The sequence below is a fragment of the Mycobacteroides chelonae genome (genome assembly GCF_016767715.1).
Taxonomy (GTDB): domain Bacteria; phylum Actinomycetota; class Actinomycetes; order Mycobacteriales; family Mycobacteriaceae; genus Mycobacterium; species Mycobacterium gwanakae.
The window spans coordinates 2,977,890-3,035,560 of the sequence record NZ_CP050145.1 but is presented as its reverse complement, the minus strand read 5'-3'; the positions used below and the strand labels follow the sequence as shown (position 1 = coordinate 3,035,560).

Sequence of the window (57,671 nt, the reverse complement as noted above, 5' to 3'; positions counted from 1 at the left end):
GTCAATGGAAAACTCGACACCCGCGCCCTCCCGGAGCCGCAGTATCAGGAAACCCAATACCGGGCCCCGTCCAACGCGGTCGAGGAGATCCTGGCCGATATCTATGCGCAGGTGCTCGGTCTGGTACGCGTGGGCGTCGACGATTCGTTCTTCGATCTGGGCGGGGACTCGCTGTCGGCGATGCGTTTGATCGCGGCCATCAACAAGTCGATGAACACGCACCTGACCGTGCGTGCTCTTTTCGATACCCCCACGATCGCCCAGCTGGCTCCGGGCCTGCGCACCGAATCGGGCGGCCGCGCGCCGTTGGTGTCGGTACCGCGTCCCGCGGTCGTTCCGCTGTCGTTCTCGCAGCGGCGGTTGTGGTTCCTTGACCAATTGCACGGTGCTTCACCGGTGTACAACATGGCGGTCGCGCTGCGGCTGAGCGGGCAGCTGGACTTGGACGCATTGGGTGCGGCGTTGTCCGATGTAGTGAGCCGCCACGAATCGCTGCGCACCGTGTTCCGCGATGAGGACGGCGTGCCGTACCAGCAGGTGCTGCCACCCGAGAGCGTGGAATTCGGCTGGGATGTCGTCGACGCCAGCGCATGGCTGCCCGCGCAGCTGGATGACGCGATCGGCGCCGTGGCGCGTCACACGTTCGATCTCGCGGCCGAGATACCGCTGTATGCGCAGCTTTTCGCGGTGTCCGACGGCGAGCACGTGCTGGTGGCCACGGTGCATCACATCGCCGCCGACGGCTGGTCGGTGGCCCCGCTCATGCGCGATCTGACCGTGGCCTATGCCAGCCGGTGCGGGGGACATGCACCCGACTGGGCGCCGTTGCCGGTGCAGTATGCCGATTACACGCTGTGGCAACGGGATCAGCTGGGCGATCTCGAAGACAGCGGGAGCGCCATCGCCACCCAGGTCGCCTATTGGCAGGATGCGCTGGCCGGGATGCCTGAACATCTCTCGCTGCCCACCGACCGGCCCTACCCAGCCGTCGCCGATTACCGCGGCGCCAGTGTGGATCTGGACTGGCCGGAAGAGCTGCAGCAGGGAGTGCGTGCATTGGCACGTGCGCATGGAGCGACCAGCTTCATGGTGATCCAGGCGGCACTGGCGGTGCTGCTGTCCAAGATCGGCGCCACCTCCGATGTGGCGGTGGGGTTCGCGGTCGCCGGGCGTGATGAGCCGGCGCTCGACGAGCTGGTCGGTTTCTTCGTCAACACGTTGGTGCTGCGGGTCGATGCCGGCGGTGACCCCACGTTCGCGGATCTGCTGACACAGGTCCGCGCTCGCAGTCTGGGTGCGCTCGAACACCAGGACGTGCCCTTCGAGGTGCTGGTGGAGCGGCTCAACCCCATCCGGTCCCGCAGTAGTCATCCACTTGTTCAGGTCGGGTTGACCTGGCAGAACCTTCCCGGGCAGGATGCCGCGGCATTGGCGCTGGGCGATCTGCGGATCACGCAGATACCGGTGCACACCAACACCGCTCGGATGGACCTGACGTTCTCTCTGGGTGAGCATTTCACCGACACCGGCGCACCTGCCGGGATCGGTGGTGCGGTCGAGTTCCGCACCGACGTCTTCGATGTGGAGAGTGTGCAGTCGCTGATGGCACGGCTGCGGCGGGTGCTTGAGGCTGTCGCGGCAGATCCTTCGCAGCGGTTGTCGGCGGTGGATGTGCTCGATGCCGCCGAAGGTGCCCGGCTCGATGATCTGGGCAACCGCGCGGTGCTCTCTGCTCCGGTAACACCGACGTCGATACCGGAACTGTTCGCAGCGCAGGTGGTTCGCAATCCAGCGGCGATCGCGATGAGATGCGGACAGCGGTCGTGGACCTACCGCGAGCTCGATGATGAATCGAATCGTTTGGCGCACCTGCTCGTTGAGCACGGTGCGGGACCGGGTCAGTGCGTGGCGTTGCTCTCCGAACGCCGTGGTGAGGCGATCGTCGCGATTCTGTCGGTACTCAAGAGCGGGGCGGCGTATCTGCCGATCGCTCCCGCAGTTCCCGATTCGCGCATCGAATTCATGATCAACGATGCGCGTCCGATCGCCGCGATAACCAGTGCGGCACTGCGCTCACGTCTGCACGGGTACACGCTGCCGATCATCGATGTCAGCGGCTCCGCAGTGAACACCCAGCCTGGCACCGCCCTGGCGGGGCCTGCCCCCGATGACATCGCGCACATCGTGTACACCTCGGGTACCACCGGTATTCCCAAGGGCGTGGCGACAACTCACCACAACGTGACACAAGTGCTGGGGTATGAGCACCTTGGTGTGCCGTCGGGGCCGGGGCAGGTGTGGTCTCAGTGGTACTCGTATGCCTTTGATGCCTCGGTGGAAGAGATCTGGGGTCCGCTGCTGCACGGTGGCAGCCTCGTGGTGGTACCCGAATCGTTGGTCCCGGAAGACTTCCAGGAATTCCTGGTTACGGAGCGCGTCACGGTCTTGCACCAAACGCCGTCCGCGGCGGCAGCACTGTCTCCGGAGGCGCTGGAGGGCATGGCCCTGGTGGTGGCTGCCGAAGCATGCTCTGCGGAGATGGTGGACCGGTGGGCGCCCGGACGGTTGATGGTCAATGCCTACGGCCCCACCGAGTCCACACTGTGCGTGACAGTGAGTCCGCCCCTGGCCGCTGGCTCCGGCACACCGGCGATCGGTGTGCCGGTCGCCGGCGCGGCGCTGTTCGTGCTGGACACCTCGATGCGACGGGTTCCGATAGGGGTGGTCGGGGAGCTGTATATCGCGGGCCACGGGCTGGGGGCCGGGTATCTGCACCGGTCCGGGCTAACCGCATCGCGTTTTGTGGCATGCCCATTCGCGGGCCAAGAAGGACTGCGTATGTATCGCACCGGGGATTTGGTGCGGTGGGGTACCGACGGGCAACTGCACTACATGGGGCGTGCCGATGATCAGGTGAAGATCCGCGGTTATCGCATCGAGCTCGGCGAGATCCAGACCGCGCTAGCCGATCTCGAGGGCATCGAGCAGGCAGTGGTGATCGTGCGTGAGGACCGCCCGGGCGATAAGCGACTCGTCGGATACGTCACCGGGACCGTCGAGCCGGCCCAGGCACGAGCCGCACTGGCCGAACGGATACCGGCCTACATGGTCCCCGCGGCGATTGTGGTCATCGACGCTTTGCCGTTGACGGTCAACGGAAAGCTCGACACCCGTGCGTTGCCGGAGCCGCAGTATCAGGAAACCCAGTACCGGGCCCCGTCCAATCCGGTCGAGGAAGCCCTGGCCGGCCTGTATGCCGACGTGCTCGGTCTGGAACGGGTGGGCGTCGACGAGTCGTTCTTCGATCTGGGCGGAGACTCGCTGTCGGCCATGCGCCTGATCGCCGCCATCAACAAGTCGATGAACACCCACCTGACGGTGCGCGCGCTCTTCGACACCCCCACGGTGAGCAGCCTGAGCGGACAACTGGACAAGCATGCCAGTGACCCGCGCTATGTGGCGGTACACGGCTCCGAGGTCGCCGAGGTGCGTGCCGCGGATCTGACGCTGGACAAGTTCATCGACGCGGAAACCCTCAGCAACGCAACGATATTGCCGAATCCCAGTGGGGAGGCGCGCACCGTCCTGCTGACCGGGGCGACGGGCTTCCTCGGTCGCTACCTGGTGCTGCAATGGCTCGAAAAGCTGGAATTGCTCGACGGCAAGCTGATCTGCTTGGTGCGGGCCTCGTCGGATGAGGAGGCCCGCCGCCGCCTGGAACAGATCTTCGACAGCGGCGACCCGGAACTGTTGCGGCACTTCCATGAACTGGCCGAAGACCATTTGGAGGTCATCGCCGGTGATAAGGGTGAAGTAGACCTCGGTTTGACCGAGCAGACCTGGCAGCGACTGGCCGATACCGTTGACGTGATCGTCGATTCGGCGGCCGTCGTCAGTGGCGCCCTGTCCTATGGCGAGTTGTTCGGGCCCAACGTGGCCGGTACCGCAGAGCTGATCCGGTTGGCCCTCACCACGAAGCTGAAGATGTTCACCTTCGTGTCGACGGCCAATGTGGGTGATCCGGTCAAAAAGGTGGCCTTCACCGAGGACGCCGATATCCGTGACATCTGTGCCACGCGTGTCATCAAGGACACGTACGCCAATGGCTACGGCAGCAGTAAGTGGGCCGGCGAGGTGCTGCTTCGAGAAGCCCATGATCTGTGTGGACTGCCGATCGGGGTCTTCCGCTGCGACATGATCCTGGCCGACACCACCTATGCGGGTCAGCTGAACTCGTCGGATGTGTTCAGCAAGATGATCCTGAGCATCGTGACCACCGGCCTGGCGCCCAAGTCGTTCTATCGCCTTGACGCTGAAGGTAATCGGAGGCGTGCGCACTTCGACGGGCTACCCGTGGAGTTCGTTGCCGAGGCCATCACCACCTTGGGTGTTCAGGTGGTTGACGGATTCCAGACCTATCACGTGATGAACCCGCATGATGACGGCATCGGTCTCGACGAGTATGTCGACTGGTTGATCGAGGCCGGGTACCCCATCGAGCGTGTCGACGATTTCCAGGACTGGTTGCAGCGGTTCGGGACAGGCTTGCACGCACTGCCCGAGAAGCACCGGCGAAACTCGGTGCTGCAGATGTATCTGACGCTGGTGCAGGATCCCGAGCGGGTCAGTCCCATCGTGCCGACTACAGGTTCATTCGCCCCAGCCGATCGGTTCCGTGCCGCGGTGCAGGAAGCCAAGATTGGCTCCGAGAGAGACATTCCTCAGGTCGGGGCGCCGAACATCGTCAAGTACGTCACCGATATGGAGCTGCTCGGGATGCTCTAGGCGTCGGCTGGCTGCTGTTCAGTCGCGGGGCCGATGAATTCGAGACCGGCGTTGATCGCGGGGCGGTGCCGCAGGATCCGGAAGTGTGCCAGGCGCCCGAGTCCCTTGGTCGCCATGAAACGTGCACCGGGCCATGACTGCGCCAGCCGCTCGCTCGATGCGTACGGCGTGTCTGGGTCGTCGGGGTCGTGGATCAGCAGCAGCGGAGGATGCCCAGCGGCCGCCGCGACGCGAACCAACTCGGTTTCGGGCAGCGTCATCTCGATACGGCGCTCGAGCTGGCGCTGCAGTCCGGCGCGTATCCGCTTGCCGAAGCCGTGGCGTGCGGCGAAGAGGTCCAAGTAAAGGGGGAAATCGCCCATCGGTGCCAGGTACACCAAGCGTCCCACTGGTGCGCCATAGGAGGCCGCGAAGGTGGTCGCGTTGGCCCCCAGGGAGTGGGCGACCACCGCGTGGGCGGGCCCATGCTCCTTGATGACGGCCGCCACCGCTTGCGCACACTCGATAAGCGTGGTGCGCCCCGGTGCGAGCGCGCCCCCAGCGGACTCGCTATGGCTGGGCAGGTCGAAGGCGATGACGCGGTAACCGGCCTGCAGCAGAGGCTTGATGAAGATCCCGAGGTGCGTGCGCTGCCCGCCCCAGCCGTGGACCAGGTAGACCGTCGGCCCCTCGCCCCATGACTCACCCGCAATACGGTGCCCGTCCCAGTGGGCCTCCAGCGGTTCGCCGGGGGGCACACCGGGCGGCATGCGCAGACTCGACTCGATGACCGGCGGGGTGCACCACAGCTCGACCGCCCAGCGGGATCCGATGGCCGGTGCGAAGCGCTCCAGCCACCAGAAAGCCCTGCGTATCCGGTCGGACACCGGGGGTTGGACACCGGAGCCCTCCACGTCGAGGGCGGCCCCCGCGTCCTTGGTGGGTGCGGAATCCGTCTTCTCTCGTTCGGTCACGTCGAAGGAGTCTATTGGCGCCACCCCGGGACGCACGAGGCGCGACCGTCAACGGTCTTCGAGGGAGGCCCGCCCTGCCGCTGTGAGGTCACCGAAGAGGCGTAAGCGCGCCAGCCCACCGTCGGGGTAGATGTCCAGCCGCACGTCGGTGACGGGCTGCTGGTTCTCCAGCAGGAAACGGTGCCGGGTGTCGGGCTGCAGCGGGGTGCGTGGCAGCAGCGGAACCCAGTCACCCTGAGCGGTCCGGCCTTGCAGCCCCGCGGCGCCGGGACTGTTGCCCACGAAATACGAGGTGTCGATCTCAGCCAGGCGCAGTACCCCTTCACCGGCGAGCCGCACCTGCACCCAGTCGTTGGCATCGTCGCGGCGGCGTGCGGTTTCCCATCCGTCGCCCATCACCCGGGCAACGCCGGGGAACAACAGATTCTGCGGTGAGCTGTAGAAGCGGTTGGAGCAATCGGTCACCAGGCCGCCGTTCTCGATGGCGGCCAGGTCGAACTGCCCGGCGTCAAGGAATCGCGGGTCGGGCCGGCCATGGCCATGCACGCGCAATCGGGCGACTCCGCCGTCCGGGTGCATGGTCAACCGCACATGTGTCCACCGTTGTGTGGAGTGGACGTCGAAGACGTTGCGGCTGTCTCCGTAGACCTTGGTGCGTCCGATAATGCTGTGCCAGTGAGTATTCCGCGCGATATCGTCGGCGGGTGGGTACCCCTCGATCTCGGCGGCATCGACCGATATCTCCGGCGGGTAGTTGCCCTTGAACCATGCGGTGTCGACGACGATGCCCGCGATCACACCGGGGACGCCCAGCCGGACGATGGCGGAGTCGTGGCCGGGCTCGCCCGCGGGGTCGCGCCGGCGCCGGGTCTCCCATCCGTCGTACACCTGTCCCTTGTGCCCGAAGGTCGCGGGCCGGTAGTCGGCGGGCCCGGGCTTGATCAGGTTCTCTTTCTCGGCGAAGAGGTCGTCGTTGGCCCAGATCACCGCGCCGCCGAGCGGCCGCAGCGCCAGATCGGGCAGCATCGTGAAATCTGGCAGCCCGGTGGGTGTATTGCCGGTCATTGCTGGTCGGTATCTCCTGTTGTGGTGCGTTGCACGAGTTGGTCTAGTACCGCCCGGTCGCATCCGGGTGCGATGGCGACCACGTCGTCGGGGGAGTAGGCGCCGCAGTCCAGACCGCGCAGAACCCCGGCGGCCAAGGCCTGCGCCGTCGCCGGTTCGTCGATGACACCGCCGCCCTGCCGTTGCAGGTAGGCGACGATGCGCGGGCCGGCCACCGCGAGCGCGCGCCGGTGGAAGCCGTAGGTCGCCAGCCAGCGGGTGATCAGATGTCCCGGGTGCATGTCCCAGCCCTGCCAGTAGCCGCGTTCGAGGGCGCGGGTGACCAGCCGGTGATGCCTGGTGAGTGCCGCCGCCTGCTGTTCGAGGGTGCCGTCGGGGATCACCTGGGTGGAGCCGTCGCATACCCATACTCCGGTCTGCGCGGCGGCGGCGAGCATCACCGCCTTGGCGTGATCGGCCACGGGATGCTCCAGCGACTGATGCTCGGCGGCGATCCCGCATGCCGCGCTGTAGTCATAGGTTCCGTAATGCAATGCGGTGAGGCGCCCCTGCCCAACATGGATGGCCTTGGCCAGGGTGGCGGTGCCGTCGGCGCCCAGCACTGCTTGCGGGCTTTCGATCTGAAGCTCGAAACGCAGTGAACCATGCGGTAATCCGTGTACCCGCTCGAGTTCGTCGAACAAACGCAGGGCCGCCTCGACCTGGGCCAGCGCGCGGAATTTCGGGATGGTGGTGACAAATCCGCGCGGCACGCCCGACGCGCCGTCCAGCACCAGTTCCAATGTGCGTACGCTGCGCCGCAGGTGTTGCGAGGTCAGGCCCTTGATCCGGATGCCCAGTACCGCAGGAGGATTCGCCGCGATCGACAGTGAGCGCAAGGTGCGTCCCGCCTTGCGTGCGTCGGCGTCCTCGGTGCCGTCTTCGCGCCAGCCGTAGCCGTCCTCGAAGTCCACCCGCAGATCCTGGATGGGGGAGGCGGCAAGCCATTCCGAGACGCGGGGCAGCACGCCCTGTGTGTCGAGTGCCGCGAGCACTTCTTCGTGGCGCCCGAGGAGTTCGAGCGCGGATTCACCCCACTGCGCAGGGGTCTGCACGCCGGCCAGCTCCGCGCTGACGTACGCGGTGTGGATCGGTTGCGGTTCGCTGCGGCCATCGGGGTAGGCAGACGCCAGCTCGGCGTCCAGACCGGCCACCAGCGCTGCGATGGGAGCCAGCCAGTCGGGACCATCGGCCTCTGGTGGGTGGGACGTAGAAGCCGCTGACACGGGTCCCATGCTCGCAGACTCGCTGCGGCGGCGCTCAGGCGTGTGCAGCTGAGGATTCCTCCTCGGGCTCGTCGGCGACCTGTTCACCGGCGAGAACCGCGCGCATGCGGTCCTTGTCGAGTTGGCCTTCCCAGTTGGCCACCACCATCGTCGCCACGCAGTTACCCAGCAGATTCACCGACACGCGCATCGAGTCCATGATCCGGTCGGCGCCCAGCAGTAGCGCCACGGCGGCCACCGGGATGGCGCCGTGGCCAATCGCCGCGACGGTCGCTGAGAGCGCCAGGAACGATGAACCCGGCACGCCTGCCATGCCTTTAGAGGTGAGCATCAGCACCAGCACGGCGGTGATCTGTTCTCCGAGGGTCAGGTCGACCCCGAGTGCCTGCGCGAGGAACAGCACACAGATCGACAAGTACAGGGTGGCCCCATCGAGGTTGAAGGAGTATCCGGTGGGAATGACCAGTCCTGTAGTCGTCTTGGAACAGCCCGCGTGATTGAGCTTGGTCATGATGCGCGGCAGCACCACTTCGGTGGATGCGGTTCCGAGCGCCAGGAAGAGCTCGTCCTTGATGTAGACGACGAATTTCCAGAGATTCACTCCCGCGAAAATCCGCGCGATCACCGCCAGGACTCCGATGAACAGCAGCGCCGCCGCGTAACAGGCCGCGATGAGCTTGCCGTAGCTGCCCAGCGAGCCGATGCCGTATTGACCCACGATGTAGGCCATCGCGCCGAGCGCTCCCAGCGGCGCCAGCCGCATGATCCACCCGATGATGGTGAAGAAGATGTGGCTGAGGTGGTCGATGAACTCGAGGACCACCGGCGGCCCCGATTCGCCGAACCTGGCCAGCGCCAGGCCGAACAGCACCGCGAAGAACAGCACCTGCAGCAGCGCGTTCTCGGCGAAGGCCGACACGATCGAGGAGGGGATGATGCCGAGCAGGAACTCGACGGTATGGGGCAGCTCACCGTTGTTGGTCTTCTTCGCGATGGCATCGGCCCCCGTCGCCAGCGTGCCCGCGTCGATGTGAAATCCCGCTCCCGGTTTGGCGAGATTGCCCACCAGCAGGCCGAACACCAGGGCAAATGTGGTAACCGCCTCGAAGTAGATCAGGGCCTTAACGCCGATCCTGCCGACGGACTTGAGGTCGCCGACATGGGCGATCCCGAGCACCACCGTGCAGAAGATGATCGGGGCGATCAGCATCTTGATCAGCTTGATGAAACCGTCCGCCAGGGGGCGCAGATCAGCGCCAACCTCCGGCCACAGCCACCCGACAAGTACGCCCGCGATGATCGCCACCAGAAGCTGGACGAACAGTGATCGGTACCAGGGCGGCTTGTTCGCCAGGCGCACCATCTCACTGGCGGGTGTCTCGATGGTGGTCGACATGTGCGCGACCGTAACGACGGCCTGTTTATCGGATGTGAACACGGTATTCAGCCCGTATTACGCACGGCGTGCCCGTGCGGTTCGATGGACGTATGCAACCGGATACCGCCACGGGCCTTGTCATCGGTGCGGTGCTGGCAGCCGGTGCCGGAAGCCGCTACGGCATGCCGAAGATCCTTGCCGAGAATGGGCGCTGGCTCGAACTGGCCGTCGCCGCACTGGACCGGGGCGGTTGCGACGAGATCTATGTGACGCGGGGCGCTGCGCCGGCCGAGATACCTTTGCCCGCGCGAGGTATCGACGTCGCGCGGTGGCGCGGCGGCGTGTCGGAATCGGTGCGGGCGGTGCTGGACGTTGCGCACCCGCGCACGGATGTGGTCGGGGTACTCATTCATCTGGTGGACCTGCCATCGGTGGGGCCGGAGGTGGTCGGTGTGGTGCTGCACGCCAGTGAGCGCCGCCGATCGGCACTGGTCCGCGCGACATTCGGCGGTCGGCCGGGCCATCCGGTGTACATTGGCTCGGATCATTTCGGCCCGTTGTCGAGCGCGCTGGCGGGCGACCGGGGAGCCGGGCCGTACCTGGCCGCACGCGGCGATGTGATCGAGGTGCCGTGCGAGCATCTCGGCGACGGTTGCGACCACGATTACCGGCCGTAAATCAGATGCCGCGGCGTGTATCGCATGCCGAGGAGATAGACGGCGAAACCGATACCCGCGCCCACGAACCAGGTAAAGGCGGCCAGATACGCGCTGCCCCAGATCACCGTCGCAATGGCCACCGCGGCACCGACCACCGTCGCGGTCACCGCGACCGGGTTGATGCCGCCGCGGTAGTAATACGCCCCCGACGGCGACAGCGTGAACAGATCGTCCACGATGACCGTGTGGCCCCGCACCAGATAGAAGTCGGCGATCAGGACTCCGAAGAGTGGGCCGATCACGGCGCCGAGAATGTCGAGCGTGTAGTGGATGGTGTTGGGGTTGTTGTAGAGATTCCAGGGCGTGATCAGGATCGAGCCGACCGCCGCGATCATCCCGCCGGCACGCCAGCTGATCCGTGTCGGGGCCAGATTGGAGAAATCGAAAGCGGGCGAGACGAAGTTGGCCACGATGTTGATCCCGATGGTGGCGATCGCGAAGGTGAGCACGCCCAGCACCGCCGCGGTGGTGTTGTTGATCTTGTCCACGATCAGCACCGGGTCGGTGATGATGGCGCCGTCCTCGCCGCGTCCGATAACCGTTGCGCCGGCCGACACCGTGCACACCGCCAACACGGCGAAGAACAGGAAGTTCAACGGCAATCCCAGGAAGTTGCCGCGTTTGACCTCGTCGAAGGTGCGGCCATATCGGGAGAAGTCACCGAAATTGAGCATGGGACCCGAGAAGTACGACACCACCAGTGCGATCGCGCTCAGCACCGTCGCCGCTGCGGCGAACCCAGTTTTCGGCGGGCCCGACGCCAAGCCGAAATGCACGTTTTCCCAACCGGCCGCGACGACCAGATAGAGCGCAAGTGCCAGCATCACCGCGTACACCGCGGGCCCGCAGAAGTCGATGAATTTACGTATCGCCTCCATGCCGTTCCAGAAGACTGCGGCCTGCAGCACCCACATCAGCAGGAAGCCGCCCCAGCCAAGGAAAGATAGACCCAGAAAGCCATACTCGTCGGCATTGGCGTAGCGGCCCAGCGAAGGCTCGAACTTCACCGCCAGAAGCACGAATGCCGTTGATGCCAAATAGGTTTGAATGCCATACCAGGCCACGGCGATGAGTCCGCGGATCACGGCCGGAAGATTGGCGCCGCGCACTCCGAACGCGATGCGCGTGGTCACCGGGTAGGGCACGCCGGTCTGTTGCGAAGGGCGCGCCACCAGGTTGCACAGCCAGTACACCGCCACGATGCCGACCAGCAGTGCGAGCAGCACCTGCGATGCTGAAATTCCCAGCGCGAAAAGACTTCCCGCAAAGACGTAGCCGCCGACACTGTGTACGTCGGACATCCAGAACGCAAAGAAGTTGTAGCTGGTCCAATTCTGAGTCCGCAGCGGCGCCAGGTCGCCATTGGTCAACGCCGGGTCGTAGCCGGGCTTGATCACACTTTCCCCGGCAGCACCGTGTCCGCCGGTGGGGGCGATGGCCTCAGCCGTGAGTGTGCCGCTCACACAACCTCCTCCGAATGTCGACCAGCCAGGAAAGCTGGTGACACCCGAAACTAAGCGGCCGGTGTTGCCGCCGTGTTGCGCGGAAACAATATTTTCCCGGATCAGAATCGATCCACCGGAACGTGATTCGATGCGGTGAATCGGGCCGCCTACTATCGTGCGCACGATGGCTCATAACGAGGCTGGACAGGCGACACCCCGCGACATGGTGGGTTACGGGCGCACGCCGCCACACCCGCGCTGGCCCGGCGAGGCGCGGATCGCGGTGCAGTTCGTGCTCAACTACGAAGAGGGCGCGGAAAACAACGTCCTGGATGGCTCGGCGGGCTCGGAGACATTTCTCTCGGAGATGGTCCCGGCCGAGGCATTCCCCAACCGGCACATGAGCATGGAATCGCTGTACGAATACGGCTCACGGGCCGGTCTCTGGCGCGTCTTGAGGGTCTTCGAGCGCCGTGGCCTGCCGCTGACCGTCTTCGCGGTGGCGCGGGCGTTGCAGCGCAATCCGGAGGCGGTGGCCGCGTTCGGTGAGCTTGGGCACGAGATTGCCTGTCACGGGCTGCGCTGGCAGTCCTATCAGTTGGTGTCGCCGGATATCGAGCGTGAGCACATGGCACAGGCGGTTCAGATCGTGCGCGAGCTCACCGGCGCGGCGCCTCTGGGGTGGTACACGGGGCGAGACTCCCCACAGACCCGGCAGCTGGTGGTCGAGCACGGGGGGTTCACCTACGACTCCGACTCGTACGCCGACGATCTGCCGTACTGGGTTCGGGTGCCCGCCCACGGCGGTGTGATCGATCACCTGGTGGTGCCCTACACCCTGGACACAAATGACATGCGGTTCGCCTCACCGGCCGGATTCCCCAGTGGGGAACAATTTTTCACCCATCTGCGTGATGCCTTCGATTGTCTGTACGCCGAGGGGGAGGCGGGCAGCCCGAAGATGCTGTCGGTGGGTTTACATTGCCGGCTGGTGGGCCGGCCGGCACGCACGGTTGCGCTCGAGCGGTTTCTCGACCACGTACAAGCTCATGAGGGGGTGTGGATCGCCAGACGACTCGACATCGCCGAGCATTGGCGCCGGATTCACCCCGCCGGTATCGAACCGAACGAATCCAATAGTCCGGCATAGGGTTTGACCGGTGGCGCGGCGAACTCGCCGTGCCCGGATTTACGCAGGCCCATCGACACCAACGATTGCACCAGGTTCACCGCGGCCGCCACGCCGTCGATTACCGGGAGTCCGATCTCTGCCGAGATATCCCGGCACACCCCGGCCATTCCCGCGCAGCCCAGCACGATCACCTCGCTGCCGTCGTCGCGGGCCGCGCGGCGGCATAGTTCTATGAGAATGTCCTTGGTCTGGGGATTGGTTTCCAAGTCGAGCACCGCGATATCGCAACCGTGCACGCCCCGGCAGAAACGTGACATCCCATAGCGTTCGGCCAGATCCCAGGCGCGCCCGGCGGTGCGTTCCAGCGTGGTGACCACACTGAACCCCCGGCCCAGGTGACTGGCCATGTGCATGGCGGCCTCGGCGATACCGAGCACCGGACCGGTGGCAAGTTCCCGGGCCGCATCGAGGCCGGGATCGCCGAAGCATGCGAGTACATACCCGTCGGCGCCTTCGATTTCGGCGCGGCGGATTTCGGCCAGCACGCCGGGCACACTCAACGCCTCGTCGTAATGGCTCTCTATCGATACCGGCCCCATCGCCGGGTTGACGGCGGTGATGCTGGTTCCCGGCCAGGCCGCCGACTCCGCCACCACGCCGATGGCCTTCGTCATGGCTTCGGTGGTATTGGGATTAATGACGCGTATCCGCATGGCCCACAGGGTACGTCGCCCGCGTAGGGTGCGGGGTGCGGCGTTGTCACAGTGCACCGCGTCATGAAACGTTCGCGTTAACTCTGTGTCGCCAGCGATGGCGGCCCGGCGCGAGCGCTGGGAAGATCGGGTGTGAGACGACGGCGATGGAGGGCGAATGTCACGTACGTTCCGCTACCGGAGGCTGATCAACGAGTTGCGTGCCAATCGGTCCGGGCATGACCAGACGAGCGTGCTCGACGGGCTGCGGCGGGCCATCCTGGACGGTGCCGCGCCACCGGGCTCGATGATCCCCATCAACGAGGTGGCCGATACGTACCAGATCAGCCCGATCCCGGTGCGGGAAGCGCTCAAGACCCTTGTCGCCGAAGGGCTTGTCAATCATCGGGCCAATGGCGGATACCGGGTGGCTCAGCTCACGCTGCCGGAACTTCGTGAGATCTATTTCACCCGAGGCGTTCTCGAGCGTGCCGCGCTGGCACAGGCCGCAGCGCTGGCAACCTCGGAGGACCTGGATCGAGCGCTGGCCGAACACGAGCTGCTGCAACAGGCGACCGTCGAGGGTGATGCACGGGCCTTTCACCTGCACTCCCGGCGTTTTCACCGCGCCCTGGTGACCCCTTGCGGTATGCATCGCCTGTTGCACATGTTCGAGGCCACCTGGAATCTGACGGAGCCGTTTCAGGTGATGCGGACGGTATCGGCGTCGGATCAACTGCAGCTGCATGCCGACCATGAGGCGATGATCACAGCGGTGGCAAGGCGCGATACCGAGGCCCTGCTCGCGGTGGCGAGCACGCACCATGACCGCTTGGAGTCGGCGATAGTCTCTGCCGCAGGGCAATTGGATGTGATCGTCGATACGTAGCGGATTGACCGGTCGGCAAAATATAGACACCCGGCAACCTGGCCGCAACACGCTGGCCCTAGCGTCGCTTGCGCGGCCGGCGGGTACGCACCGAGACCAGGGAGGTTCCGCGATGAGGAGAGTCCATCCCGTCGATGAGGTGCCGTCCGCGGGCAAGCTCGTCACGCTGGGCATTCAGCATGTGATCGCGTTTTATGCCGGCGCGGTGCTGGTGCCGCTGCTCATCGCGCGCGCCATCGACCTGGACGCCGAGGCGCTGACCATGCTGATCACCGCCGATCTGTTCACGTGCGGTATCGCCTCCATTTTGCAGGCGGTCGGGTTCTGGAAGATCGGTGTGCGCCTGCCGCTGCTGCAAGGGGTTACCTTCGCCACCCTGGCCCCGGTGATCAAGATCGCCAATGACCATGGTGGCGGCCGGGTCGGGCTGCTCACCGTCTACGGCGCCGTCATTGCCGCAGGTGCGTTCACCTTCCTCATCGCCCCGTTCTTCGCCCGCCTCATCCGCTTCTTCCCGCCCATCGTGACCGGCTCGGTCATCACGATCATCGGGGTATCGCTGTTACCGGTGGGCATCGGCGACGCTGTCCGCAACCCGCACAGCCCGGTGGCCGCGCACGATCCGGGCAACGGGCGCTGGCTGATGTACGCGGTGGGCACCATCGTGCTGATCGTGTTGATGCAGAGGTTCTTTCGTGGCTTCTGGAGCACCATCGCGGTGTTGCTCGGGTTGATCGCCGGTACCGCCATTGCCTGGCTCGCCGGTGACACCGATTTCACCCGGGTGGGCGAGGCGGGCTGGATCGGATTCACCTCGCCATTTGCTTTCGGCGCACCGCGTTTCGACGTCATCGCGGTGGTGTCTCTGATCGTGGTGCTGATGGTGACGGCCGTCGAATCCACCGGGGCGGTCTTCGCGACCGCCGAGATCGTCGGCAAGCGGGTGCGCGGGGCGGATATCGCTGCCACCGTGCGTGCCGACGGCATCGCCACCATGATCGGCGGCACCTTCAACTCATTCCCGTACACGGCGTTCTCGGAGAATGTCGGTCTGGTGCGCCTGACCGGGGTCAAGAGTCGTTGGGTAGTAGCGGCCGCCGGGGTGATCATGATGGTGTTGGGCGTGCTGCCCAAGACCGCCAAGGTCGTGGAGTCCATCCCCGCCCCGGTGCTGGGCGGGGCCGCGATGACACTGTTCGCGACGGTGGCTGTGGTCGGCATCCAGACACTCGGCAAGGTCGACTTCAACGACCACCGCAACCTGATCATCGCCAGTACCTCACTGGCCATGGGGATGTACGTGCAGTTCTCCCAATCATCGGGCTCGTCGACCGTGCTGGATCACGGACGTGAAGTTCAGGTTCCCGCATTGCCGGGAATCGATCAGGCCGTGCCGGGGCTGCTGCAGATCCCGTTCAGCACCGGTATCACCATGGGCGCTATCACCGCGATCGCCTTGAATCTGTTGTTCTTCCACACCGGCAGCCGGGGTATTGCGGTGGCGGGCGGCGGCGCCATCCGGCTCGCACAGGTCAACGAGATGACGTTGGAAGAGTTCCGTCGCACCTTCGGCGCACTTGTCCAAGACGTGCACTGGGTTGTCGATCGTGCCTACCGACAGCGTCCCTTCGCCGACGCACACGATCTACGCAGCGCTTTCCAGGAGGCGATGCTCACCGGTAGTGACGAGGAACAGCTTGAACTGATCAGATCGTTCCCCGATTTGGGCGCCGAGGACGAAGCTGGAGAGATGACGGCCGTCGACCACACCATTTTGCAGACTCTCGACGAGGGCGAGCTGAACAACGTGGTGAGCCTGGCTAACGCCTATCGCGAGCATTTCGGTTTTCCGCTGGTGATCTGCGCGCGCGAGACCGAGCGCTATGAGCGGGTGCTGCGCAATGGGTGGAGCCGCATGGAGAACTCCACGACCAGCGAGCGGTCGTTCGCCCTCATCGAGATCGCCAAGATCGCCAACTACCGGTTCGATGATCTGGTGGCCGACGCCAACCCCATCACGACGGCCCGCTTCGGGCGCTTCGAGGACTTCCATGCGGCGCGTTGATTGGCGGGGGATCGAGAGTTTCAACGAGCTCAGCGACGGCCAGGCGATCCACTGGCTCTACGAGTGCTGCGCGTCGCGGATATGGGCAGTGCGGGTCGCTGCAGGCCGGCCATTCCGCGATGAGGACGCGCTGTACCACCGGGCAGATCTGATTTTGGCCGAGCTGACCGACGCGGATGTGGACGAGGCACTCGACGGGCACCCACGGATCGGGGAGCGGGCCGATAACGCGGCGTCGCGCCGCGAGCAGTCGGGGGTCACCGGTGCCGACGCCGCGGTACTGGAGCGTCTACGGGAAGGCAATGCCGAGTATGAGGAGCGGTTCGGCTACGTGTACCTGGTCTTTGCGAATGGTAGGCCCGCCGAGGAGCTACTGGCGATTCTTCAGGAGCGGCTCAAGAACGACCCGCAGCACGAGCGCCGGGTGATGAGAATGGAATTTGGAAAGATCAATCGCAGCCGCCTGGAGCGGATGCTGGGTCCGGCGGGCAGGCATGCCGATGACGTCGAGACGGAAGGTGGATTGTGACGGGTTTGAGTACCCATGTGCTGGACGCGGTATCCGGGCGACCGGCGCGGGGCGTGCCGGTGACGCTTCTGGACGGCACGGGCACCGAGCTTGCCAACGGCACAACAGATTCCGACGGCAGGATCGCTGACCTTACTGGTGCGGCGCTGGCCGCTGGGCGGTACCGGCTGGTCTTCGACACCGGCACCTGGTTCACCGACAACGGGATCGAGAGTTTCTACCCGGAAGTGATCATCAGTTTCCAGGCGGACGGTGGTGGGCATCTGCATGTCCCGTTGCTGCTGAGCCCGTACGCCTACTCCACCTATCGCGGCAGCTGAGAAAGGAAACGCACCAGTGGCAATCGTCCTCGGAGGCAATCAGTACGGCAAGGCCGAGAATCGGGTAGTCAGGATCTATCGCGACAGCCCGCGTCATGAGATCAAGGACCTCAACGTCGGCAGCGCGCTGCGTGGGGATTTCGCCGCCGCCTACACAGACGGCGATCAGCGCAAGGTGCTGCCCACCGACAGCCAGAAGCAGACCATCTATGCCTACGCCAAGGAGAAGGGCATAGAGACCATCGAGCGATACGGCCTGGACTTGGCGCATCACTTTGTGGACGAGTACGAACCGGTGACCGGTGCGCGCATCGAGATCGACAAATATTCCTGGGAGAGAGTCGTTGTCGACGGGCGCGAGCATGACCACAGTTGGGTTCGCAAGGGGCAGGAGGTGCGTACCGCGGAGATCACCGTTGACGGTGTGGGTGCGGCGCAGCGGAGCTGGGTGATCGGTGGTCTCAAAGACCTGGTCGTGCTGAAGTCGACGGGTTCGGAGTTTCACGATTTCCTCGAGGACAAGTACACGATCCTGCAGCCCACCAGTGACCGGGTGATGGCCACCTCGCTGGTGGCCAAATGGCGCTTTGTCGGTACCGATATCGACTGGGATGAGACGTATCTGGGGGTCAAGCGGATCATTCTGGAGCGCTTCGCCACCGTGCATTCGCTGGCCCTGCAGCAGACGCTGTACGAGATCGGCAAGGCGATCCTGGAGGCGTATCCGCTGATCGCCGAGGTTCGGCTCTCGGCGCCTAACAAGCACCACTTCGTGTACGACCTGTCACCGTTCGGGCTGGAGAACCCCAACGAGGTTTTCCACGCAGACGACCGTCCGTACGGGCTCATCCAGGCCATCGTGGCCCGCGACGACGCTCCGGAGGCCGGGCCGGCCTGGGACCCGCATCTGGCCTGGCTGGTTTAGCAGTCGCGGTCGAGGTAGCCGGTGATATCGCGCCCACGCACCCGCACCGAGCTGATGGCTGGTTCGCGTAGCCCCATCAGCAGCCGGAACAGCAGCTGTTCGGTGGCCAACTGCTCATCATCAGACCGGACGCCACGGAAGAGGGTGTCGGCCAACGGTTCCCATCGGTGTGGATCGATGATCAGGAAGTCCGCGTCTTTGCCTTCGTCCAAGTTGCCAAACGTTTCCTCGCGATCCAGCGCGCGGGCCCCGGCAAGGGTGGCGGTGAACAACAGCTCGGCGGGATGCAGGGACACCGCGGCCGACGCCGGTTCGGACATATGGACTTTGAAGCAGTCGTTCAGTACACGCGTCATCAGCCATTCATCGCCGCCGCCCACATCGGTGCCCAGAGCGATGGTGACTCCGCTCTCGACGGTCCGGCGCCACGGCATGGTCCCGGAGCCCAGGAACAGTTGTGAGGTAGGGCAATGCGCTATGGAGGAACCGGTTTCGGCCATGCGTGCCAGTTCGGCATCCTGGCAATGCACGGCGTGCGCCAGGATGCTCCTGCGGCCTAACAGGGTTGAGCCGCCCTTGCGAGAGCCGGGCAGGAAATGACCGTCATAGGTATCCAGATAGCTGCGCACCCCGAACGTGGAGAGAGTGACGTCCACCTCGCCGGTGCCGGGCCGGGCGTTCTCGTTGAGGTGGGAATGGAAGTAGACGCCGCTGCCGCGCACCCCGTCGTACAGCTCGCCAAGCGCCGCGAGGGTATCGGGCGTGACAGACAGCGAGAACCGGGGCACCAGCGCCACGTCGGTGAGCGGGCCGCCATGCCAGCGCTCGATTTCGTCGGCACAGAGCTGGATTGCGCGCTCGGTGGTGGTGAGCAGCGGCGCGGCGCTGTCGGGCCCGGTGGTCTGCACGCCGCGTCCGCTGACCATCCGCAGGCCCGCGGTGCGTGTGGCCGTGAACAAGGCAGCCTGCGCGTCGGGGAAGGCCGAGCCCATCACCATCGCGGCCGTGGTGCCGACGGCGATACGGCGCCGGCAAAAGGTTTCGGCGGTGTGCTGGGCGAGCACCGGATCGGCCAAACGGGCCTCTGCCGGAAAGATGCAGCGCTGCAGCCACTCCAGCAGTTGGCCGCCGCCATAAGAATCGGTGCAGTAGGTCTGCGGGAAGTGCATGTGGGTGTCGACGAAGCCCGGGAGCAGAAAACCGGGGCGATGATCGCGCACCGGCCACGCGGAGTATGCCTGCGGCAGTTCGGTATAGGTGCCGCAGTAGGCGATCACACCGTCGGAGCCGACCGCCAGCACGCCATCGGGGATCGATTGCAGGTGCGTAGCGGCATCGGCGACACCGGGGGAGCCCGCGATGTGGAAGATATGCCCACGGTAGACGGTGGCGGCAATCGGGTCCATCGCACCATAGTGCACATCGCACGTCAGGTCCGCAGCCCAAGGGTTACCGGCAGGTCGCGCCGATGAGTCCAATTACGTTGATCGAGAATGTATTCGTGGCCACCGTGGATCGCGACGGTCGTGAGCTCGACAGCGCGACTGTGGTCATCGACGGCAATCTGATCGCCGCGATACTGGACACCGGTCAGCTGAACCCCTGGCAGGCGCTGCCGGGCATCGAACATGTGGATGGCCGTGGCTGTCTGCTCACACCCGGGCTGGTCAACACACACCACCACCTTTATCAGTGGATCACCCGCGGGCTTGCCGCCGATCACACACTCTTCCAATGGCTTAGCGCCCTGTATCCGGTGTGGGCGGGCATCGACGCCGATGGTCTGCATGTGGCGGCGCAGGGTGCGTTGAGTTGGCTGGCGTTGTCGGGATGTACCACCACCACCGATCACCACTACGTCTTCCCTTCGGGCGCAGGTGATCTGCTGGAAGCCGAGATCGAGGCGGCGCGGGAGGTCGGCCTGCGGTTCGACCCGACACGCGGGTCGATGGACCTGGGGCAGTCGGCCGGCGGCCTGCCGCCCGATGATCTGGTGGAGTCGATCGACACCGCCCTGGAGGCCAGCGCTGCGGCCGTCGAACGTTGGCATGACCCGGCACCCGGATCGATGGTGCGCATCGGGCTGGCCCCCTGCTCGCCGTTCTCGGTGACAACCGAGCTGTTGCGGCAGACGGCGGTGTTGGCCCGCGCACGCGGTGTCCGGATGCACACTCACCTAGCCGAGACCCAGGACGAGACCGACTACTGCGCCCAGCGGTTTGGCTGCACCCCCCTGGACTATATGGACGAGCTGGGCTGGCTGGGACCCGATGTGTGGTTCGCGCACGGTATTCACTTCGACGACGCGGCCATCGCCCGGCTGGCCGGCACGGGAACCGGAATCGCGCACTGCCCGACCTCCAACGGGCGCCTGGGCGCCGGTATCGCCCGTACCCGGGAGCTGCTGGCGGCCGGGGTACCGGTGGGTCTGGGCGTGGACGGCGCTGCTTCCAATGAGTCGGGGCGGATGCTGGAGGAGGCGCACCAGGCGCTGCTGTTCGCCCGCGCGGTCGGAGGGCCCACGGCGCTGAGCACGCGCACCGCGCTGGAGCTGGCGACGTTGGGAGGGGCCCGCCTCCTTGGCCGTGCCGACGAGATCGGCTCTATAGAGGTCGGTAAGTACGCCGACCTGGTGTTGTGGGACCTGCGCACGCTGGGGCACCGCGGAATCGATGATCCGGTGGCCGCATTGGTGCTGGGTGAGGTACCGCCCGTGAAATGTTCGTGGGTGGGCGGCCGGCCCGTCGTCAGGGACGGGCAGATGCTGACGGTGGACACCGATCGGATCGCGGCCGCGGTGCAGGCGGCGCATCATGGATTGATGGGCAGGGTGCGCTGATGGATTTGCACACCATCGACTCGGTGCTGATTCCGCGGGACCGCGCTGATCTGGGCGGTCTCGGGACGCAGGACGGCGTGCTGGCGGGCGGCACGTGGCTGATGAGTCAACCGCAGCCGGGGTTGCGACGTTTGGTCGACCTCGCCGGTATGCGCTGGCCGGACCTGGTGGTGACCGAAGAGGGCCTGCAGGTCGCGGCTACCTGCAGCATCGAACGACTGGTCACTGCCTCATATCCACCCGAATGGCAGGCCACCGTCCTTTTCGGGCAGTGCGCGCGTGCCCTGCTGGCCTCCTTCAAGATCTGGCGCGCCGCGACGGTCGGAGGCAACATCTGCCTGGCCCTGCCCGCAGGGGCGATGATCTCGCTGTGCGCTGCCCTGGATGCCGAGCTACTCATCTGGCGCGGCGACGGAACCGACGAACGCTGCGCCGTTACCGACTTCGTGACCGATATCAACACGACAGTATTGCGTCCCGGTGATGTGTTGCGTGCCATCATCTTTCCCGCCGCGGCGCTCACGCAACCGACTGCATTGCGCAAGGTCGCGTACTCGGCGCTGGGGCGCTCCGGTGCATTGGTGACCGGGCGCCTGGACGGCCGCGACATCGTGCTCGGGGTCTCGGCCGCAACGCGTAGGCCAATCGTGCTGCGGGTTCCCGCTGAACCGGAACGTGTCGCGCGGGCCGCGGCGGCCATCCCGGGCGCGCAGTTCCATACCGATGCTCACGGCACCGCCGACTGGCGGCGTGCGGTCACCTCCCAACTGGCCCGCGAGGTCGCTGACGAGCTGACCGGAGGCCGCCCGTGAAGGTCAACGGTCACATCATCGACACCAGCCCCCGACCTGGGCAGTGCCTGCGCACCTTCCTGCGCGAGCACGGCCACACCGAGGTCAAAAAGGGTTGCGACGCAGGTGATTGCGGTGCCTGCACGGTGCTGGTGGACGGGGCATCGCAACACTCGTGCATCGTGCCCGCACATCGCGTCACCGATGCCGAGATTCTCACCGTGCGTGGCCTCGGGGACGAGCAGGGCCTGCACCCGATGCAACACGGCTTCATCGGCCATGCCGGATTCCAATGCGGATTCTGCACCGCCGGAATGGTGTTGACGGCGGCCACGCTCACCGAGGATCAGACAGAAGATCTGGGAAATGCGTTGAAAGGCAACCTGTGCCGGTGCACCGGTTACCGGCCTATTCGCGCCGCCATCTGCGGTGCGGCGCCCCCGCAAGGGGTCGTCAGTGCCCCTGCAGCGGCGAAGGTGGTGACCGGCACCGAGCCGTACACCATGGACCAGCTGCCCGCCGGGGTAGGGCATATCGCGGTGCTGGGCAGCCCGCACCCATCGGCCCGTATCACCCGGATCGACACCCGGAAGGCCCGCGACGTGCCCGGGGTGCGCGCGGTGCTGTGCTATCGCGACGACCCAGGTGTGCCGTTCTCCACCGCGCGCCATCACGAGCGCACCGACGACCCCGACGACACACTGATTTTCGACCGTGTACTGCGGTTCGCGGGACAGCGCGTCGCCGCGGTGGTGGCGGACTCGCCGACCATCGCGCACCGGGCGCTCGAGCACATCGACATCGAGTACGAGGTACTGCCGGCGATCTTCGATCCGGAGCTCGCGCAGCAGCCCGGCGCACACATGGTGCATGGGGATAAGGGGCCTGGCGCTAGGATCGCCGATCCCGCACGCAATCTGGTCGCCGAGGTGCACGGTGAGGTCGGTGATGTCGAGGCCGCGGTGACCCGGGCCAGGGAAGCGGGGGCGGTGGTCAGCGGCAGCTGGCAGACGGCGCGGGTGCAGCACGTGCACCTGGAAACCCACGGCGCGGTGGGCTGGCAGGACGAGCGCGGGCGCTATGTGCTGCGCACCAGCAGTCAGGTCCCGTTCCTGGTGCGCGACGAGCTGTGTCATGTTTTCGGCCTTGCACGCGAACAGGTTCGGGTGTTCGCACCACGCGTCGGTGGCGGGTTCGGCGCCAAACAGGAGATGCTCACCGAGGATTTGGTGCTGCTGGCGGTGCGTGTCACCGGGGCGCCCGCGGTCTATGAGTTCAGCCGCACCGACCAATTCACCATCGCGCCGTGCCGTCACCCCATGCGGGTGAACGTGACCGCCGCGGCCGGACCCGACGGGGTGCTGACCGCCCTGGCCGTCGACGTGCTCTCCGATGCCGGGGCCTACGGCAACCACAGCGTCGGGGTGATGTTCCACGGCTGTAACGAGTCGATGGCCCAATACCGCTGTGCCAATAAACGTGTCGACGCGCAGGCCGTGTACACCAACAACATTCCGTCCGGCGCTTTCCGTGGCTACGGGCTGGGGCAGGTGCAGTTCGGTATCGAATCGGCCCTCGATGAGCTGGCACGTGAACTCGGCATCGACCCGTTCGAGTTCCGTCGCCGCAACGCCATCGTCCCGGGCGACCCGTTTGTCAGCTGGGAGGTCGAGGAAGACGACCTGGAGTTCGGCAGCTACGGGCTGGACCAGTGTCTGGACCTCGCGCAGGACGCGCTGGCTCGCGGCGGTGCCGATCCGGCGCGTAACGGGTCGACCCTGTCTGCGGAGTGGAAGGTAGGGGAGGGCATGGCGATCGCCATGATCGCGACGGTGCCGCCGCGTGGGCATGTGGCCGATGCGCGCGCCGAGCTGGACGAGCAAGGGCGTTATCGGATTACCGTGGGTTCTGCCGAGTTCGGCAACGGCACCACCACTGTGCACGCGCAGCTCGCGGCTGCGGTACTGGGATGCGCACCGGGCCAGGTCGACATTCACCAGGCCGACACCGACGGGGTGGGCCACGATACCGGTGCCTTCGGCTCGGCCGGCACCACCGTCGCCGGTCTGGCCGTGCACCGGGCGGCGGAGTTGTTGCGCGACAAGATCATCCGGTTTGCCGCGGCGAAGTTGGCGGTACCGGAATCGCGGTGCGTGTTGGGGCCCGACGGCGTGCGGATCGGCGGGGAGCTGCTGGGGCTGGTCGATATCGCGGGCTCGGCACCGGAGCCGTTAGCCGCACTGGGCCGCCATGAGGGCACGCCCCGGTCGGTCGCCTTCAACGTCCAGGCATTCCGCGTCGGCGTGCATCCGGGAACGGGCACCGTGCGCATCCTGCAGTCGATTCAGACCGCCGACGCGGGGGTGGTCATCAACCCGCAGCAGTGCCGTGGCCAGGTGGAAGGCGGTGTGGCACAGGCCATCGGTTCTGCGCTCTACGAAGAGATCCTGGTGCAGGACGGCCTTGTCAGCACCACGGCGCTGCGCAACTATCACATTCCACGACTGGTGGATCTGCCCGATACCGAGGTCTATTTCGCCGACACCTATGACGTGTTGGGGCCGCTGGGAGCCAAGTCGATGAGTGAGTCCCCGTACAACCCGGTGGCCCCCGCGCTGGCCAACGCGATCCGGGACGCTGTCGGGGTTCGGATGCACCGCCTGCCGATGAATGCGGCACGCGTGTGGCAGGCCATCAACGCATCCGGTGCGGGAGCGTCCTCATGAGGAACGTGCTCGGTGATCTGATCGGCCTGCTCGAGGGCGGTGGCGCTGTCGCCCTGGCCCGCGTCGTGGAGGTCAGTGGTGCGGCTCCGCGTGAGCCCGGTGCGGCGATGCTGGTGACGGCCGATTCGGCGGTCATCGGATCGCTGTCCGGTGGATGCGTGGAGGCTGCGGTGATCGAGACCGCGCGCGACGTGCTGGCGGCGGGGCCGTGTGTGAGTGAGCGGTTCGGTGTCGACGACGGTATTGCTCCCGGACTGACCTGCGGCGGTGAGATCGAAGTCGTCACCGAAAGGGTGGACTCCGACAAACTGCCGCTGCTACGTCGGCTGCGTGCGCTGATCGAGGCGGGGGAGCCGGTGGCGTTGGTGAGCACACTGTCGGGAATTCCCGATTGGGCTCTGGTGCGGCCGGGTGAGTCGGCGCCGTGGCCGCAGATCGACGGCACCATCGCGTCGTTGGTGCGGGCGGGGCGCAGCGCGGTGGCGGGTGCCGATCGCTGTGAGCCCGATCAATCGGCGCGGCCACGCGTGTTTGTGCAGGCGTTCGGAGTACCGCCGCGGATGATCCTGGCAGGGGCCAACGCCTTTGTACGGGCGCTGAGCCACACGGGAACCCAACTGGGTTACCGGGTTACGGTCGTCGATGCGCGTGAGGTGTTCGCGACGGCGGCGCAGTTCCCGTACGCCCATGAGGTGGTGGTCGACTGGCCGCACCGATACCTGCGCGCTGAAGTGGCGGCCGGGCGCGTCGACGGGCGCACCGTGGTGTGCGTGCTCACCCACGACCCGAAGTTCGATGTGCCGATGCTGGCGGCGGCGCTGACGACAGCATCGGTGGCATTCGTCGGCGCGCTGGGCTCGCGCCGCACCCACACCGAGCGGGTGGCCCGCCTGCGGGAGGAAGGCGTCACCGACGATCAGTTGCGGCGCTTACACAGCCCGCTGGGCCTGGACCTCAATGCCCGCACACCCGAGGAGACCGCGATATCCATTGCAGCGCAAATCATTGCGGAAACCTCGGGAGGATCAGGGCGGGCACTGAGCGACACTGAAGGACCGATCCACCGGTGACGACTAACGGCTAGGCGGCGCGCCTGGCCAGCTGCTCCCGGTGCCATCTACTCCGCTCAGAATGGTGCGCCGAGAATCCCTCGTTGGGATGTGTCCCCAGCCGGCCGTTGGGTTTGTCGAACTGAACGAACACATCGAGATCCTCTGGGGACAAACTGAAATCGAAGATCTGAAGATTCTCCGCCAGCCGGCTCGGCGAGCAGGTCTTGGGAATCACCACATGTCCCAATTCGATATGCCAACGCAGGATGAGTTGCGCGGGGGTCTTGTTGTGTTTTGCGGCCAGCGCAGCCAGTGGGGAGTCCTCGGTGGTGCCGATTCCCTGGGCCAGCGGGCTCCAGGCCTCGGTGACAATTTCCCGATCGGAGTTGAACTGCCGCAACTTTCGCTGCTGGAAGTACGGGTGTAACTCCACCTGGTTGATCACCGGTAGTACGCCGGTCGCATCGACGATGGCGTGAACGTGCTCGGGCTCGAAATTGGACACCCCGATGGCGCGGATGCCGCCGGACAAATAGAGCTGCACGATCTGCTGCCAGGCGGTCACATACTGCCCGTGATCCGGTGCAGGCCAATGGATCAGGAACAGATCCACGTAGTCGGTGCCGAGCATGTCGAGGCTGCGCGCGAAAGCGCCCGCCACATCACAGAAGTCGTCTACCCACAACTTCGTGGTGATGAAGACGTCTTCACGGGGTATGCCCGAGCGGGCGATGCCCAGACCGACTCCTCGCTCGTTGCCATATCTGGTGGCGGTGTCGATATGTCGGTATCCGGTGTCAAGTGCTTGCCGGACAATGGTTTCCGCTTCGGCATCGGGGATTGCGGCGACGCCGAGCCCGAGCTGGGGGATGTCCACACCATTGTGGAAACGAACTTTCGGGACAGTGCATCGTTGCATGACGGACTCCAATCACTCTGCGGCTGAAGGAGCAGTGGAATTGATACCCGGGAGCGACACGTCCTTGTGACAGTTGAAACTGTAGAACTGTCAGTTGAATTCGGCATCTATGACGCTGCTCACAGAATCGCTGTGAACTTGCTGAAATCGCTGAACAGTAAGGGGATTTGGTGCCCGCAGAACTATTCGATTTACACGATCCTTACGTCCCGAGTGTCGCGATTGGTCCGTGTGCGATGGCAAAAACGAGCGCAGGCGGGGGCTTATGCGGTGGCGTTGGCCTTGACCAGGCGGGCCACGGATTGGGCTTTGTCACTCGTGGCGTCGGTGCGTCCGCGTACCGATACCTCGATGATGTACTGCGATGTCTGGATGGCAGCTCGTTGTGTTTGGCGTGGCGCCAGATGCTGCGGTCCGGTCGATTCGGTGACAATCGCATGCACAACATCTGATGAAATACGATCCTGCGCAACATTTTTGATTTCCACATTGGTTACCGCACCGGTCCCGGTGCCTCTTGTGGTGAACGGCTTGTCCTGGCAATGGCGCCAGTTGGCCTCGAGGTTGGTGAACCAGGTGCTGGCACTGCCCGGAGAATCCAGCTCAATAATCTGGATCTCTATTGTCGTTCCCGAACCAGTTCCCCGGATTTTCCAGCGTGTAGACCATTGCTGCTGTATCGCCTGACGTACCGGAGCTTCGGCGAATGTGGTGCCCCAACTGGGTGAGGCAGCGCCCAGGCACTCGACAGAACTTGTGCGGGTATCGGCGCTGTGGGCATTGGCAGCCGCGAGGTCGAGCCTTTCGACGCGCGGATCCGAATGGAGCCGGAGCGCCAAAAGTGAAGACATCTGGGCATCATCGGGCAGGATCTCGGCCGCCGAACCAACGTGTCCTTGACCCACATTCGCGGCGCCGGGAACCACACACCCGGCCAACAACCCGCCCGCGATGAACAGGCCAGCCAGCTGCACTCTTAGCGCTTGCACCAGCAATTTCTAATGCGGAAAAGACAGATGGTCAAGCCGCAAATATTGCCGGATTCTTTGTGTTTCAGCTACCGATAGGGTGAAAAAGTGAATGCTTACTTCACCCCGATGCAATGAGAAATGAACACCTGACGGCGAACTGTTCTCAGGTCAACCCAGCGGCGAGGCGCGCGCTCTGTGGTTAAGGGCATCTGAACTACCGGTTGACGGGCCAGGTGTCGTGGCTCACGCTTATGCCATGTCTGGAATGAGTGAGCAGGCATTAGTGGCGGCGGTCCAGCAGCGGTTGATGGCGATGTACTCGTGGTTGTCGGCCGAACACGTCTCGGCTGTGGTGCAGGGTGCGCACGCACAGTTCGTCGATTGCCGGGTGCGTGAGTTTGTGCCGTTGTTGGTAGAACGACGTGCCCGCGCGGAGTTGGCGACGGCGAGTTCGTCGAGTGCGGTGACGGCCGAGGGGGCTACCGCGCGTCTCGCGTAGCGGGGTACCGGTGATGTAGGCCGTCGATGAGCCGGTGGGCCTCGTAGAGGTCTCTGCGCATCGCGGCCGCCCGGCGGTGGTGATGCCGGTGGGTTGAGCTGTGCTTCGGGGTATGTCGGATGAGGTGCTCGGTCTTGGCCATGTTTTGTGACACTTCACTGACATGCTCGTAGAGCGATGCGAGGAGTGTGCGGGCCTGTGCCACAGAGGCATCCTCAGTCACGTGCGCATTTTTACATCTGAGCACTCACGTGTACAGCTACTTGCTAGGCCCGGCGAAAGCGCTTCAACTGTCTGTTGAATGGCCTGCATGGCTAGGCGTGGGATGGCCCTGGCGATGCCGGGTTCGCCGCCGCTGGCCGTACCCGGTTGTGCCGTAAAACTAGGCGTGTCGGATGCGTAAGAGTCGCGCGTGCCCCACGGTGGAAGGGACGCTGCGCCAGCTTGGAGGTTATCGAATTTCCACGAAACTAAGAGTCGCGGGCCTGCAGTCGGCCGGGAACCCGCGAATCCGGATGCCAACCTTGCTCAACTTGAGCAGGTCGCGAGAAGACTTGCAGGGCAAGCAGATCTGCTCATTACGCCTGAGCTGTTCGTCACCGGTTACGACATCGGAGACCGTTTACCCGATCTCGTGAGCGCCGACCATCTTGATGCCGTCTGCTCAATCGCTGAACGGAACAAGATTGCGATCATCGTGGGGCTGGCAGAGAGTGGTGCGGCGGGGGCGCTGTACAACAATGCTGTCTTTGTCGATGAGCGTGGCGCGGTGTGTGGCCGACACCGGAAGACTCACTTGTTCGGCGAGATCGATCGCGCCTATTTCACGCCGGGGAGCCAACCGGCGACCGTGGTGCGGTATCGCGGCGTCAACGTCGCCATGATGATTTGTTACGACGTGGAGTTTCCCGAGAATGTCCGGATGAGTGCCCTTGCCGGTGCGCATCTGCTTGCGGTGCCGACGGCACAGATGACGCCTTTCGAGTTCGTCGCCGATGTCGTGATCCGGGCACGAGCCTGGGAGAACCAGATCTATGTGGCGTACATCAACCACGACGGTGCCGAGAACGCGACGACATACGTCGGCCGGAGCAGCATCGTCGGACCCGACGGGGCTGTTCTCGACCGCATCGAATCCGGAACCGGCACGATCATCGCCGAGATAGATGCCGAAGCGGTACGCGTAGCGCAACAGGCCAATCCGTATCTGGCCGATGTGCGGCCCGAACTGAATTCCCCTCTGGTGGCGCCGCCGACTCGGTTACGTCAATGATCGGGTCAAGGGCCGTGAGGATGATTCTTTCCTCGTCGGGAAGTTCATCCTGGCGCTAAGTACATACAAGCTGCGCGGTGCACACGTGACGCAAGCCCAGTCTGCCGGGGAGAAAAACGCAGCGTAGCTGCAGTAAAACTGTGGTGCGCGATACTGGGATTGAACCAGTGACCTCTTCCGTGTCAGGGAAGCGCTCTCCCGCTGAGCTAATCGCGCGGGTCTTTATGGAGGTGGAGACGGGAATCGAACCCGTGTGCACGGCTTTGCAGGCCGTTGCCTCACCACTCGGCCACTCCACCGCTAGGGATGCTTGTCTACCCCTTCGAGCGGATGACGGGATTCGAACCCGCGACCCTCACCTTGGCAAGGTGATGCGCTACCAACTGCGCTACATCCGCGCGCAACGGATGAGATCGTCACCCGGTGCGAGTTGAAACAGTAGTCGAACGGAAGGTTTATTCACAAATCCCTTGCGTGCGCGGCCCGTCGGTGGCCGGACTGCGGCGTTTCCGGAGTCTCGTGCTAGCCTTTCACCTCGGTTGATCAGCCATCAACGATCAACATGCGGTCTCGTAGCTCAGTGGAAGAGCACTCGCCTCACACGCGAGGGGTCGCTGGTTCGAACCCAGCCGGGACCACACAAGAAGCACAGGCAGACCGAGATCTTCAACTCTGCACGCAGCGGAGAAACCACGCTCTGTACTCGTGAGAAGCCGCTAGGCCCAGTCCGGCGTCCACGAACGTCAGCGTCGTACTCCGCACGCTATAGACGTCGCTGACAGCCAGCCGGATAGCGAACGATTCTGACGCTGGACGCCAGCGATCTACTAGCGCCAGTCCAGCTCGGCCAGAAAGTTGTCGATGGCTGGCCATGTCTGTTGACGCCGGCCGACAGCGCCACGAGCCCGAGGTGGCTCGCCTCCACGGTGGTGAATCGAACGTCTGCCGATTTGAGCATCGTGACGCCGTGGTGCACACACTGCCACGCGCGGTGGCTGCCGAAGAGCTGGATCGGCAGTGTCAGAGCCGTCAGATCGAGGCTGTAGCCGACGACATTGACGACGCCCGCGGCGATCTCATCGTGATAGATGAATCGGCCCCGCATCTGCGACACTGCCCCGCCCCGGGTATCCCCGGCCTATCTGTTAGCTGATCAAGAGCCTTTCAATTGACCGGTCGATATACAACGGTTTGTGGCACGGTCGACACATGGGTGCATGGAGCTGGACTTGGACGGGACGCTGCACTGCTGAGGGCGAATTGGCCTCTGGCTAAAGGTATTTGGACATTAGAACCATCTCCTATCTGGTCGAGCTGACATGAGTTCAATGTGTGGGCACTCGCCCCCAGATAGCGGCGGTAGAGCTGCGGAACCCCAAAAAAAGACGCTGCCAAAGAGGTACCCGATCTGGTGTGTAGCCCCGATCCTGTCTGGCGTCGGATCGACGGTCACAGGTTCGTGTCTCCCGCCTGGCCAGTTGACTCAACCTGTTAGCGCCGATCCCATGATTAGCAGTCTTCTGGCTAAGGGATAGACGGCATCGCAAGCTTGTTTGGTGACCAACAACTGGGCTGGTTACTGCCAGTGCACTCAGCACAAGACTGTAGGAGGACGAACATGTCAGAGCCAGGAACATTACGGGAAGTAGTGGAAAGCGAGTCTGAGGAGATCCGTAAGCTTGCCGCGCATCTCGCTCAGGCCGGTGTCATCAATCTCGACGCTAACCTGCATGAGGCTATTGAGTCCGCTAAGCAAAAAGGCCTCGACCCGCAGAATCATCTCGTGTACGCAGGCAACAACATTCTTTTCAACAACAGGCACCCACGGTAACCCGTGATAGATCTGGGAGCGATGGCCCACACAGGTGCGTGTGGGCCATCGCGTACTTCTATATCTGAACTGCTTGATTGCCTGACGGAAATTCTTGAGCGTGCTGATGGCGGCCTCGAATGGACTGAATCTGACACCGGCGGACTGCCGAAGCTAGTGAAATTGGTCCAGGAGGTGGCCGTCCTAGCATTGTTGGCAAAACGGACCCTGGGTGACGTTCCTTCAGTCCGAAAGCTCTTTGAAGCCATTGCCGGCCGTAGGGATGTCATTGATCAACTTTTCAGCACCGCCTGGTTGCGTCCGCATTTTTGCTTCTCCTACGGGTTTGTTCATTCGTTGCTGGACTCAAATGGCTTAGGAGTTGCCCACGAGCACGAACAATTGACGAGAATCAGAGGAATCTGGGCCGAGCATCCGGTGTGGGCGGCCGAAAGGTTGCCGTTCCGTCTCCTGGACGACGCATGGATTACCTTCGTTAGCGGACACGGGTCGATCGAAGCTATAAGGGACAAGCAGGTATATGCGCGAACGGGGCTCGCGAACCTGCAGGCAGCGCCGTGGATGGGTGATGTTGGCTTGTACGCCATCACGCATACCGCGATGTACACCACGGATTTTGGTCTTCTGCCACCGCTAGATGCGGTCGAGCAGGGCTGGCTCGGTCCGCTCATGTTAGCGATGCTCCTTGAGGGCGACTATGACCTTGCTGGAGAGTTTGCTGCATCTTCACTGTATGTGGAGGGGCAGGCGTCGTGGGCTGAGATTGCTATCGTCTCGAATACTGCGGCGGCGGTGTTCGCGACCTGCGGTTATGTACCGTCGCCATCATTTGATGAAGCGGCGCGGCAGCGAGCAGTCGATTCTGATCAGTACGTTTGGTCTAACACGTATCACACAACCTTGGTATACGGCTTGTTGCACCTGGCGGCGGCAAAAGCCGATGCGACCGCGGCTGAGGCCCTCTTCTTGGCTAACAGAAGTGAAATATTGGAGGATGCTTCGCAACTCTCGCAGCCGCTCCAGGCAATCGCGGTCCGGGTCGAGCGAGTTTTCCGCTTGTGGCGGACCTTGATACCGGCAGGATATGCCAGCGACAAGTTACTGCGGTCCACGGTGGACGCCTTCTTGATTCAGGCCGTGCGCCGGGGATCTTTTCAAGACATAAATGCTCTATTAGGTATGACTGCCACGGTCGGTCCCAGCCCGGTAGATGCTGAGGTGCGAAGGATATTCGAGATTCAGATAGAGGTCGCCACCTTCGCATCGCAATAGTGCAGATCACGTATATGTTGTAGGACAAGGTTTTTCACAAGCTGGAATCGGTCGGGCAATGGGCATCAGTCCAGCAAGGCTTTGCCTGGTTCTGGAACATCTCGGTACCCCTGGCTTACCTCCACGGTGACGCCGTCCGGATCGGATAGCCACACACTCCGCCAACCGGGAATGTACTGATCGAAATCCAGCGGACCGAGTGTCACGACCGCTGCGGCCCCCATTTTCGTAAGTAGTGCGTCGACGTCATCCACCTGGAATGCGATGTGGCGCACGGACCCGGGGTGTTGTGGGCCGTCTGCTGAACTACTCAAAGCGACCCGAGTATCCACTGATACCCCGCCGAACAGTTCGAGGTACACGTCGCCGAGTCTCAGAAATATTGTTGTGCGGTATGGAGACTCGAACACCCGCGACCGGGTGAACCCGAACCAGGCGGAATAGAAATGCTCAGTCGCGGCCAGGTCCCGGCAATTGAGCGCAACGTGTGACCATCTGACGAATGACACGCTCATCTTTGTGGATCGATCTCGGTCACCGGCGCTACCGGCTCGCTGACAGGTGTTCCGGCGAGCAGTGGAGTGAACCGGTCCCAGGCCGGCGAGATGTTCACGAGGTGCTTGTCGAGGTCTGCTTGTGTATCCCACTGTTCGCAGAGGGTGAACCGCGTCGGGTCAGTTGTGTGATGGAGCCACAGGAACAACTGATTCCCGGCGTCGGCCCGGGCCAGCCGCTGTATCTCGGCAAGCTGTGCCAGCGCTGCATCCTCCTGGCCGGGTTTGACGTTGATGTTCATCAGAAATGAAGGCATGTTGGTTCCCTCTCTAGGCGCCCGGAAGCGGGACACCGAGTTGTTTCATGAGGCCCGCGGTATCGGCTTGCACCCATCGTTCGGCGATTAGTCCGTCGGAGAGCTGGTATACCTCGATGCTCGTCCAGGACACGGCTCGGCCTGTTGGTTGGCGTCCGAGGAACGGCCCCACATGGCGGCCAGTAAACGTGATGTGGATGACAACCTTCCCGCCGTCGGCGGGGTAGATAAGATCCTGGTTCGAGGTGAAGTCCAGCGCCTTGTGGGCAGAACTGATGATGTCTTTCAGTTCATCCAGATTGCGCGCGCTCCACGCGGGGTTATGGTCCACGAACTCTGCAGAGAACAGTGCGTCCATGTCGCCGTACCGACGCTCGTTGACAACGTCGTTGAGGCGCTTAATGAGTGCCACGTTGGCGCCGTCGGGGGAGAGCTGCTGGGACAGGCCGTATAGGTCATCCTGTGACCAGCGTTCGACGAACTTGCCGCTGGCCACTCGCCATATCTCGAGGGTCTCCCAGGTAACGGCCCTTCCCGTCGGTGCGTAGCCCAGGAAGGTGCCGACATGCCGCCCCAGTAACCGGCATCGGGTGATCACACGGTCGTCGAACGCGGCCACGTAATCGAGTTCGGCTCGGAGCTCTAGGGCTTCTCTGGCCGTGCGCAGGCTGTCGATGTAGGCGCTCAAGGTATGGGTATTTCCAAAACCTGCGTGATGGGCGATGAACCGCTCATCAACAACCGTCGATAAATCCTCGTAGCGCCCGGCGTTGAACAACTCCAGGAAGCGCCGATAGAGCCTAGATTGAGGGTCTGGTCCGGGCTCAGTCATTGAGTCTCCTTGCCTTCTTGATGAATTCGGCGGCTCGTTCGCCAATCATGACGCACGGGGCATGGGTGTTGCCGGACGTGATCGACGGCATGATCGATGCATCAGCGATCCAGAGATTCTCCACGCCGTGCACCCGAAGCGTGGGGTCGACCACTGAGCCATCGTCACTGCCCATGCGGCAGGTGCCTACGGGGTGCCATAACGTGCTAGCCGCGGCAGAGATGAATGTGGCGAGCTCGCTCTTGTCGGTCATCGACGGGCCAGGTGCAAGTTCGGCACCACGAAGTTCATCGAATGCGCTGGCATGAACGATATCCCGCGCCAGCTCGATGCCTTCGATCAGCACAGCGGTATCGGCGGGATCAGACAGGTACCGCGGCTGCACCCGGGCGTTCGCCAGTGGGTCGGCGCTAGCGAGAAGCACCTCTCCTCTGCTGTGCGGCTGAATGGCCACCGGCCCGAAGGTGAATCCAGGGCCGGCCAGCTGATCTGAAGAAGCATTGGGGGGAAGGAACTTACCAGTACCGAACGTCATCTGCAGGTCGGGGGGTGAGTCGGTATTCTGCAGCGTGGTTCTGGTGAACAAACCTGCCTCGGAAACCAGCTCCGCATCTGGGTATGCGATCTTGGAGTCGTAGGTCACGCCCACGAAAATGTGGTCTTGCAGGTTCTGGCCGACCTCCGGCGTGTGATGTAGGCAATCAATGCCGTGTTCTTTCAGTTCCGCTGCCGGTCCAATACCCGAGAGCATCAGTAGTTTTGGGGTCTCGAACGCGCCAGCACTGAGTATTGCGCCTTGGTCGACGTGTACCGTGCGCCGCTGGCCGTCCGTGAGATACTCGACTGTTTTTACGGCACCGCCGGTGAATCCGATGTGGGTGACCTGTGATCGGGTGAGCACCGTGAGATTGCTCCGCCGACGGATGGGGTGCAGGTATCCCGTTGCGGTGCTGCACCGCGTGCCGATCTTGGTGCGATTGGTTTGATACCCGAATCCGAACCCATCTTGGTGCTCGCCGTTGTAATCACGATCGTCTGTGCTGTAACCAATTTCGTCGGCGGCTCGAATAAACGCCTCTGCCGCAGGTGTCAGATTGGCGTGTTTCCACACGCTGACCGGCCCATCGCCGCCGCGCCATGCAGTGCTGCGCCCAAGGAACTCCTCGCAGTGCCTGAAGTAAGGAAGTACGTCGGCGTAGGACCAGCCCGCTGCACCTGTTTGAGCCCAGTGGTCGTAGTCGCGGGAGTTTCCTCGTACCCACACGAGGGCATTGATCGATCCACAGCCGCCCACAACCTTGCCGCGTGCGATGGGTATGGTGCGGTTTCCGAGATATTCCTGCGGCAGGGTCTCGTAGCCCCAGTCGATGTCCGGCGGGCCCGCGGCATCCCACAGCGCGAATGCTGAGGCGAGGCTGACATCATGAATCTCAGGGTGATCGTCCCAGCCCCCGGCCTCGATAACCAGCACCGAGCAGGCCGGGTCTTCGCTCAGTCGGCTTGCAACAACGCATCCCGATGAGCCGGCTCCGACAACCACGTAATCGACGAACAGCGGTGCAGTTCTCATGAGGTGCCTGTCTCCAGGTCTATCAGTTTGACGACGTAATACTTCTGAATGCGCGGCTCCCCGGAAGCTTTGTCGTACTGAAGAACCCATGCTTGTGTCGCGCGCTGCGCGATGAGCTTCCCGTCGGCGACATTGGTCGCCCGCCATACGACGCTGACTCCGAGGCGGTACAGGTTCTCGTCGGGGCGGTGCTGTATTTCGATTCGCTCGACATCGTGGTCCTGGTCGGCAAACGCCTCGCCGACGGCTGCGTACCAGGACGTGAAGTCGTCGATGGAGCGAAGCGTGCGCTCGGGGAATATCATCTCCAGCCCCGTGGCTGCTAGGCAGGCCGTCAGCTCGCCCACCGGTGCATGCGCACTGAGGAGGCTGAACCACCGGTCGACGAACTCACGGATTTGTGCTGTGCCCATGGCTCTCCTCGTGGCGGGGCGTGGATATGGGCGCCGGCATCGCGCCGATCGCCGCTGGTGCGTGTGCCCGGATAAAGGCACGTAATTCAGCAATCGTTAGGCCATCTGGGGGAAAGAGCACGATGCGGTCAGCGCCGGCGGCGCCAAAGGCGTCGATTTGCGCTGCGCCGACGGTAGCACCCTGAGGCGGGGTCACCGTGATCTGGATTCGGCCCAGCTCCTCTGCGCGAGAGTTGTTACGGACCATGGTGTCTAGCGCATTCTTGGCCTCAGCAAGTGCATCGGGAGTCATGCCCCACGCGTACCAGCCATGGGCATGGGTGGCGGCCTCGCGTAGGGCGCGCGTGGACGCACCGCCGACGACGGTGTGGAGGCTGCGTTGCAGGGGGCGCGGATGCGCGTCGACTTGTGAGAAGCTCACGTGGCTGCCTGTGTAGGCGGGCTTTTCGGTATGCCAGAGTGCCCGCATGGCCCTCAGGTACTCATTGCTGCGGGAAGCCCTGTCGGCAAAGGGAACTCCGACCGCATCGAAAGACTGCTCAAGATATCCGTTGCCGTAACCGAAGATAAGCCGCCCGTTGCAGAGCACATCAAGTGAGGCGAGCTGCTTGGCAAGAAGCAGCGGATTATGCAGTGGCAAAATAACTACTCCGGTGGCCAGCTTGATGGTTCGTGTCACGCCTGACAGATGGGCGAGAGTGATCAGCGGGTCGACGAGCTCGAGTGCCGGATCGAAGGGACTGCCGGATTCAGGGGAGTCTGGTAGGACCACGTGCTCACCAGCCCAGAGGGAGTCGTATCCGAGTTCTTCTGCCAGGGTGGCAATTTCCCCGAGTGCGGCCGGATGAACGGTCGGCTGCATATTGACGGCGAACAGGCCAACTGTCGGGCGGTCATTGTCTTGTGGCGTCACGTCGTGCTCCTGGTATCGATAGTGTCCGGTTTTTGCAGTGCGACGAAGACTATGAGCGAGCGGGCCGGCACCGCAGCTGAGCTGCTTGCGGTATGGCTGCCTCGTCCGAGTGGGTGGGCGGTATCGAGCGCCACCGCCCAGGACCGCCCGCGCTCTGTTGCTGGCAAGTTGAATTCGATGTTCTCCCAGTGCGCGTTGAAGCACAGCAGGAAGGAGTCGTCCCGTATCGGCAGGCCCGCGCTGTCCGGCTCGGGGATGGCATCTCCGTTGAGCTGGACCATGAGTGCCTTGGCCCAGTCGGCGTCCCAATCGTTCTCACGCATCACCACGCCCGCAGGCGTGAGCCAGGTGATCTCTGCGCAACTGGCGGTGGGGCAAGGGCGGAAGAATCGCCGGCGCTGGAACACCGGGTGGCGTCCGCGCAGAGCTATGACCCGCCGCGTGAACTCGAGTAGGTCCGAGTCGACAGCCGTGAGCGACCAGTCCATCCATACCAGGGGGGAGTCCTGGCAGTAGGCATTGTTGTTGCCCTGCTGGGTCCGCCCAAATTCGTCGCCGTGCAACAGCATGGGCGTTCCCTGGCTGAGCACGGTGGTGGCGAGGAAGTTGCGGCGCTGCTGCGCCCGTAACGCCAGCACGGCCGGGTCGTTTGTGGGCCCCTCGGTCCCACAGTTCCATGACCGATTGTCGTCATTCCCGTCGTTAGAAGGGTTGTCCTGGTTATGTTTGGTGTCGTACGAGACAAGGTCGTTCAGCGTGAACCCGTCGTGGCAGGTGACGTAGTTGATGCTTGCGCTGGGGCGGCGGCGAGACGGGCCGTACAGGTCTGAGGAGCCCGCGAACCGGGTGGCGAACTCTCCCAGCGAGCTGAGCTGGCCCCGCCAGTAGTCGCGCATGGTGTCCCGGTAGCGCCCATTCCACTCCGACCATTGGGCGGGAAAGTTGCCTATCTGGTAGCCATCTGCGCCGTTATCCCACGGTTCGGCAATCAGTTTGACGCGGCTGATCACTGGGTCCTGCTGAACGAGGTCGAAGAAGGCCGACAACTTGTCGACGTCATGGACTTCCCGAGCCAGTGCGGCAGCTAGGTCAAACCGGAAGCCGTCCACGTGCATCTCGAGCACCCAGTACCGAAGCGAGTCCATAATCAGCTGCAGCACCGAAGGCTGGCCGGCATTGAGAGTATTACCTGTGCCGCTGAAGTTTTCGTAGCGTGAGAGATCGTCGGCGACCAGGTGATAGTAGGAGGGGTTATCGATACCGCGGAAGCTCACGGTTGGCCCAAGTTCATTGCCTTCGGCGGTGTGGTTGTAGACAACATCGAGAATCACCTCCAGTCCTGCCTGGTGTAGGGCATGGACCATCGCCTTGAATTCGTCAACGGCGTCTTCGGGGGTACTTGTGGACGCGTACTGGGCGTGCGGTGCGAAGAACCCAATGGTGTTGTAGCCCCAGTAGTTCCGCAGTCCGCGATCAAGGAGCCAGCCATCGTGCATGAACTGGTGTACGGGCATTAGTTCCACAGCGGTCACACCTAGGGCTGTTAGATGCTCAAGAACTTCTGGGTGTGCCATTCCGGCGTAGGTGCCGCGCAGTCCATGAGGCACGGCGGGGTGCGCGGCCGTCATGCCCTTGACGTGTGCTTCGTAGACGATGGTTTCGTGGTACGGGCGATCAGGCTTGGTATCACCGGCCCAGTTGAAACGTGCGGGGTCGATGACAACGCCCGTCATCGTGTGCGGGGAGTCTGTAAGGTCACCTACATCGAAGGCCTTGGCATAGGGATCGAGCAGGAAGGCTGAAGGGTCGCAGCGCAATCCGCGGGCGGTGTCGAAGGCGCCCGCCACACGGTACCCGTAGCGCTGCCCCGGCCTGATCCCCGGCAGGTAGGCGTGCCAGATACCGCCGTCCACCTCGGTCAGCGGCACCGAGATCTCGTCGCCCTGGGCCCCGACCAGGCACAGTGTTACTGACTCGGCTATCTCGCTGTACAGCGCGAAGTTTGTGCCCGCTGCGCCGTCGTAGGTCGCGCCGAGTGGGTACGCCTTACCCGGCCGTGCGACTAGCGCATCGCTAGACATGCATACCCAGGGTGAGGGAGGGGGAGTGGCGGGGGTCGTTGTCGAGTCGCACCCGGATGGTGAGCCCCGTTGTGGACTCGGGGAGCGTCACCGTGAGATTGGCGCTGTCGTACTTGTCGTAGAGCTCGCCGTTGACGAGCACCGACGCGATGAAGACTGAACCTTGCGTCAGTGTGTCGGGCGCTACTCGGAGGATGTTGCCCGGGAAGTTCTGATCCGGTGCGGGTTTGAACCACAGATACAGTGGCTCCTTCCGGAGCATCAGTGCGGTGTAAACCGCTGACAGGTAGCACAACTCAGCCGAGTGGTACATCCCCATCGAATGCGAGCCCTTACCGCCTTCCTCTCCTACCCCGTAGGGCATGCCGCTGGCCAGCACGGTGGGGAAGACGCCACCGAAATCGTGATCGAGGAAGTTGGCGTTGTAGAAGGCCGCGGCCTCGAACGCTTCGTTTTCGTAGAGGGGGTCAACGCGGGCCGCCAGGATTAGGTAAGCCAGAATCGCTTGCTCCTGCTGCCACCAAGCCTTCCGGTCATGCCAGGTGAAGCGGTCGGTGGCGAACAGTGCGCGTTCGAGCACGTCGTACCAGCCACCGCGCCGCACGTCCAGCCCGTAGTTGGGCATGGTGTGCGCGATTCTCGTGGCATAGCCGAGTAGCCGAGGGTCCTCGGAGAGCACCGACATCCGTATGAAGTTCCACGCGATCTTGAGGTTGTGCCCGACGACCGCGCGGTCTTGCTGCCATCCCCAGTTCTCGTCGACGGTCCAGTCGGCGTTGAATCGTTCACGTACAAAAGGAGTTTCCTCAACACGGGTCCGCAGGCCGCTCTGCGGGAAGTGTGTGGCAATGATGCCAAAGGTGTAGGTGAGCATTTCCAGGTATTGAGGGTCGCCGGTGCTCAGGTAGAGATTGAACAAGTACGCCGGAGCATGATCGCCGTTTGAGTTCCAGTTCTTTTTCGCCTTGTTCTGCCCCAGTCGCGATGATTGCGAACCCCAGGTCTCAGGATCGATGTGTGAGTAGTACCCCTCGAGCAGGGGGTCTTTGAAATAGATATCGAAGAGCCGGACGGTCTGCTGGATGGCCTCCAGGAGCGCGGGATCACCTGTAGCCCGGTAGGTCTGGGTGAGGCCGGCGAGCGCGTAGATCTGTTCGTACGCGGGGATCGAACCGCGGTCGTCCGGGAACTGGGAGGCCAGTATCTTGTTTGTCTGACCGGGGGTGACCTCAAGACGGTGATACCAGAGGGTTTCCTTCCCGAAGGGATCGCGCTCCCCTGCAAGTTCGGACATCCGCATGTTTTCGAGCATGTAAGCGCAGCCCGCCGTGGCCACCGTTAAATGGTCATCGTTGCCGGTCAGCAAGAAGGACGATGCCATGCCGTAGATGAGCCGGGACAGCACCGCGGTTTCCTGGATATCCCCGTGCTTGCGGCCCGAGCGGTCCAGGTTGGTGCGGTACTGCTGGAAGTCGATGGGGCCGTCGCCGAACTGTGCATTGCGATAGAAGTTGGCGATCTGTGTGATCTGCGTGATCCACCAGGTGGGCTCCATGATGGGGTTGCCGTCGAGTGCTCCGACGATGGTGATGGTGCTGGCGTAACGCCTGGTGCCGCTTTCGTAGGGGACGATCGGCCCGTAGGCAATGATTAACGCGTTCTGCGGCACCCGGCCGGCGAATAGATCGGCTGTCCCGTCGACGTATTCCTCGCCGAGATTGCGCAGCCGTTGGACGCTGGTGCGGGTGTTCATCTCTAGGCGCAGCAGCTCTCCGTCGATGCCCCGCAGCGTCAGGTGGTCCTCGTGTAACTCGTCGAGATAGCCCATCACCGAGTCCGAGTATGTCTCTACCATGTCACACCAGGCCTTTCGTCGATCGGAGTTTGTCGATGAGTGCGGCGGTGAAAATCTGATGGTGGTCCGCGGTGCGGGCAGTTACCAGATCGCCGTCATCGACCAGATCACTGTCGGTGTAATGAGCGCCCATGTTCCGGGCATCGCCAACGAGGTTGTTATGGCATGTCACAGGGCGGCCAGCGATCAGCTCGGGAAGCAAAGCCGAGAGCCAAAGCCCGTGACAAATAATACCTTTGACGATCCGCTTGTCGCCGAAAGCCTGGCGCAGCAGCTCCAGAGCCGGGGGGATACCGCCCGGCACTTCGGAGTAGCGCAGCCTGTCCGAAACGAAGCCGCCGGGGATGATCAAGGCGTCTAGCTGGGCTAGCCCCTCACCCAGGAATGGCCGCAGGTCCTCGATTGGCAGGTCGAGTGGTATGTGGAAGTCGTGGTCGGTGAACGTGGGCGGTGTGCTGCTCCAGAGCCTGGTGATGAGGCGCACGACGGCGCCTTCTTCAGCGAATCTATCGACGTAGTAATGAATCTCGCGGTAGATGTAGTCGCTCTCGATGAACACGCCAATCTCGGTGCCCTTCAGTGGTCGCTGTGTCGCCATATTCGCTCCCGTTTAGACTGTCGCGTCGATGAGGTAGGGGCCGTCGTGGTTGAGCATCGCGGTAACGGCGTCTTCGGCGTCGCTTGCCTTTTCCACCTGCTGCGCCTGTATGCCCATCGACAGTGCAAGATTCACGAAATTCACTGAGGGCGCTAGCCCAAAAGAGCTGGGGTGCTGGTGTTCCGGAGTTCCTTGGGTGTGCCAGTAGTGTTCGATGTTGTTATCGAGGAGCTTGTATCGCTGGTTGTTGCAGATCACCACCTTGATGGCAAGCCCGTAGCGGTGTGCGGTCCACAGTGCCTGCGGTGTGTACATCGCACCCCCGTCGCCGGTGAAGGCGATCACTTCGCGATTGGGGCAGGCGAACTTGGCCCCGACCACTCCTGGTATGCCGACCCCCAACGACCCGCCGCGGGTGAGCAGATAGTCCCCAGGTGTCTGTGAAGCCAGGTAGCGGGTGACGAGCGGGGAGCATGTCAGTGCCTCATCGAAGACGAGGCGGTGGCGCGCCTGCACGGCGATTGACCGGATGACGGCCTCCAGCGGTGAAGTGCTGGTGAGCTCGGGAAGAGTGAAAGTCTGTGTAGCGTCATCTTTTTGGTCGGGACAGAACCGGCCGAGGATGGCCAGTAAGCGCGCCAGGCTGTATTTGGGGTCACCGAGAATCCCGAGGTCTACGGGAAAGTTCTTCCCGATCGATGACACATCCAAATCGATGTGCACGATGTTCGCGTCCGGATGAAATGGCGAGTGCAGGTCCGGGTACACCTCGGGGAAGACGTAGGTACCGACAATCAGAACCGACCGGGCATCGGCAAGTAGCCGGGTGCTGTCCTGGCCGTACATATGGCCGAGCTGCCCACGGTAGCTGGGGTTCTCGCTGCTCATGTTGGTCCCGGAATCGTTGGCGCCATACACATCCGCGCCGAGTGCCTCCGCTGCGCGGGCGAGCTCGGCCTGCGCGCCACTGGCGGTGATACCGTCTCCCATCACGATCACCTTGCGACCGGGCACATTGAGCAGGCCGACGGCTTTCGTCAGCACCGCATCAGACGGGGCGACTCGGGTGACCGGGGGGCATACCGCGCGGACATCCTCGTCGGTCTCTTGGTCGAGGAGGTCCGCGGGCAGCACTACCACAACGGGCCCGCATGGCGGGGTAAGTGCCGTCTGGATGGCGCGGCGCAACACTCGCAGTGTGGATTGTGGGTGTAACACACGAAAAACGTTCTTACTCACAGGTTTTGCCATGCCGACCAAGTCGGCAGCCATCTGTGCCTCGAAGGCGTCAAAGGTCAGGCCAGCCTCGCCCACGAGGACTAGCAGTGGGCTGCCTCCCCGCATCGCCTGGTAGAGCATGCCGATGCCGTTGCCCAGGCCGACGCCACTGTGAAGCTGTGCGACGGCCAAACGTTGTCCTGCCCGTGCGTACCCGTCCGCGATGCCGATGGCTGCCGCCTCCTGCAGTGCGAGCACATAGGCGATGGCGGAATGCTCGATCTCGTCGATGAGGCCTTGCTCGATGGTGCCGGGGTTGCCGAAGACGTATTGCACGCCCTGCGCCTCAAGTTGCTCCACCACCGCTCGGCGGGCGGGCCGCAGTGGGCTACCACCCATAGCGGCGCAATCCGTGTTCCAGTACCTCCACGACGAGCTGCCCGGTCAGCTGGGAATCGGGAGTAGAGCGGCCGGTGACAAACGGATAGTCCACCAATGCCGACAGCCGCCTACCGACGTTGCCGTGGAAGCCACCTGCCGGGCCAGTCGCGTCCCGCAGGATGTACTCAAGCGGATAAGGGGGAGGCCCCATGTTCAGGTCGGTACCTACGAACCCGGTCCCGTCCTTGTAGTCGTATTCCTTGGGGTGGCCGGTGACGTGCTTGCCCTCCAGGATGCTGCGTCTGGTGCCCCAATCGCGAGCGAATGCTAGACAGGTAACTCCGTAGCACTCGGCGGCGATTACCTTGCCGTCCGCGACGAAGCCAAGGATGAGCGCATGTAGGCGTTCGTTGTTGGCCAAATCCACGATGGGACCGCTGCCGCCCACGATGAGAAGGCCGTCGTAACCGGAAACCAACGCCGCCACCGCGGTTGCAAGATCCTGGTTATACCTCTCGAGCGCCCGTAGGTAGTTCACATCGCTCAGGTAGGGGCGCTCGGGAATCAATCGGTGCAGGCTTACCGGATTATCAAGGCGCGGTGAGTTATTCCATTCCTTCGCCTTGGCCGCCATCTCGGCGGTGGTTACTGCGCGGCCGAGCGGCGGATCGACAAAGTTCTCGTCAAGGCTGGGGGGGAGGGCGATGGGGCGCTTTCCTGTCGGGGTCGCGAACGTCAGCTCATAGCCCGCGGAGTCGAACACTTCGGCGGGGCCGACCAGTTCCTCACCCCAGTAGCCGAACTCCGACAGGACAATCAAGATCTTCTTCGGCACCACGAGCCCCTCCTGGTAGTTCTGTTCGCCAACCATAGTCTCGCAATTCCTATTCAGCACCGTTACGTCATGGACACAGGCGTGACTGTCTCGGTACGGTCCGCTACGTGCCTATGGGTGAGCGGCCCGGCCAGGGGTCGTTCTCGCCAAGTCTGGGCAGGGGGCCGGTGGCTAACCAGTAGTGCAATGGTCATAGGAGTGGCAGTAATACTCAGTTAAAGTTGCTGGCATGTCGGGAGGCGAGTTGGCGCGGCGCGCTGAACTAGGTGCATTCCTGCGTGCGCGCCGGGCGGCCGTCAAGCCCGCCGACGTCGGATTAGCGGAGACTATCGGAAAACGGCGCACCCCAGGCCTGCGGCGAGAGGAAGTTGCCCAGCTTGCCGGGGTTGGCCTTGCTTGGTACACGTGGCTAGAGCAGGGGCGGGTGGTGAGCACTTCTGCGCAGGTGATCGACAGCATTGCCCGGGCGTTACTCCTCGAGGAGGCCGCGCACCGGCACGTGCGTGCACTCGCGAATCTCCCGCTGCCTCAACATGCGTTGCCTGACCCCATTCACGAGTCGGAGTTGGACGCACGCCTCGGGCGCTTAGTCGCGAACCTGCTGCCCAATGCCGCATGCGTTATCGATCAACGCTTCGACATCTGTGCCTGGAATCTGGTGTACGGAGAGATCTGGCGTGAGCTGGAAACCATTCCCACGCAAGAGCGCAACCTGCTCTGGCTGTTCTTCAACGACCCAGGCCTGCGTGATCTCGTCGTCGACTGGGACCTGCGTGCACAGGCGCTGATCGCTCAATTCCGTGCGGTGGTTGGCCGTAACCCCCAGGATTCTCAGCTAGCCCAATTGGTGGCGCGGCTGAGTGAATCCAGCCCCTACTTCCGCGAGCGGTGGTCTGACTATCAGGTGGGGACGTTTACCGAGCCGCGGCACGTCATCCGTCACCACCTTGTCGGCGAGATCCATCTGGACCTTGCCCAGCTCCGCTTGGTTCAGTACCCGTCATTGACCCTGATCCTGCAGAGCCCGGTCACTGATTCGGACAGGCAGGCACTCCATAGCCTGCTCGCGGAGGCGGAAAAGCGTTGAACCACAGGGCTTGGCGGCTGATCGGCTAACCTGCGGTGGGGAGGAGCACATGACAATGTCAGACGGCGTAACGCCACACACTCACGATGTGACGTTGGAGACCTACCGATACTTGCGGGCCGGCATGGTCGTGATGATTGTGATGCTCGGTGTGGCGGTGGGCGGCGAGCGGATGATGGCCTCGTGCTGGCAAGCCACGATCAGCGACTACTACTTCACCACGGCGCACGGAATATTCATCGCAGCGCTGTGCGGCATCGGCGTGCAACTCATCGTCTACAAGGGCAGTAGCGACACCGAGGACGTGCTACTGACTCTGTCGGGGGTGTTGGCCTTCATTGTCGCCATGGTTCCCAACAATCGACCAGTCCTGTTGTGCGGCAGTCACGATCTGCCGGTGGACGGCAACGTCAGTTACGCGATCACCGACAACGTGTGGGCTGTTGTCATCGCCCTGGGGCTTGCGCGCGCGGTGTCCTGGTGGTTGCACCGGCGCACCGGCACGGTACGGCCCAAGAGCGTCTTGGGCACAGTGTCGCTGTACGTCTCGCGGGCGATCATGGGCGGCGGCCTTATTGCGTTGGTCTTCTTCCGGCCGTTCTTCGACGCGCACGCCCACAAGATCGCTGCCGCACTGATGTTCCTGGCAATCATCGTCACCGTCGCCATCACCGCGTTCCTCGTTAGCCGTCAAGATGACACGAAATGCCCGCATCGCCGCCTGTATCACGCGCTCTACCAAGTCATTGCGGCGACCATGATCGCGACGTTGATTGTGGTTTCGGTGCTACACGGCGTACTGAGGACATGGAGCCATTGGTTCATCATCTTGGAGATCGCGCTGGTCGTGGAGTTCGGTGTCTATTGGGTTGTTCAATCCATCGAGTTATGGAAAACCCCCAACCGCGTGGACCTGCTTCCCGCTGATGACCAGTCACGCCTTACACAACAACGGCACATTCCGAACCCAGCAGGGTTACTCCCGGAAGTTGTTGAGGCGACGGAAACGCCGATCCGAGATCGACTGCTGGTCGCTCTCTAGCAAGGCGACTCCGGTCGGCATGCGTGGGCGCTGAGCGGTTCTTCAAAGATGTTGTGGCACTGATGCCCCCGCTTCTGGAGCACAACGTCGGCGTGACGAGGGGAGTGTCGACTGAGTCACCTCGCTAACCAATCTGCATCCTGCCTCTGGCCGCTCCTTAGGGTGTTAGTGCTACTCATATGACGATTACTGCACTGGTCAGCGCCCTCCAGGCACTTAATGCTGTCGCTCGTGCCCATAACGACACGAAAGACGCTCGCAACCTCATCGCTGGTTGCCGCCACACTGCTGAGCGCACTGCCCCCCGCGTTGGCCGATCCGCAGGTGATGCCGGATCAGCATCAGCAGTTCGTGACCGATGACGGGTGGACGGTCGGGTTGACGATGACCAATGAGGTGATCGATCACATCGACAACATCGCGGGGGCAAGCAACTCGTGGCAAGCCCGGGTGTCGTATCGCGCGGAGGCCACGATCTCGGGTGCGGGTTCGGCGGTTATTCAGGATGCCCAGCTGGAGACCGGGTACTTCGTGGGCTGCCGCACCGACTCCTCCTCGGGTGTCGAACTGGGCGGTGACCTCGGTTTGACGCTTAGCCAGCAGCTCAATGGGCAGGCGTATGGCGGAGCGTATGGCGGCGGGCAGGGCGGGTCCGGCGGCGGTGGTGGTCAGGGCGGCGGTTTCGGCGGCGTCTCCGGTGGTGCCTCGGTGGGTGCCCAGGAGCACATCGGCGGTTATATGCGTGTGCTGCTCAAGCCGGGCGGTTTGGCGCAGCTGCCGATGGACCGGATCAACTTCCGCAACATGCATGCGGTCTCACAGGTGCGTAACCAGAACGTGGAGGCCGACGGCTGCGGCGGCCAGGTCAAGATCCAATCGTTCGCGACCTTCCGGATCCGCACCGAGAACGGCAATGACACCCAAACCGTCTACGGCGAGCCGAAAGACCTGTGATGACTAAAGTTTTCAGAATTGCGCTGATACTTCTTGCTGCTGGGTTGGTTGTGATACCCGCCGAGGGGTCGGGTGCGGCAATCGTTCGGGCACATGCCGATCCGGCGGTACCGACGCCTGCACCGCTGCCAGCGCCGCGCGAGATGCCCCAGGATGCACCGCGCATCAACAACATTGGTGGAGCCAAAGTCTCGTCGAGTGCCCCGCAGGGCGAAGGCAACGGCATGGGCCAGCCTCTAGCGGCCGCACGCGAGCTGTCGAACTTCACGGTGCCGATGTTCGCCAAGGACGGCATCTTCTTCCCGACCACCTGGGCCGGCAAGAACATCGCGATCCACCTACCGGGCGAGATGACGCTGCAAGCCGCGGCCTGGTCCGGAGATGGCGGGGCCACCTATACCTCCAACGACGTTGATTACGAGGTGATCCCATTCTCCGGTGGCGGCGGTGACATTGTGATTCGTCGCAAGACGATCTTCTCGCCGTCGGATATGCAGGTCGGGGTGCGCATCCCTGAGGGCACGCACCTACGTCAGGGCACCAATGTCGTCTTGGTGGAAACCGATCCTCACCCAGGTCGCCCTGCAACGGTCGTCGGCACGTTCTCCATTCCGGTGGCCCGAGACTCCAAGGGTGCCCCCGTCACGGTGTCACCGGGTATCGGTCCGGGCTTTCCGAACCAGACCAACATTCTGATCAACCTGGGCGAGGCCAACATCTTCGCCTTCCCCATCGAGATCACCCTCTCCTACCGTGCCTCAAACACACCCACCAGCGGCGCGCTGACTGCGGACTGGGGCGGCATGCCCGGTGGAGTCGGCGCGCCGCAGGTGATCACCCAACCTGTTGACTACGTTACTGACCCTGCAGGCACTTATCGGCCCGCCGGCATTGACCCGGCGCTCTACGCACAGCGGCACAGCGGTGGCTGTCAGGGCGGACCCAACGAATTCCGGTCCGCCGATGGGCGCGCGGCAGACTTCACCGTGTCCTGCCAGCGCCAGCAGATGTGCCTGGACGCCACCCCGTCGAACACCTCGACGGATGTCTGCAACAACACCCTGTTCGCCAACATGTCCACCAACTGCGTTTCGACATTCGGACAGCAAGGCGACGACTATGACGCCTGCCAGCACGTGGCGAGCGATGAGGTGGCCTGGGTTAAAGCCAACATGCTCACCGGGCCCCTGTGTCAGCCCATCACGCCAGCGGCCGATACCCGCAGGCTGCCCTCAAATAACAACAGGTATTGCCAGTGACGCCGTCAATCAGTTGGAAGTCCATGTCATACAACGAACTCGATGAGTTTAGCGGCCAGTTTCCGTCGGCGAGTCCGGCAACAGTGCACGGGATAGGAAAGGCCTTCTCATGGTCATGAGTGATAAGTGGCGCATGCCGATTGGGTTACGTAGAGCATCTGCGGTCATCGCGATCGCTGCTCTGGCCGTAGGTGGGGCCAAAGTACTAGGTGATCACACTGAACCGGGTAGCGGGTTTTCCACAGTCGCCACCGTGGGCGCCGACCCTACAGGGCCAACTGGCCCCGGTGGCGGCGGGATGACTGGACCTCCCGGAGGAGGTAGCCAGTTCCAGCCACCCTCGATGCCGTCGCAGCTGGACTACCAGGGTGCCAATCAGCCGCCGTTGGACCAGAACGGCGGCGTCAACATCTACAACACGCCAGCTCAGGGTGCTCCCCAGCAGCCAGGGCAGGCTAATGGCCCGCAGCAGGGCCTGCAGCCGGGCCAAAACGCAGACGGCACATGGCAGCGGGCGGCGAATGGAGAACAGCAGCCGATCGATCATGGACCGGCGGAATACACCCAGGGGCCGGGTGAACCGAACCCCGACTATCAAGCGCCCCAGCAGGGTTCACCGCAGCAGGGGCAACAGTCGCCTCAGGAGGGGCAGCAGCCAAGTGAGGCGCCAACGCAAACTCAACAGCCTCAAACGTCGAAGCCATCGGCAACGCAAGAGCCGGAACCATCTGACGGGAATCAAGACACGGATCGGATGCTGGATTGTGTGATGAGCGCTTCAAGTTCTGCCTTTGTTCCCTCGAGGTTTGACGGCGTGACTAGAAGCGGTATTCAATTAACGGGGTTTCAGCGAGATATACCCAGTGCTGACGGCACCTGTAGAAAATGCGACCCTGAGAGGATCAAGCAATTTGATCGAAACTGCGACACAAGTTTCTACCCTGGACAATCGGTCAGTCGAGATAAAGTCTTCATGATGCCCTGCGGGTATATTTATGATCCTGATAGCAAGGTGACAGACCCGAACAAAAAATCTCTCCACGACTACTGCACAAAGTCAGAAGACGACCCCACGGGAGCAGATTTCGCCTATTCCTGTGCACGACATGATATGTGCTATGAACATGAAGACAACAACTTCCACGATAGTACCTACCATGCGTGCAACGTTGCGTTTCAGAATGATTTGTTCGAGGCCTGTGATGTTGCTTTTCCGGTGGAAAAATGGTCACCCTCGACCTGGGGCAATGGTCCAGATCAAGCGATATGCAAGGGATTCGCGAAGTCATACTACCTAGTCGTGGAATTTGCCCATAAATGATAAATAAGAGGAAACTTATGAAATGGGCCGTCCCCGTTGTTCTGACGCTAACTTACTGGATCACAGTCCGACTGCTGTCCAGTTATGGCCTGAGCTGGCCACGCTGGCTCTTCGTCCTGGCTGCTATTGCGGGGGTTCTGTTGCTGCATAGATGGCCGCGTCCGGCTACTGTGCGATGGACCTCGGTAGCCTCTGTTTCGCTGTTGGCGCTCTCGCTGTGCCTTGATGTTTGGAGCACCTGGTACCTTGCGTCGAAAGGTCAATACGCCGGAACTTACATTGGTATTGGCATGGTGCGATTGTTGTCGTTCGTGATGGCCTTCGCGGGATTGATCGTCTTTCCAACACACATCGTGGATGATCCGAATGCGCCGAAAGATCTATCGAGACTGACTAGACGTGGTTTCGCCGTATTTGGTGTAGTTGTCCTGGTATGTGTATCTTGGATAACTATTCGCAGTTGTGCGACAAATACCCAGCCGGCAGCTCCGCGCAATAAGGTGCTAGCGGATTTCGATAAGATTCCCGGTGAATTTGTTGGAACGGGCGAAGGCGTAGGCGGTTGTGTCAATCTCTCAGGTAAAACGCCCGATAATCCATTCGCTCAGATCTTACCCTGCGGATCGCGTGAAGCGAACTACAGAATAGTGCAAGTCGCTACTACTCCCGACCAGTGTGTATCCGATGCTGATCAGCGTTACTATTCGCGAACGGGAAAAGTTGAATTTACCTACTGTCTCGATTATAATTGGAGTCGGATGGATTGCGTAAAGATGGCTAACGGTCAAACCTGGTTCGCAACAAAAGTGAGTTGCGATGATATCCAATCTTACCCAATTGAGAAGCCATTCTCCGTTATTCTCGATACGACGTCACTAAAACAATGTGCAAATGGTGGGTGGGCGCACGCGCAGAGAAAGTTCACGATTTGCTCAACAACACTGAAAAAGACCGGTACGAACTGATTGCTGGCCTGGCCAGGGTTTGGTGACCTTTGAACTGAGAGCTTTGTGTTTGTGGCGGGAACGTGTTGATCATCCAGAAGAAAATTGAACAGGAGCCGAGGGGTGGACGGTGCGGCTGGTGGATGAGCATCACCAGGAAACCCTTTGGTGACGGGCTGCTGTGGCTGCGGCACGAAGGCGAGGGGAGCGAGGCGAACAACAACCCGCGATGGCCCACCGATGACCCACAACGGACAGACGAACCTGCTTGCCCTGGACTAAAAATACTGCTGGATGGACTTCCCTAGGCTGAATCGACCTGCGTAGACCTTATGGGAGGCGCCTCACACGCAAGGGGTCGCTGGTTCGAACCCCAGCCGGGGCCACAGAAGAAGTACAGGGCGGAGAGTTTTTCTGCTTTGCCACGCGCCGCACTAATTAAGAGTGCAATAAGAGCTTGACTCGCTTATGGCAGCGCCACGGCGCGATGAGGCTTGAGTGTGCCCTGAGGGCATAGCTGATACTCCGCCCCATGAGTGTTGTAGAGCACTTCGGCGTGGCGAGCGGACCCGCGCGGCCCGGCTGGCTGGAACTGGGGGTAGCTGCGGCCACCGCTGTCTTTCTGTATCTAGTGGGCGGCGTGGCCGCATACTTCGTGGCGGAAGATTTCCCCATTGTCCTCGGACAGGTGAACTTCCTGATTTCAGGGCTTGCGCCGTTGGGAGCGTTTGCTGCTGCGGTCCTCGTTCGGATTCGTGATGTCCGTCCGTTCGGGTTGCGGCATACGAGTCTGTTGTGGCTGCTGACCGGCGTCGTCATCGGCCTGGTGTGCTTCGGGCTTAGTTGGCCGGTTTCGGCGATTTTTGATCCGCTGTTTCCGGGGTCGGAGGGTGTTAAGCAGCCCTACCGTGATGCTGCTCGGTCGGGAGCAGTGCCTCTTATCGTGGCAGTGGGGCTTGGCGGTATCTTGACGCCGCTCGGTGAGGAGGCTTTGTTTCGTGGCGTGCTTGCGACTTTCCTGTTCCGCTGGGGGAGCTGCATCAGCGTGGTCTTCAGCGCGGCAGTTTTCGCTGTGGCACATGGGATCAACGCCGTGATGCCTTTGGCCCTCATGATCGGTTTGGCCAATGGTGTTCTGCTGTGGCGCTCAGGTTCGATCTGGCCTGCGGTCATGGTGCACATCGCCTATAACAGTGCGGGCATCTTGTATCACGGCCTCGGATACTGACTGCCGGGGCTCGCTGTGCCGCTGCGGCGCGGTCAAGTCGGTGTTGACTGTGCCGTTACGTCCGGGTGTTGGATGCCTGGTGTGACGACATTGCTGACCGATTCTGATTATGCGCGTGCCGAGCAGATGCTTTTCCCTTCTCGGGCACGGCGGGTGCCGGGCACTGTGCTGACACCGCAGTGGTTCGCCGACGGTGCCCGATTCTGGTACCGCGTCGGAACGCGGTACGTCGCGGTCGATCCCGCTGCGAGGACTCGTCGTGCCGCCTTCGACCACGACGCGCTGGCCGCCGCACTGTCGGCGGCAGTTGGGCAGGCGGTGACCGGTGCCGATCTACCGATTGTGGCCGTGGAAATTCGGGCTGACGACGCGGTGCTGTTCAGCGCGTTCGGCCGGAATTGGCAATGGGCGGACAACGCCTGCACCGAATCTGACACTGCCGCAACCATTCCTGGCGGGGTCCCTTCGCCCGATGAGCGGTGGGATGCGTTCCGCCGCGATGGCAATATCTGGGTCCGCAGCCGGGTCGATGGCACCGAGCATGCCCTCACCGATGACGCCGAACCCTACTTCGATTACGGCGGCCTGCCGGACACCACCGGCGGACGCGCACTGATGCGTGCACTGGGTATTCCGGCGCCGATGATCCTGCACTGGTCGCCCGATTCCACCCGAATCCTGGTTGCGCGCATCGATCAACGCGAGGTGCCCGAACTGGTGCTCGTCGAATCCAGCCCGGCCGACGGTGGCCGGCCGCTGGAACACCGCACCCGCTACTCGATGCCCGGCGAGGAATCTGTTGCAACGATGACCTGGAACGTGCTCGATGTCGAGCAACGCACGGTCGTACGGCAGCGGGCCGAGCCGACACCGATCATGCACAATGTCGCACTCGTCTACGCCTGGTGGTCGAGCGCGGACGCCGTTCATTACCTGCACCAATCCCGCGACGCCCGGACGTTGCAACTGTGTCGCCTCGACGCGTCCACCGGCGCGGTCAGCACGCTAATCACCGAGACGGGCCAGACCCGGGTCGACCCGACCGTGCTGCTCGGCGACCCGCACATGGTGCACGTGCTGGACACCGGCGAGATCCTGTGGTGGTCGCAGTGCGACGGTTGGGGCCACCTGTACCTCTATTCGGCCGACGGCGCCCAGGTCACCCAGATCACTGCCGGGCCGTGGCTGGTGAGCAGCCTGCTATGGGTCGACGAAAAGGCTCGACAGGTGTACTTCGCGGCCAACGGTCTGGTCGAGGCCGACCCGTATCTGCGGCAGCTCTGCCGAATCGGACTGGACGGCAACGGGTTCACCCGCCTCACAGATGACGAGCTGGATCATGACGCGGTCAGCCCGCCGCAGGGCGGCTACCTGGTGGATCGGGCCTCAAGCCCGAGCCTGCCGCCACGCTCGGTGGTACTCGACGGGGATGGTCAGGTGGTGGTGGAGTTGGAGACGCCCGACACCGACGACCTGAAGATTCTGGGCTGGCAACCGCCGGAGCGGTTCCGGGCAACCGCAGCGGACGGTAAGACTTCCATCTACGGTCTGCTCTGGCGACCGCACGATCTGGACCCGGACCGCACGTACCCGATCATCGAACACATCTATCCGGGGCCGCAGCTCTACCGCGCCGCACCGACGTTCAACCCGCCGCACTATGGCGAACCGGAGGCTTTGGCCGCGCTCGGGTTCGCGGTGGTGGCCATCGACGGTCGTGGAAGCGCTGGGCGCAGCAAGGCATTTCATGACCACTCCTATGGAGATCTCGGCAACGCCGGCGCCCTGGACGACCATATCGCCGCGATCCGCGAACTCGGACAGCGGTATCCGTGGCTGGACACCGCCCGAGTCGGGATTACGGGACAGTCCGCGGGCGCGTTCGCTGCGGCGCGTGCCGTGCTGCAGTATCCGGACTTCTACTCGGTGGCCGTCGCGGTCTCGGGCAATCATGACAACGCCCTTAACCTGGCAATGTGGGCCGAGCACTACCACGGCGATCTGAGCGCCGAAGGCCAAGCAGCGATCTCGAATACCACGCTGGCCGCCAACCTGAAAGGCAAGCTGCTGCTAATCCACGGTGAACTCGACGACAACGCACACCCGTACATGACGATGCGGCTGGCCGATGCACTCATCAAGGCGGACAAAGACTTCGACCTGATCATGATTCCTGGTGCCGAGCACTCGCTGTACGGTTGGCTGCACTATTCGCTACGTCGCACCTGGGACTATTTTGTGCGGCATCTACACGGCACCGAGCCTCCCGGTTACCGACTACAGCCGCTGCTGCTGCCCTCGCTCGGCTGACCGGCACGCGATCTCACCGCCCCGCTTCAGCGCATTCCGCTGCGCCGAGTTGTGCAAATCGCCATTGCCAGGTCGATCACCTTGTTCGCGGACCTTCTCCCACGTGGTGCGCCGGTGCGAGGACGTCAGGTCGGGATCTGCGTCCGGACCGACCTGACGTAGGGCGCAAACCGTTCGGCGAGATCACGGCGGGCGATCTCGCGGGCATCGGCGGGCAGATCAAACATTGGCCGCGGATCGGCAGCTGTCGCGTACAGCACCCACAGGACGAAAACAGCACAACCACTCGGCCAGCCGTTGCAGTCTTAAAACCATTGCTGAGCCGGTTATTTCATGGTTGGTGTTTCCCGGTGATGGAATGCACACGTTATGCGGGGATAAGGCCGGGTGGTGAAGTGACGTTGCCGACGCGCGGTTGATGCGATTGGACAGCTTCGGCTGAGGTCTTCAACTCTGCACGCGGCGGAGAAGTCATGTCCTGCACTCGTGAGAACTCAGCATGCCCAATCGGACGCCCACGATTGTCAGCGCCGCACTCCAGAGGTACACAAGCTCCTGACTGCGAGGCGGACAGCGAAGGGCCTTGGCTGGGTTCCGCCAATCCACGCGCGTTCTCATGCGGGTGGATTGGCGCTGAACGCCGGCGACTTACTCGCGCCCGTCCAACTCGGCCAAGAACTCATCGATGGCTGGCCACGTCTCGTTGACACCGGCCGACAGCGCCACCAGTCCGAGGTGACTTGCCTCCACCGTGGTGAACCGAACGTCCGCAGACTTGAGCATCGTCATGCCGTGATGCACACACTGCCACGGTGCGATGGCATCACGGTGGCTGCCGAACAGCTGGATCGGCAACGTCAGCGCCGTCAGGTCCAGGGTGTAACCGGCCACATTGACCACGCCCGCGGCGATCTCATCGTGATAGATGAATCGTCCCCACATCTGCGAGACGGCCCGTCCTGGATAACCGGGGAAGGCGTCCTGGAACCGGTCGATCACTTCGGCCTTGGCCAACGCTTCGGTGTTGTCCAGATTGTTCAGGAGGAACCAGGGTCGTTTGATTTCTCGGTCCCACGAGGTGGCGCGGTAGGCGGCCTGTACCACTGGTGCGGGAATGCCGCCAAGCGCTCGTAACACCGTGGTGACGGCATAGCCGTTGGTGCGTTTGGTGATTCGGCGTGCTTCGGGATATCCCGGGATTTGTCCGTAGTCCAACGGGGTGCCGATGGCGACGATCGAGCGGATCGGCAACCCGCGGTCGGCTGCGGCGGTTAAAAGGCTCAGGGTGCCGCCCAGGCTCCATCCAATCAGGTCCAGCTGCGCCTTGCCGGAATCGATGAGCACGCGCTCGATGGCCTGCGGAATGATGTCGGCGAAGAAGGCTTCCAGACCCAGATGTCTATCTGCCCAGCCGATCTCACCGTAGTCGACGACGTAGGGCGTGCGACCCTGCTCGAGTAGGTGCGCCACCAGTGATTGACCCGGTGCTAGGTCGTAGCATGTCGCCGACGCTGCCAGCGGCGGAACCAACAAGACTGGGACAGCGCTGGACTCGCGCGGATCGTCAGTGCCGTAACGGCGCAACTGGCGGTGTGGCTCGTCGAACAGGGCAACATGGCTGGTTGGTGTGGGTGGGCGCACCCCGTCGCCGAGAGTGAGGGCGAACAAGTTCCTCGCCGAGACCGGAATCGAGATCATAGTGAGTTCGTGTGCTCCTTCGTGCCGGCATTGCCCGGCCTATTGATTAGCTCCGGAAAAGGTTTTCAGTAGACCGGCCGGATTTACAACGGTTTGTGGCATGTACGACATGTGGGTGCACGGCCGCCACCACGCCAGGTCGTCGTCGCGTGAGGGCGGCCTTGCCACTCTGGGGATCGTGTGTTGCCATACTTGCTTCGGTCGGGACGAACTGAAGCACGATAGGGGATACATGGGTGCGTTCACCGGCACCGGAGGGGTCACGAGCGCGTTGCCTCTCGGTGACCTAACACGGTGGTGGAGCTCGCCGTCACGCTACGACCAGATGATGGGTTACTTCTCGACGCGCTCCATGCGTGTGGCGCTGCGTGCTGCCGTCGGCGGATGCGCCGGCGCACTGGCTCTCATCCCACTCGCGATGGAGTTTTCGCCGATGGGGCCGCGTACGGGTGTATGGCGGTGGCTCGACATTCTGGCCAGCCTGCTCGCATTTTTCTGGATGCTGCGCTGGTGGTTAGGGCCGCTGCCGAAGGAATCCGAATCTGTGGTCTTTTCGGTTACTTCGGTTGCCTCCGTGTGCATCGCCTGCTTCGCGGACTCCGACAGGGGCACCGGCATGCACGGCCTTATCTCCTTGTCTCTGATGGCGATCTACATATGTTCCTTCCACGGCGCACGGCTCATCGTTCTGTACTTGCTTGCATCTCTGGCCACACTGACCTTCCTCGCGATTGCGATTGATCTGCAGCAGGGGTGGGCCGTGGCCATGGCGGATTCGGTGGTCACCGCGACGCTGCTGGTTGGGGTGCCGCCGATCATCCACTTCGCACAGCTGGCGCTCACCAGTGATGCCCGGGCGGCCGGTATCGACCCGCTCACCGGCCTGCACAACCGGCGAGGATTCGATGATCAGTCGACGACGCTGGCCCAGGCGGCACGAGCTGATCGATCTGAGCTGAGCGTGATCATGATCGACATCGACCGGTTCAAACAGATCAACGATCGTTTTGGGCACGGTGTCGGCGATCAGGTGATCGCCGATGTGGGCTCGCACATCAAGGCGATTTCGGGCAGCGACGCCGTCGTTGGGCGTGTTGGCGGGGAGGAGTTCTGTGTCGCACTACTCGGGCCCGCCTCGCAGGCGCGAGAGGTCGCCGAGCAGATCCGGGCAGGTTCGGAATCTCTAGATGGCATGGTCACGGTGACGGTGAGTGTCGGGCTTGCCAGCTGCCCATCGCCCACGTCGAATACCGCTCCGGACAACCTCATTGGGCAATTGGTCGCCGATGCCGATCATGCGATGTACTCCGCCAAGCGGCAGGGCGGCAACCGGCTTGAGGTCTGGGGCGTCACCGGGTAGGCGGCACCGCTATTCGATACCGGCTATCGACCCTGCGGGCTGAGAGAACGCGCGCAGCATGGCGGGGAAGGCCAGGCGTTCCAGCATGCGTGTCTCGGCCAGCTCAGGTTCGACGTAGAACTGTGCGGCCACACCTTCACGCAGCGCGGTGGCAAGCCGGGCAATGAGCTCGGCATCGATGACCAGTTCCCGCTTCGCGATCGTCATCAGTTCGTTGATGATGCCGGCGGCCTCGCGCCGCAGCCGTGCATCGTGCTCGGCCAGCACCGCCGCGGCGCTGGGCTCACGGATCGCGTACAACGTGAACTCCATGCTGATGAGATACCAGCGGCGTTGCGCAGGCCCCTTGTCGTCGATGGTGGCGATGAAGGTGCTGATGGGGTCGGGACTCGTGCGGCATTTATCCAGCGCTGCCCGCAGCGCGGCGATCAGCTGGTCGCTGCTGGCATCGAACAGGGTGAAGAAGAGTTCATCCTTACCCGTGAAGTTCGAATAGAACGCGCCTCGGGTGAATCCTGCCTTTTCGCAGATGTTCTCGATGCTGGCGCCATGGAATCCTCGGTCGGCGAACACGTCGAGTGCGGCCTCCATCAGGCGGGCGCGGGTCTGTTCGCGTCGGCGCGTCG

48 protein-coding genes, 4 tRNA genes and 2 pseudogenes (2 of these 54 cut by a window edge) are annotated in these 57,671 nt (G+C 63.1%); 26 read left to right on the top strand and 28 right to left on the bottom strand.

The features are described 5' to 3' along the window. A protein-coding gene (locus HBA99_RS14885; RefSeq protein ID WP_070952722.1) for a non-ribosomal peptide synthetase crosses the window boundary here: on the top strand, positions 1–4,785 show its end. 7,269 nt of this gene lie to the left of the window's left edge; only the last 4,785 of its 12,054 coding nucleotides appear in the window; its start codon lies beyond the left edge, outside the window; the stop codon is at positions 4,783–4,785. On the opposite strand, the gene HBA99_RS14880 is transcribed toward HBA99_RS14885, so the two are convergent. From HBA99_RS14880 to dctA, 4 genes are read right to left on the bottom strand one after another with little or no spacing between them, the layout of a single operon-like run. Beyond that, positions 4,782–5,738, bottom strand: a complete 957-nt coding sequence (locus HBA99_RS14880) for an alpha/beta fold hydrolase (protein ID WP_070952723.1) — start codon at positions 5,736–5,738, stop codon at positions 4,782–4,784. The genes HBA99_RS14885 and HBA99_RS14880 overlap by 4 nt on opposite strands. Before the next feature lie 48 nt (positions 5,739–5,786). Then, the gene (alc, locus tag HBA99_RS14875) at positions 5,787–6,803 is read right to left on the bottom strand and encodes an allantoicase (RefSeq protein ID WP_070917481.1); all 1,017 of its coding nucleotides are present in this window, start codon (positions 6,801–6,803) and stop codon (positions 5,787–5,789) included. Next, a complete protein-coding gene (locus HBA99_RS14870) occupies positions 6,800–8,077 on the bottom strand; it encodes a DUF6986 family protein (RefSeq protein WP_081347770.1) in 1,278 nt (425 codons plus the stop codon). Before HBA99_RS14870 ends, alc begins: the two co-directional genes overlap by 4 nt. Positions 8,078–8,102: 25 nt before the next feature. Further along, a complete protein-coding gene (dctA, locus tag HBA99_RS14865; RefSeq protein ID WP_070952740.1) occupies positions 8,103–9,464 on the bottom strand; it encodes a C4-dicarboxylate transporter DctA in 1,362 nt (453 codons plus the stop codon). A gap of 92 nt (positions 9,465–9,556) precedes the next feature. Here dctA and HBA99_RS14860 point away from each other — a divergent pair, with 92 nt between their 5' ends. Continuing rightward, positions 9,557–10,123, top strand: coding sequence for a nucleotidyltransferase family protein (locus HBA99_RS14860; RefSeq protein WP_070931231.1), 567 nt, complete (start codon positions 9,557–9,559; stop codon positions 10,121–10,123). Here HBA99_RS14860 and HBA99_RS14855 read toward each other — a convergent pair. After that, on the bottom strand, positions 10,111–11,793 hold the full coding sequence (locus tag HBA99_RS14855; RefSeq protein WP_070931230.1) for an NCS1 family nucleobase:cation symporter-1: 1,683 nt from the start codon (positions 11,791–11,793) through the stop codon (positions 10,111–10,113). The genes HBA99_RS14860 and HBA99_RS14855 overlap by 13 nt on opposite strands. Position 11,794: 1 nt before the next feature. On the opposite strand from HBA99_RS14855, the gene puuE reads away from it, so the two are divergent. Then, complete coding sequence (gene puuE / locus HBA99_RS14850; protein ID WP_081342876.1) at positions 11,795–12,760, top strand: allantoinase PuuE; 966 nt, start codon at positions 11,795–11,797, stop codon at positions 12,758–12,760. Here puuE and HBA99_RS14845 read toward each other — a convergent pair. Beyond that, positions 12,715–13,455: an aspartate/glutamate racemase family protein gene (locus HBA99_RS14845; RefSeq protein ID WP_070931229.1), complete on the bottom strand. Its 741-nt coding sequence runs from the start codon at positions 13,453–13,455 to the stop codon at positions 12,715–12,717. The two genes, puuE and HBA99_RS14845, sit on opposite strands and share 46 nt — an antisense overlap. 157 nt (positions 13,456–13,612) lie before the next feature. Here HBA99_RS14845 and HBA99_RS14840 point away from each other — a divergent pair, with 157 nt between their 5' ends. The 5 genes from HBA99_RS14840 (at position 13,613) to pucL (ending at position 18,162) form a co-directional block, all read left to right on the top strand. Then, the gene (locus HBA99_RS14840) at positions 13,613–14,323 is read left to right on the top strand and encodes a GntR family transcriptional regulator (protein WP_030093719.1); all 711 of its coding nucleotides are present in this window, start codon (positions 13,613–13,615) and stop codon (positions 14,321–14,323) included. A 112-nt stretch (positions 14,324–14,435) separates the two neighbouring features. After that, complete coding sequence (locus HBA99_RS14835; protein WP_070931228.1) at positions 14,436–16,388, top strand: solute carrier family 23 protein; 1,953 nt, start codon at positions 14,436–14,438, stop codon at positions 16,386–16,388. Beyond that, the gene (gene uraD, locus HBA99_RS14830; protein WP_070952724.1) at positions 16,375–16,917 is read left to right on the top strand and encodes a 2-oxo-4-hydroxy-4-carboxy-5-ureidoimidazoline decarboxylase; all 543 of its coding nucleotides are present in this window, start codon (positions 16,375–16,377) and stop codon (positions 16,915–16,917) included. The genes HBA99_RS14835 and uraD overlap by 14 nt, the downstream gene beginning before the upstream one ends. Next, positions 16,914–17,237, top strand: a complete 324-nt coding sequence (uraH, locus tag HBA99_RS14825) for a hydroxyisourate hydrolase (RefSeq protein WP_070931226.1) — start codon at positions 16,914–16,916, stop codon at positions 17,235–17,237. Before uraD ends, uraH begins: the two co-directional genes overlap by 4 nt. A 16-nt stretch (positions 17,238–17,253) precedes the next feature. Then, positions 17,254–18,162, top strand: a complete 909-nt coding sequence (pucL, locus tag HBA99_RS14820; RefSeq protein ID WP_070949525.1) for a factor-independent urate hydroxylase — start codon at positions 17,254–17,256, stop codon at positions 18,160–18,162. Here the strand turns inward: pucL and HBA99_RS14815 are convergent. Then, positions 18,159–19,568 (bottom strand): amidohydrolase family protein, encoded by a 1,410-nt coding sequence (locus tag HBA99_RS14815; RefSeq protein WP_070931224.1) that lies wholly within the window; start codon positions 19,566–19,568, stop codon positions 18,159–18,161. The two genes, pucL and HBA99_RS14815, sit on opposite strands and share 4 nt — an antisense overlap. A 62-nt stretch (positions 19,569–19,630) precedes the next feature. Here HBA99_RS14815 and HBA99_RS14810 point away from each other — a divergent pair, with 62 nt between their 5' ends. Genes HBA99_RS14810 through HBA99_RS14795 form a run of 4 tightly spaced genes read left to right on the top strand, consistent with a single transcriptional unit; the run spans position 19,631 to position 25,588 of the window. Then, a complete protein-coding gene (locus tag HBA99_RS14810; protein ID WP_070931223.1) occupies positions 19,631–21,001 on the top strand; it encodes an 8-oxoguanine deaminase in 1,371 nt (456 codons plus the stop codon). Beyond that, positions 21,001–21,813 carry an FAD binding domain-containing protein gene (locus tag HBA99_RS14805; RefSeq protein ID WP_070924369.1) on the top strand — a complete coding sequence of 271 codons (813 nt, stop codon included), beginning with the start codon at positions 21,001–21,003 and terminating at the stop codon, positions 21,811–21,813. Before HBA99_RS14810 ends, HBA99_RS14805 begins: the two co-directional genes overlap by 1 nt. Further along, the gene (locus HBA99_RS14800; protein WP_070952725.1) at positions 21,810–24,518 is read left to right on the top strand and encodes a molybdopterin-dependent oxidoreductase; all 2,709 of its coding nucleotides are present in this window, start codon (positions 21,810–21,812) and stop codon (positions 24,516–24,518) included. The genes HBA99_RS14805 and HBA99_RS14800 overlap by 4 nt, the downstream gene beginning before the upstream one ends. After that, a complete protein-coding gene (locus tag HBA99_RS14795; protein ID WP_070952726.1) occupies positions 24,515–25,588 on the top strand; it encodes an XdhC family protein in 1,074 nt (357 codons plus the stop codon). Before HBA99_RS14800 ends, HBA99_RS14795 begins: the two co-directional genes overlap by 4 nt. A gap of 10 nt (positions 25,589–25,598) precedes the next feature. Here HBA99_RS14795 and HBA99_RS14790 read toward each other — a convergent pair whose 3' ends face one another. Continuing rightward, complete coding sequence (locus HBA99_RS14790; protein ID WP_030093709.1) at positions 25,599–26,489, bottom strand: aldo/keto reductase; 891 nt, start codon at positions 26,487–26,489, stop codon at positions 25,599–25,601. 263 nt (positions 26,490–26,752) lie between these two features. Beyond that, positions 26,753–27,478, bottom strand: a complete 726-nt coding sequence (locus HBA99_RS14785) for a sensor domain-containing protein (protein WP_131821658.1) — start codon at positions 27,476–27,478, stop codon at positions 26,753–26,755. A 238-nt stretch (positions 27,479–27,716) separates the two neighbouring features. Here HBA99_RS14785 and HBA99_RS14780 point away from each other — a divergent pair, with 238 nt between their 5' ends. Continuing rightward, a complete protein-coding gene (locus HBA99_RS14780; RefSeq protein WP_057966051.1) occupies positions 27,717–27,959 on the top strand; it encodes a three-helix bundle dimerization domain-containing protein in 243 nt (80 codons plus the stop codon). On the opposite strand, the gene HBA99_RS14775 is transcribed toward HBA99_RS14780, so the two are convergent. Further along, positions 27,940–28,182 (bottom strand): hypothetical protein, encoded by a 243-nt coding sequence (locus tag HBA99_RS14775; protein ID WP_234795969.1) that lies wholly within the window; start codon positions 28,180–28,182, stop codon positions 27,940–27,942. The genes HBA99_RS14780 and HBA99_RS14775 overlap by 20 nt on opposite strands. Positions 28,183–28,417: 235 nt before the next feature. On the opposite strand from HBA99_RS14775, the pseudogene HBA99_RS14770 reads away from it, so the two are divergent. After that, positions 28,418–29,232 (top strand): annotated as a pseudogene (locus HBA99_RS14770) (carbon-nitrogen hydrolase family protein). 141 nt (positions 29,233–29,373) lie between these two features. Here the strand turns inward: HBA99_RS14770 and HBA99_RS14765 are convergent. The 3 genes from HBA99_RS14765 to HBA99_RS14755 all read right to left on the bottom strand — a co-directional run bounded on the left by HBA99_RS14765 (position 29,374) and on the right by HBA99_RS14755 (position 29,630). Then, positions 29,374–29,448 (bottom strand) — tRNA-Val (locus tag HBA99_RS14765). Between the two features lie 9 nt (positions 29,449–29,457). After that, a tRNA-Cys gene (locus HBA99_RS14760) sits at positions 29,458–29,531 on the bottom strand. Between the two features lie 26 nt (positions 29,532–29,557). Further along, positions 29,558–29,630, bottom strand: a tRNA-Gly gene (locus tag HBA99_RS14755). Positions 29,631–29,798: 168 nt separating this feature from the next. Between HBA99_RS14755 and HBA99_RS14750 the strand changes: the two genes are divergently transcribed. Beyond that, positions 29,799–29,870 (top strand) — tRNA-Val (locus HBA99_RS14750). Between the two features lie 189 nt (positions 29,871–30,059). Here HBA99_RS14750 and HBA99_RS14745 read toward each other — a convergent pair. Next, a pseudogene (locus tag HBA99_RS14745) lies at positions 30,060–30,365 on the bottom strand (alpha/beta hydrolase); the annotation flags it as partial. A 485-nt stretch (positions 30,366–30,850) separates the two neighbouring features. Here HBA99_RS14745 and HBA99_RS14740 point away from each other — a divergent pair. After that, positions 30,851–31,063 carry a hypothetical protein gene (locus tag HBA99_RS14740; protein WP_131821659.1) on the top strand — a complete coding sequence of 71 codons (213 nt, stop codon included), beginning with the start codon at positions 30,851–30,853 and terminating at the stop codon, positions 31,061–31,063. 21 nt (positions 31,064–31,084) lie between these two features. Then, positions 31,085–32,335: a DUF6895 family protein gene (locus HBA99_RS14735; RefSeq protein WP_131821660.1), complete on the top strand. Its 1,251-nt coding sequence runs from the start codon at positions 31,085–31,087 to the stop codon at positions 32,333–32,335. 65 nt (positions 32,336–32,400) lie between these two features. On the opposite strand, the gene HBA99_RS14730 is transcribed toward HBA99_RS14735, so the two are convergent. Genes HBA99_RS14730 through HBA99_RS14680 form a run of 11 tightly spaced genes read right to left on the bottom strand, consistent with a single transcriptional unit; the run spans position 32,401 to position 43,878 of the window. Next, positions 32,401–32,850, bottom strand: a complete 450-nt coding sequence (locus tag HBA99_RS14730; RefSeq protein WP_070931215.1) for a VOC family protein — start codon at positions 32,848–32,850, stop codon at positions 32,401–32,403. Further along, complete coding sequence (locus HBA99_RS14725) at positions 32,847–33,146, bottom strand: putative quinol monooxygenase (protein ID WP_070952727.1); 300 nt, start codon at positions 33,144–33,146, stop codon at positions 32,847–32,849. The genes HBA99_RS14730 and HBA99_RS14725 overlap by 4 nt, the downstream gene beginning before the upstream one ends. 13 nt (positions 33,147–33,159) lie before the next feature. Next, the gene (locus HBA99_RS14720) at positions 33,160–33,978 is read right to left on the bottom strand and encodes an ester cyclase (RefSeq protein WP_070931213.1); all 819 of its coding nucleotides are present in this window, start codon (positions 33,976–33,978) and stop codon (positions 33,160–33,162) included. Next, positions 33,971–35,548, bottom strand: coding sequence for a GMC family oxidoreductase (locus tag HBA99_RS14715; protein ID WP_070931212.1), 1,578 nt, complete (start codon positions 35,546–35,548; stop codon positions 33,971–33,973). The genes HBA99_RS14720 and HBA99_RS14715 overlap by 8 nt, the downstream gene beginning before the upstream one ends. Beyond that, on the bottom strand, positions 35,545–35,961 hold the full coding sequence (locus tag HBA99_RS14710) for a hypothetical protein (protein WP_070931211.1): 417 nt from the start codon (positions 35,959–35,961) through the stop codon (positions 35,545–35,547). The genes HBA99_RS14715 and HBA99_RS14710 overlap by 4 nt, the downstream gene beginning before the upstream one ends. Beyond that, complete coding sequence (locus HBA99_RS14705; protein ID WP_070931210.1) at positions 35,939–36,874, bottom strand: TIGR03619 family F420-dependent LLM class oxidoreductase; 936 nt, start codon at positions 36,872–36,874, stop codon at positions 35,939–35,941. The genes HBA99_RS14710 and HBA99_RS14705 overlap by 23 nt, the downstream gene beginning before the upstream one ends. Beyond that, positions 36,871–38,955, bottom strand: coding sequence for a glycogen debranching protein GlgX (gene glgX, locus HBA99_RS14700; RefSeq protein WP_070931209.1), 2,085 nt, complete (start codon positions 38,953–38,955; stop codon positions 36,871–36,873). The genes HBA99_RS14705 and glgX overlap by 4 nt, the downstream gene beginning before the upstream one ends. Next, positions 38,948–40,810 (bottom strand): AGE family epimerase/isomerase, encoded by a 1,863-nt coding sequence (locus HBA99_RS14695; protein WP_070931208.1) that lies wholly within the window; start codon positions 40,808–40,810, stop codon positions 38,948–38,950. Before HBA99_RS14695 ends, glgX begins: the two co-directional genes overlap by 8 nt. A gap of 1 nt (position 40,811) precedes the next feature. After that, complete coding sequence (locus tag HBA99_RS14690; RefSeq protein ID WP_070931207.1) at positions 40,812–41,408, bottom strand: DJ-1/PfpI family protein; 597 nt, start codon at positions 41,406–41,408, stop codon at positions 40,812–40,814. Positions 41,409–41,420: 12 nt separating this feature from the next. Next, on the bottom strand, positions 41,421–43,025 hold the full coding sequence (locus HBA99_RS14685; protein ID WP_070931206.1) for a thiamine pyrophosphate-binding protein: 1,605 nt from the start codon (positions 43,023–43,025) through the stop codon (positions 41,421–41,423). Continuing rightward, positions 43,015–43,878 (bottom strand): type 1 glutamine amidotransferase domain-containing protein, encoded by an 864-nt coding sequence (locus HBA99_RS14680; RefSeq protein ID WP_199252970.1) that lies wholly within the window; start codon positions 43,876–43,878, stop codon positions 43,015–43,017. The genes HBA99_RS14685 and HBA99_RS14680 overlap by 11 nt, the downstream gene beginning before the upstream one ends. 193 nt (positions 43,879–44,071) lie before the next feature. Here HBA99_RS14680 and HBA99_RS14675 point away from each other — a divergent pair, with 193 nt between their 5' ends. The 8 genes from HBA99_RS14675 to HBA99_RS14640 all read left to right on the top strand — a co-directional run bounded on the left by HBA99_RS14675 (position 44,072) and on the right by HBA99_RS14640 (position 53,987). Beyond that, positions 44,072–44,929 carry a helix-turn-helix transcriptional regulator gene (locus HBA99_RS14675; protein WP_070931205.1) on the top strand — a complete coding sequence of 286 codons (858 nt, stop codon included), beginning with the start codon at positions 44,072–44,074 and terminating at the stop codon, positions 44,927–44,929. An 88-nt stretch (positions 44,930–45,017) separates the two neighbouring features. Further along, positions 45,018–45,971, top strand: a complete 954-nt coding sequence (locus HBA99_RS14670; protein ID WP_070931204.1) for a hypothetical protein — start codon at positions 45,018–45,020, stop codon at positions 45,969–45,971. 327 nt (positions 45,972–46,298) lie between these two features. Next, positions 46,299–46,925: an MspA family porin gene (locus HBA99_RS14665; RefSeq protein WP_234714744.1), complete on the top strand. Its 627-nt coding sequence runs from the start codon at positions 46,299–46,301 to the stop codon at positions 46,923–46,925. After that, complete coding sequence (locus HBA99_RS14660) at positions 46,925–48,184, top strand: hypothetical protein (protein ID WP_070931408.1); 1,260 nt, start codon at positions 46,925–46,927, stop codon at positions 48,182–48,184. Before HBA99_RS14665 ends, HBA99_RS14660 begins: the two co-directional genes overlap by 1 nt. Before the next feature lie 109 nt (positions 48,185–48,293). Then, on the top strand, positions 48,294–49,505 hold the full coding sequence (locus tag HBA99_RS24860; protein ID WP_081342877.1) for a phospholipase A2: 1,212 nt from the start codon (positions 48,294–48,296) through the stop codon (positions 49,503–49,505). A 17-nt stretch (positions 49,506–49,522) separates the two neighbouring features. After that, on the top strand, positions 49,523–50,470 hold the full coding sequence (locus HBA99_RS14650) for an LppU/SCO3897 family protein (RefSeq protein WP_131822839.1): 948 nt from the start codon (positions 49,523–49,525) through the stop codon (positions 50,468–50,470). A 511-nt stretch (positions 50,471–50,981) separates the two neighbouring features. Beyond that, positions 50,982–51,677 (top strand): CPBP family intramembrane glutamic endopeptidase, encoded by a 696-nt coding sequence (locus HBA99_RS14645; RefSeq protein ID WP_070952728.1) that lies wholly within the window; start codon positions 50,982–50,984, stop codon positions 51,675–51,677. Positions 51,678–51,758: 81 nt separating this feature from the next. Then, entirely contained in the window at positions 51,759–53,987 is a 2,229-nt protein-coding gene (locus HBA99_RS14640; RefSeq protein WP_070931407.1) for a S9 family peptidase, read from the top strand. A 125-nt stretch (positions 53,988–54,112) separates the two neighbouring features. Here HBA99_RS14640 and HBA99_RS24945 read toward each other — a convergent pair whose 3' ends face one another. Further along, positions 54,113–54,247 carry a hypothetical protein gene (locus HBA99_RS24945; RefSeq protein ID WP_268793548.1) on the bottom strand — a complete coding sequence of 45 codons (135 nt, stop codon included), beginning with the start codon at positions 54,245–54,247 and terminating at the stop codon, positions 54,113–54,115. A 388-nt stretch (positions 54,248–54,635) separates the two neighbouring features. After that, positions 54,636–55,685: an alpha/beta fold hydrolase gene (locus HBA99_RS14635; RefSeq protein ID WP_070931200.1), complete on the bottom strand. Its 1,050-nt coding sequence runs from the start codon at positions 55,683–55,685 to the stop codon at positions 54,636–54,638. Positions 55,686–55,917: 232 nt separating this feature from the next. Here HBA99_RS14635 and HBA99_RS14630 point away from each other — a divergent pair, with 232 nt between their 5' ends. Then, positions 55,918–57,045 carry a GGDEF domain-containing protein gene (locus HBA99_RS14630; RefSeq protein WP_070931199.1) on the top strand — a complete coding sequence of 376 codons (1,128 nt, stop codon included), beginning with the start codon at positions 55,918–55,920 and terminating at the stop codon, positions 57,043–57,045. Positions 57,046–57,054: 9 nt separating this feature from the next. Here the strand turns inward: HBA99_RS14630 and HBA99_RS14625 are convergent, their stop codons facing one another. Beyond that, positions 57,055–57,671 carry the 3' portion of a TetR/AcrR family transcriptional regulator gene (locus HBA99_RS14625; protein ID WP_057966914.1) on the bottom strand. Its footprint extends 13 nt past the window's final position, so 617 of the gene's 630 nt are visible here — the last part of the coding sequence; its start codon lies beyond the right edge, outside the window — the gene reads right to left on this strand; it ends in the stop codon at positions 57,055–57,057.

Coding starts and splice junctions, on each gene's coding strand:
- HBA99_RS14680 (WP_199252970.1), bottom strand. CDS start 43,878: ATGGTTGGCGAACAGAACTACCAGGAGGGGCTCGTGGTGCCGAAGAAG.
- HBA99_RS14780 (WP_057966051.1), top strand. CDS start 27,717: ATGTCTGGAATGAGTGAGCAGGCATTAGTGGCGGCGGTCCAGCAGCGG.
- HBA99_RS14810 (WP_070931223.1), top strand. CDS start 19,631: ATGAGTCCAATTACGTTGATCGAGAATGTATTCGTGGCCACCGTGGAT.
- HBA99_RS14835 (WP_070931228.1), top strand. CDS start 14,436: ATGAGGAGAGTCCATCCCGTCGATGAGGTGCCGTCCGCGGGCAAGCTC.
- HBA99_RS14725 (WP_070952727.1), bottom strand. CDS start 33,146: ATGCCTTCATTTCTGATGAACATCAACGTCAAACCCGGCCAGGAGGAT.
- uraD (WP_070952724.1), top strand. CDS start 16,375: ATGCGGCGCGTTGATTGGCGGGGGATCGAGAGTTTCAACGAGCTCAGC.
- HBA99_RS14685 (WP_070931206.1), bottom strand. CDS start 43,025: ATGGGTGGTAGCCCACTGCGGCCCGCCCGCCGAGCGGTGGTGGAGCAA.
- HBA99_RS14630 (WP_070931199.1), top strand. CDS start 55,918: ATGGGTGCGTTCACCGGCACCGGAGGGGTCACGAGCGCGTTGCCTCTC.
- HBA99_RS14845 (WP_070931229.1), bottom strand. CDS start 13,455: ATGCGGATACGCGTCATTAATCCCAATACCACCGAAGCCATGACGAAG.
- puuE (WP_081342876.1), top strand. CDS start 11,795: ATGGCTCATAACGAGGCTGGACAGGCGACACCCCGCGACATGGTGGGT.
- alc (WP_070917481.1), bottom strand. CDS start 6,803: ATGACCGGCAATACACCCACCGGGCTGCCAGATTTCACGATGCTGCCC.
- HBA99_RS14735 (WP_131821660.1), top strand. CDS start 31,085: ATGGCCCACACAGGTGCGTGTGGGCCATCGCGTACTTCTATATCTGAA.
- HBA99_RS14740 (WP_131821659.1), top strand. CDS start 30,851: ATGTCAGAGCCAGGAACATTACGGGAAGTAGTGGAAAGCGAGTCTGAG.
- HBA99_RS14650 (WP_131822839.1), top strand. CDS start 49,523: ATGAAATGGGCCGTCCCCGTTGTTCTGACGCTAACTTACTGGATCACA.
- dctA (WP_070952740.1), bottom strand. CDS start 9,464: ATGTCGACCACCATCGAGACACCCGCCAGTGAGATGGTGCGCCTGGCG.
- HBA99_RS14730 (WP_070931215.1), bottom strand. CDS start 32,850: ATGAGCGTGTCATTCGTCAGATGGTCACACGTTGCGCTCAATTGCCGG.
- HBA99_RS14710 (WP_070931211.1), bottom strand. CDS start 35,961: ATGGGCACAGCACAAATCCGTGAGTTCGTCGACCGGTGGTTCAGCCTC.
- HBA99_RS14870 (WP_081347770.1), bottom strand. CDS start 8,077: ATGGGACCCGTGTCAGCGGCTTCTACGTCCCACCCACCAGAGGCCGAT.
- HBA99_RS14860 (WP_070931231.1), top strand. CDS start 9,557: ATGCAACCGGATACCGCCACGGGCCTTGTCATCGGTGCGGTGCTGGCA.
- HBA99_RS14635 (WP_070931200.1), bottom strand. CDS start 55,685: ATGATCTCGATTCCGGTCTCGGCGAGGAACTTGTTCGCCCTCACTCTC.
- HBA99_RS14840 (WP_030093719.1), top strand. CDS start 13,613: ATGTCACGTACGTTCCGCTACCGGAGGCTGATCAACGAGTTGCGTGCC.
- HBA99_RS14660 (WP_070931408.1), top strand. CDS start 46,925: ATGACTAAAGTTTTCAGAATTGCGCTGATACTTCTTGCTGCTGGGTTG.
- glgX (WP_070931209.1), bottom strand. CDS start 38,955: ATGTCTAGCGATGCGCTAGTCGCACGGCCGGGTAAGGCGTACCCACTC.
- HBA99_RS14715 (WP_070931212.1), bottom strand. CDS start 35,548: ATGAGAACTGCACCGCTGTTCGTCGATTACGTGGTTGTCGGAGCCGGC.
- HBA99_RS14695 (WP_070931208.1), bottom strand. CDS start 40,810: ATGGTAGAGACATACTCGGACTCGGTGATGGGCTATCTCGACGAGTTA.
- HBA99_RS14645 (WP_070952728.1), top strand. CDS start 50,982: ATGAGTGTTGTAGAGCACTTCGGCGTGGCGAGCGGACCCGCGCGGCCC.
- HBA99_RS24860 (WP_081342877.1), top strand. CDS start 48,294: ATGGTCATGAGTGATAAGTGGCGCATGCCGATTGGGTTACGTAGAGCA.
- HBA99_RS14795 (WP_070952726.1), top strand. CDS start 24,515: ATGAGGAACGTGCTCGGTGATCTGATCGGCCTGCTCGAGGGCGGTGGC.
- HBA99_RS14805 (WP_070924369.1), top strand. CDS start 21,001: ATGGATTTGCACACCATCGACTCGGTGCTGATTCCGCGGGACCGCGCT.
- HBA99_RS14790 (WP_030093709.1), bottom strand. CDS start 26,489: ATGCAACGATGCACTGTCCCGAAAGTTCGTTTCCACAATGGTGTGGAC.
- HBA99_RS14665 (WP_234714744.1), top strand. CDS start 46,299: ATGCCGGATCAGCATCAGCAGTTCGTGACCGATGACGGGTGGACGGTC.
- HBA99_RS14815 (WP_070931224.1), bottom strand. CDS start 19,568: ATGGACCCGATTGCCGCCACCGTCTACCGTGGGCATATCTTCCACATC.
- HBA99_RS14720 (WP_070931213.1), bottom strand. CDS start 33,978: ATGACTGAGCCCGGACCAGACCCTCAATCTAGGCTCTATCGGCGCTTC.
- HBA99_RS14690 (WP_070931207.1), bottom strand. CDS start 41,408: ATGGCGACACAGCGACCACTGAAGGGCACCGAGATTGGCGTGTTCATC.
- HBA99_RS14675 (WP_070931205.1), top strand. CDS start 44,072: ATGTCGGGAGGCGAGTTGGCGCGGCGCGCTGAACTAGGTGCATTCCTG.